This window comes from Parabacteroides sp. AF27-14 (assembly GCF_003635425.1).
Taxonomy (GTDB): domain Bacteria; phylum Bacteroidota; class Bacteroidia; order Bacteroidales; family Tannerellaceae; genus Parabacteroides; species Parabacteroides distasonis.
The window spans coordinates 927-55,984 of the sequence record NZ_QTLZ01000028.1 but is presented as its reverse complement, the minus strand read 5'-3'; the positions used below and the strand labels follow the sequence as shown (position 1 = coordinate 55,984).

Sequence of the window (55,058 nt, the reverse complement as noted above, 5' to 3'; positions counted from 1 at the left end):
TTAAGGGGGTAGAATCACTTGGTTTTAGGGGGCAGCTTACACTGGATTTTCCAATAGCAAAACTTTTGTTTTTCTATGCAAAAAACTATTATTTATTGAAATACAGAATGTTATACATTATTTATCGTTAGTAGTAATTGTTCGTGCTAATCTTTCCGGTAACCTAATGATGGTAGATCGAAGTTTGTAGTGGTAGATGTTCACTATCTACCACCACAAGATAAATTATTCACAATCAAAAGATTACATAAATAATGGTAGATATGGTAGATGATTTGGATTATTTACACATAGAATGGCATCTGGGGCGTGTCCGGAGAGAACAACTTCTTAAACATAAATCTTTTGACTTTCTAACTTTGCCAACGGGCATTGACATATTATATTTATAACAAAAAAGGCATTCCCTGTTGATAGAGAATGCCTTTTGATTATTATTCAAAGAATAAGTATTATTCGATAACAGGAGCTTGAGTAGCTGTACCCCAATTCATGACCATTGTCCTAACAAACAAGTCGGCTGTAGGATCATCCTTCGGCTGCGTAGGATCTGCATAACCATTACCGGCGATAGTAGCAGAAATCTGATAAACCACGTTTCTATGTACCTGACCGTAATACATGTTTTCGCTATCCAATCCATCGAGACCAATCTTTATCGGCCAATAGCGCAAGACAGGAGCATCCTCTTTACCAAATGTCCAAGATGTGTTATCATTCATTATAGCTTTTATATAAACTTCACCACTGACAACCAATTCGGATGCCAAAGTTGTTTTATCCAGGACGAAAGCTTGATCTTCCTCTTCCGGATCTTCTTGTTCTCTGGCCGCTCCTGTCTGATTATTAGGCAACACATAAAAATATAAAGAGTTCGCAAGAGTAATTGCTTTATCTCCGGAAATAGTAGCATCTTCCCAATTCTGAGTATATGTTGTTTCTGCTGTACTCAATGCCTTTATATAATTAGCAGCATCGACAGTTCCAGCAAAACGGCCGAATGAGTTACTAGAGTTAGTCCCGGAATAATAATCATCTCCATCAGCAGTTTCATAAGTAGCGGCAATATTACCCCAAACCTTATCTGGCAGATTGAACCACTCTGTATTACTTTGGCTTTGGTCTGCCACCTTAGCTTTTGTACGACCATGTAATACAAAAACATCCTTAGGCACAAACTTAATCGTTCCTGATTTGTATTTTTGACTACCATCAACCTTGACTTTAGTCATATCCAAATCAAGGGCATTCAATTCCACACGAGCCACATTTCTAATTAATCCTAAAGGTTTTCCAGATTCAATACTGTGTCCTCCTGTAGTGTTTGAGTAACCATAATAATTTTCACCTTCGGCAAGAGTGAATTTAGGGCTAATACCACTACTCATAGGTAACCCATTCGCTCCTTCTCCGGAAAAGACATAGTAAGCAGATGTCAACTCAAAAGAGTTAGCGGTTGCGGTAAGAGCATCCTTTGGAACATTCGCGAAAGCCAAAGCACGATAAGAAGCACCAGCCTTTAATCCCTTAAACTGAATCTCATTGTTTGAATCAGTAACCTCTTCATCCTCATTAGCTGTAAGATCACTAACTTGTAAGAATGTTCCGTCCTCATTATAAAGGGCTACAAATAAATTGTAAATCTTAGCTTCGCCTTCCTTGGCGTTCTCATCCTCGCCGGCTTTTGTCTGTGTGCTCTTTGTTAAGTTTTTCACCACAATCGTAAGATCAGCGGTGCCTGCTTCCGGTGTAGGTGTCGGATCCACGCTAGGGATAGGATCATCCTCGTTTGAACACGCCGCAAATGCGCAAGCGATCATTGTCCCGAATAATAAATTTCTAAGTTCTATTGGGGAATGGTTATAGGGGGGTGTTCTTTAGTTGATTAGGCTTTTGTTGTGTGAAGGGAAGTAACAACTCAGTAGTATTAATTACCCTCAACGTTACTTCTTTAATCGAGGTTTTTATTACATTTGCCGTATGATCTCCCGTCAGGGCGAGACTCCGTTGGAAAAAACAATTTATGTATTGAAGAATATGAATCTATTTGATATGTCCCCATTTAAAGAAAAAGAGGCATACTTCCGACGCTTGCTCGACGTAGCGAATGTGAATGCCTTGTCCCCCAAGGAGCGTGCGACGTACGATGAGAATCTGAAGATCTACCGTGACTGGAAGGCCACGATGGAGTACGCCGTGGAGGAGGCGGAAACAAAAGGTAAAGCAGAAGGTGAGCGTTTGGCTACCCTACGCAACGCTCGTAACATGAAGAAAGCCGGTGTCGATCTTTCATTAATCGCCGAATGCACGGGGCTTTCGTTGGAAATAATACAAAGTCTCTGATCTGATAAGCCAGTTGCGGACTGAAACTATAGCGGATGACACGGATCTTGGGGAGAAGTATCTTTCTTGATCCGTGCCATCCGAATCTGAAGTGATCTCCGTCTCATGCGTCTAACACCCCATTAAACCGGTCTATTGCCTGTCTTTTACTAGCATCGATGATTTTCGCGTATACTTGTGTGGAGATGATGTTCTTGTGTCCTAGTAATTTACATACCGTATACAAGTCAATGCCAAGAGCTAGTGAAAGAGTGGCGAAAGTATGGCGGCTTACGTGAAAGGTCACTTTCTTGTTCTTGATGCCGGCGGCTAAGGCCCAGCCTTTTAATACCTGACATATAATCGTGAGGCTAGGTAGATGGAATATCAAGCCGACCCTGTCATTGTCATTCTCCCTTGCGGGAAGATATTTTATCGCCTCTTCGGACAATGGGAGATAAATAGCCTCTTTCGTCTTTCTCTGTATGATCTGTAAACGGAATTTATCATTTCCTTCTTTTTGCATATCTTCCCATCTAAGAGCGGTCAAGTCGCTGATCCGGAGTCCGCAGAAACAGCAGAACAGAAAAGCCTTTTTTACCTCTGGGCATGCGCAATCTGTCCGGATTAACCTCTTTAGTTCCTCTAGGGTCAAATAAGTACGCAGGCTGGTAGGTTTGTGAGGTTTTTCGTCTGTATCCAGCGAACCACAAGGATTCGAGAGGATCAGCCCTTTTTTGACCGCCTTATTGAGTGTGACATTCAGGAGCCGGTAATAACCGTGAATCGTGAAGTCGCTTTTGAGGTAGGGTTGTTTACGCAAGTGAGCGATGAAACCTTTCACGAAACCGGTATCTATGTCTTTAAGCAAGCATTGCGGCATATAGTCTCTAAGATGATTGGCCAGACTTCTTAATCGTAGGGAATAGGCTTTGTCGCCATGCGCGGATTTATCGGTGGACAATTCCGAGAGGAATTCTAAAAGTGTTTTTTTCCCGAGCCCGTTTATCATACGGACACCATAAATCTCGTTCTGAAGATCAATGATCCGTTGTGCCTTGATACTATTGGCCAAGCGCAAAGTGATTCGGTTCTTATCACGGTCTTCAGGGAAACGTTCCGGGGTGAGGTAGAGCTTGAGGAACTCATAATACCTCTTTCCTTTGTAATAGATGTCCAGATATATGGACTGGTTCGCGTTCGACAGTTTCTTGAACCGGAGCTTTACGGGCTCTTTCGCTTTCACCTCATTCTTTTTTCTTGCCATGATTTTGCTGAATTTAAGTGATTATGTAAGTTTTTCAGTATAGTATTTCCTAATTTCAAGGAAATATCAATATGTTTGTTTCCTGTAATTTAGGAAATAAATCCTATCTTTGTCCTATAAAAAAAGAAAATCATGAGGAAAGATGTCATCAAATCTCTTATTGCCATCAAGCAAAGCGAAATTCCGTTTGATGTGATTGAGCGAGACATAAAGTTACCGATCAACCGAAACAAGATCATTACGGTTCCGGGTGTGCGTCGTTGCGGTAAGTCCACATTAATGGAGATCGCTATCAATGGGCTTGTCCGTGAAGGGGTTTCCCCTAGAAATATATTATGGCTAGGGTTTGATGATGAGCGTTTGAAAAATATGTCATCCGATGATTTGGATGATGTGATAGTTTCATACATGGAGATGTTTCCGGATATACCCATAAAAGATGTGTATATGTTTTTCGACGAGATTCAATTGATTAAGGATTGGGAATACTTCGTCTTGCGTGTCTATAAATCTTATTGTAAGAACATTTATGTGTGCGGAAGCAATGCTACTATGCTGTCCACAGAGTTAAGTTCGGCTCTGCGCGGATATCCCTTGGAATACGAGACCTATCCGCTTTCGTTCAATGAATATTGCCGTTTCAAGGGAATCGCCACTAATAGCTATTTGGAACAGGACAGGGCAAGATTGAAGATGGCTTTCGAGGCATACAATCAGGCAAGCGCTTTTCCCGAAATCGTATTGACGTCATCCCGGTCGGAGCAGTTGAAACTGCTTCACGGCTATTTCGACACGATGATATTGAAGGACTTGGCCGAACATTACAAGATATCCAATACGGGTGTGGTACGGTATTTCGTCAAGCGTGTCATGGCCAATCTCACCAAGCCTACCTCCATCAATGCCATCTACAAGGACATCAAGTCCCAAGGGCTTAAAGTCAGTAAGGATGACCTGTATCTTTGGGCTGATTATATCTGTAACATCTTCATGTTCGCACGAATCTCCAAATACGACCGTTCGCTGGTAAAGGAACAGAAATCGCTTGATAAATACTACTGTATAGATAACGGTATGCGTGGTGCCGTGCTTATGCCGCAGAGCAACGACAATGGGAAAAATCTGGAAAACACCGTGTTTATGCAACTGAACCGGATGCGGCTCCCTTCGGACAAGATTACCTACTATCAAGGAAATTGTGAGTGCGATTTTGTGCTTCAACGGGAGGATAACGTGATACAACTCATACAGGTTACTTGGGATATGGTGGATGCGAGTACGAGAGAAAGGGAAATCAAAGGCTTGCTGGAAGCCGCCTCGGTGACCGGATGCGAGAATCTTATCATTGTCACGAAAGACGAGGAAAATACATTCAATAGAGAAGGCAAGGAGATCAAGGTGATCCCTGCATGGAAATGGGTCTTGCTTTTTTCTTGCCATGATTTTGCTGAATTTAAGTGATTATGTATATTTGTTACTAGGATGATCCGAGTACCACCCCGGTAGCATAAAATACACGGATTGAGCCTTTTTCTATAGGTGAAAGTTGCAAAAGGTAGGGAAACCTATCACTTTTATGAAATTGATACATTTGTCTCTTATTATAGAGAGTTCTGCCTATCAGCGCCACGATATATCCTTCCTATTTTTGCCACATATTAAATGTGGAAATAAAAAAATATTATACAATGAGATTCAAGAGATATATTCTTTTATCGTTGGTGTTATGTGGTCTGGTCGCTTGTTCGGACGATAACACGATAGAGATTCCGGAAGCGCCGGTACTGGAGAAAGCGCAACTGGCCTTGGCGATCAAGAGCGAGAAGGGTGCGATGACGAAGGCGGGAGAGGAGGCTACTCCTACGGACGCAGACGTGAATACGCTTACGGTCGGGGTGTTCGGTACGGGTTGGAGTATGGTATATACGGTGAGCGGTGAGGACATAACGACCTCTACAAGTACAGATGTGACCACGCAAGAAATCGGTCCGAAAGAGGTATATGCGGGTGCGGCGGAAGTTGTTGTCGTGGCCAATGCTTCGGCAAATGTTCAGGCAGCGTTGGCCAATGCCGGTACGAAAGACGCGTTTCTTGCTACGGTGATTAAGCTGGAGGAGGAAACTCTGAAAAAAGGTTTGACTATGAGCAGCGAGGTGCTTACAGTAACTTTGGTCGCGAATACGACTAATTATATTGGTTATAGTACGAAGCAAGGCGATGATATAACCGTAGGGGGTCAAGCCGGTAAAGAAATTTATGGAGCAGGCCCGGTTCGATTAGTCCGCGATGTCGCTTCGATCGCTTTGGCTTCTGCAGAGATCGACAATCTTAATAATGCGAATTATATAAGTAAAGACTTTGTTTTAAAAGAAGTCTTTATCGCCAGTGCGAAGGGTGTTTCCTGCGTAGCTTCCGCATCCAATTGGGGGGGAATAGAGAAAACATTTGACTTTACAAACACAGGTTTTGGATATTCAAATTATATGGTAGGTAAAGAATTCTCAGGATCTCCGAATATCGACGAGGGTTCTTATAAAAAAGGAACTCAGACAAAAAGAGATGAATTAGCAAAGGCTCATACAAAAGACAATACAGCCTTGAATCATGAATTCTATGTCTATGAAAATAAATTGGGAGAGATCGCTGAAGCGGACAAAGCTTCCGCGAACCGGGATTACGCCAACCACACCTTATTGATCGTAAAAGGAGATTATACCTATCTGCCGAATGGTTTGGCTGATACTGAAACTAATTATGTGAAAAAAGAAAATTGTTATTATGCGATACCTGTAGGAGCGGAAGTTACGATTGACGGGAAAACTGGAACTCAAAAAGGTTTCTATGTTCAACGTAACTACAAATACGCGATCTCCTTAACCATCATCGGCCCCGGTTCCGAGATCCCATACGATCCGATGATCTCCGCCAATGTGAGCGCATCCGTGAAAGTGGAGCCATGGAACGTGAAGACTATCCATGAGGAAGTAGAATAAAGCAATATAGGGTAAAATAATTGATAAGAAAAAATTAGGATTATGAAACACATACTGTTTACAAAGGAATTGCTTCTCTCGGCTGTGGCTTTATTCGCTATTATTGCGACTAGCTGTATCAGGGAGGATTTGGATCAATGCTATACGCTCAAACTGAAGGTCGAGAATATCAAGGGAGACGATATAACGGAATACGGATGGATGGAATCTACCGACTTATATATTTTCGACGAGAATCTGAATTACTTGGAGAAACGTAGCTTGGATAAGAACTTTATCCGTTCCCGCAATGAGATCGTTTTGGATGGCTATACCGCCGATCGTAGTCTACGTATCGTGGCATGGGGCAACGTGAATGCCTTGGGTGAAAAGCAATCCGTATCGGAGGCACAGACCATAGAGGACTTGAAAGTGATGTTGAAAAGCCAAGATGGTTTGGCGGTTACCCCGGACAGCCTTTATTATGGTAGCGAACAAGTGTTTACAAAAGCCGGAGGCGTAGCGAAGGAGACTGAGATCGTGATTCGTCCGAAAGTGGGTACGGTCACGATCGAGACCCGAGGGTTGCAAGAGCAACTCGGCAGGATGGGGTTGAGAAGTTCCGTGGATTGCGACTTCTACTTGAATAATACATTAAGTGGTTTTGATTACCGTGGTACGCAGATTGGCGATAGCGTATATTATAATCCGGAAGGTGCGTGGAACGAGTCCGGGGTTGAATGGATAACCCCTACTATGCAAACCGCTTGTCCGGGACAGGATATGGCTGTGTCGATAAGCGCCAATGGAGTCTCGTTAGGCTCGGCCAAGGTAGACGAGAACGGTGATCCTATTTATACGAGCGCGGGAGAGAATACCCATCTGATCCTTGAATGGGGTGAGGGCGGAACCTTATCCGTCCGGGCAACCGTTCGTCCTTGGGGAGTAGTGGAAGAAGATATTCCAATGCATTAAAGGGTACCTCATCATATATAATTAAGAAATACGATACGAACATGAAATTATTAGCGAACATATTTTTATCCGGTTTGGCGATTCTCGCTTGTGTGAGTTGTTCTAAAGATGAGGATCCGGTTCTTCCCTTAGAAGGCGCTAAGCTGTCCGTCGCTGTCAAGGCGTCCGGTACGGCTACGAAAGCCTATAATCCCAATGACGTGAATGAGTTGGAGGGTGAGGCTTATATCAATAATTTGGCAGTGGTAGTTTTTAATGAGACCGGCACGGAACTGCTCGGTTATAAATGGGAGGCTCTTTCCGGGGCGGAACATTCCGCCATAATAGCCGATGTGCCGACAACGAAGGCTGTCCGGGCACGGATCATTGTCTTGGCGAACGTGCCGAGAGATTTATTATCTACCGTTTCTACCTACGATGAGTTCCAGACTCGCTTGATAGACCTCTCCTCGCAATCGCAAACGAACCTAACGATGAGTAGTCAAGTGATCGTTACAAAATCCGCTTTGTCTGAGGAAAATAACTATTTAGGATATGAGGATCTTGGCGATCAGAATGTGGATGGCATCTCCGACCCGATCCTTTTGACCCGTGTAGCCGCACGTATTGATTTGGTGAATATATCCACTCGTTTTGCCGGAACGCCGTTCGCCGGACGTGAGGTGCGAATCGATGCGGTAGGTATCTACAATATGAAGACAAAGTCTTACTATTTCAGTGAGGCGGATTGGGGAGAGACAGAGGCTCCCGATGCCGTGCGAAATTCGGAGAATACCTCGTTCGAGGATCTGTTGGTAAATGATGGCGCTTCGATATCCAATACGCCATTCGTTCATTATGTAATGGAAAATATGAAAAGCGACGATCACACGATGATCGCCGTAAAAGCTACCTTACGGGGAAATTCCAGTTATCAGGACCATACGAAAATCTTCACGGCGGTGATCAATGCGGGTGGCTTGCAGAACGGCTATGATCATAATTTCATCCGTCGCAACTACGTTTACCGTCTCCGTATTTATTTTGACGGCGAAAGTTTCGACAATATTCCCGTAACGCCAGACCCGGGCCCAGGTCCGGATCCGGAACCCGAGGTAGATACCAACTTGAATATAGCCGTGCAGGTAGTAGGCTGGGGCCCGGTAATGCAACATCCGGTAATAGACTAAATTATGGAATCATAGGGAATGAAATTTAGTATAAACAAGAAAAAACAAAAGGATATGAAACTAAGACATTTATTATTAGCCTCCTTCGCCGCATGCACTTTCGCCTCCTGCTCGGACGATAGCTCGAATGGCATCGAGATACCGGAAGAGAACTATCAGATGATAGACGCGAACGTCTCTCTTACCGCTACGGCTTTGGATGGGATACAGACAAAAGGTGCAACGGAAGAGGGCGGTGATGCTGTGCTAGAATCTGGCAGTAATAACGAGCAATTTATTAATGAACTAACCGCCTATTTGTTTTATGTAGACAATGGGGTGAACGAGGATGCATATAAATTCGCCGCAATGAAGACGGTATCCTCTGCTGCTGATGGTCATTCCGTAAAGACTATTGAGGATATCGTTGTCAAGGTAAAAGCTACGGCGGCCGGCGAACTTTCTGATACGCAATTGGCGGTGGTCTTTTTAGCGAATACGAAACTTGCTACGCCTCCTTCTAATTTGGGGGATGTGAAAGCAGCCAAACTTGAAAGTCTTGTTGATTTTATGCAAGTGCATCCAGTGCCCAGTGGTACGCAAACGTATGTACCGATGTTTAGCCAGATAGTTACGATCGGTGGAGGTAGTTCTAAGCTTCTGGCAGGAACAACATATGATAATTGGGTGAAAGGATCTACAACCCCTTCTATTACATATACAAACAATGCGGTAGTAGGTGCAGCACATAAGGAGATTGAGAAAAAAAGTGAAGCGGAAGGATGGACTGAAAAAAATTCCTCTTATGATCCGGCAAATATTCCAGATGATGATAAAATCCCATTAACCCGCCATGTAGCCCGTGTCCAACTTCAAGCTATTGATTGCGACTTCAAGAACAATTATGCAGACGCGTCATTTGAGTTGACACATGTATATATCGCTAACGCTAGCAATACTTCCCTTATCTATGCTGACGCAACAAAACCGTATAGTTTGGATAATGCTACTGCTTATTCTCATGGTTGTAGCTATGAGCGAGATGACTATTTCTTAGTGAATGGTACTAAAAATATAGCTTCTTTAGCTTGGACAATGGATGCAGGGGTAGACATCAAAATGACGGGTCATAGTCATTCTTCTAATTTGAACGGCGATGGTTCCATAAATTATAATGGTAGCAGTTGGTTCTCTTTTGATGACCAAACGATTAGTGGTGATGGATATGGACGTAAAGAGATGCCTCAATTTTATGTGTTTGAAATGAAGGGGGATAAACCGATGCTTGCAGATGATCTGAATAAAGGTGCTTCTCCATCTGGAAATATACAGACCATGTTAATTCTTCGGGGCAATTGGTATCCAAATGGAAAAACGAATGGAAAAACGAATGGACAAAGTAATGATGTGGTTAAAAAAGATCGCTACTACCGTATACCAATTAAGCAAGATGCGACTAGTGGCATTATTGGTGTACAACGTAATACCATCTATAAGATATACGCTACGATAACCGGTGAAGGCTCTAAGGATCCCGACACAAGCGAGTTGAACGCTTGTATCAGTTTCAGTATTAAGGTCGAGCCTTGGACGGTCATCACGCAAACTGAGACAGACGTGAATTGATTAAACTCTTTCATAACGATTAATAGCGAGAACGGGGTTCGGAATTTCCGGACTCCGTTTTTTTTGTCCTATGATGAATGGATTTGCGCTCTGCATAGGTATCCCTATCTCCAAAGATAGCTTTAACCACACCCTCAAATGCCTATATTCAATATGCTAGTTTTACCCCTTAAAGTTGAAAGTTACGCCTATCGTGCCGAATAATGGATTCCTCTAATTTTGCTAGCGTAAAAACAAGAGAAAAATTCAATCCATTATGAAAATAAAGAATATACTAGCATTGTTATGCTTCCTTTGCATCGGAGTGTCCTGCTCCATGGAAGACGATATTTTGAATAACGTGGATATGGGAGGCGTTGGGACGAATATCGCAAACACCGAGGCCGTTTTTGCCTTCTCTCTTTCCGGCAATAGCTCTATGACCAAGGCTGGTGAAATAACGGAAAATCCCAATGATGTTACTTCTACGGAATCTTCTATCAGTAATTGTTTTGTAGCTATTATTAAAGATGACAATGTATTGTCTTCTTATTGGTACGCAACAAGCGATTTGCAGACGAGTAGCGAGTCCTTTACTACGGATATCAAGCGCCACATGATCGTGAAAGTGCCAAGTGATAAGCCGGCACTTACGGCTTATGCGGTGGCGAACCTGACACAGACGACTGCCGATAAGTTATTGGCTTGTACAACCATAGCGGATATTCAAGATGTAGAGTTGGCAGAACATCCTAATTTTCTAGTAAAAGTAGGAGAACAACCCATTGGATCTTATAAAACAACTACTCAATTGGCTACTCACGATGACGGGAATTGTAACAAAATAACAATTCCCGTATCGCAGAGAGTCGCGGCGTTTGAACTGGCTTCCTTCAAGGTGGTAGACACAAGTAAAGAAAAGGTGGGTGGTGAATATCCGGTAGTACCGAATGTAGAGGTCGTTTCCGTACAGATGCTGAACATTAAGCTAAGCGCTAAAGTGGTAGGTGAGTATGGTAGCTCTTTTTCCGGAGTAGATGATAATATTCTGAAGCCAACCGATGTGAACCAGAGTGATCCGAAGAAAGACATTTACGGTACTTACGATAAGATCCGTTTTTATGGCTATGATAATACGGATGTGGATCGTCAGACTTCCATGAAAATAACCTATAAGGTCGATGGTGCGGTAATGGATCGTACCTATCCGATCAAGACAAAGCCGGGAGATGCGGTGAAGGTTGTTGGGGGGAATCTCTATAAGTTATCTGTGACAATAGGTAATGCCAGCGAGGATATTGATTTTGTAATTGAAGATTGGATACCGAATACCTTGAGTGTCGGTGATATTTTTGGAGAACCAGTTAAGTAAACAGGGTAAAATAAACATAACATGAAGCAGTTAAAAGATATAGTATTGACAGGATTTTTGGCGCTCTTGGCCTTTACCGCATGTACGGAAGAGAAGCTGATAGATGAGCGACCGATGGAAACAGGTACGGTTTCGATCTCTTTCTCTACTGAGGGCGTGGAGACGAAAGCGATAAATGCCGGTGGTACTTATCAGTACGCTACGGCGGATGAGCTTAACATAAACAATATTTTCGTCTCCATCTTCAAGAAGGTGGATAACGAGTGGAAATACTTGATTTCTAAGACTGGAACCTTAGGTGATGGCAGTTTTGTCGGGACACAAAGTTCCGGCTCTTTTAAATTGACCGGTTTAACCTTACCGCTTAACACGGAACTGAAGGTGGTAGCTATCGTGAATCCATTGGAGGACAAGGTTGCGTCTTATGCGGAAATGGATTATAATGGGTTAAGTGCCGAGACGGTAACTTATACTGGTACGTTGGGTGGAGAGGGTTATTATACATTCGATCCGAAAACCTTGATAAAGGCAGGCGAGCAGGATATGAAATTTACCGCTACTAGCGGTGTGATTTCTGGCGGCAAGGATGTCCATTTGAAGCAATTGGCGGCGAAAGTAGAGTTGGACTTGGATGTGGAGTTGCCGAAGATGGAAGGCTCTACGACTACGAGTAAGTGGACGTTGGATGGTTATTCTATGGATGACATTATCAATAAGTTATCTAAAAGAATGAGTAGCGCATCTAACAAAAATAAACCTGTTATTGTATATGTGGATCAGTCTGGTGCATTGAAGGCAACAGGATCGGGAGAAAAAGTTCCAGCTGGTGCTAAGGCGTTAGCGCGGGCATGGAATAACTCTGCGGATAAAGACTGTGCTAATCAACCTAATACTAGTAATAAATATGCGCATATAGAAAGTTTTTCTTCGGGAAACCCTATTACAATGGCGATAACTACTACAACTCCAACATGGTTGTTTAATTTGATAAGTGTTCAAGTATTGAATGTGAATACACAATCGAAACTGATTATCCCCACAAATCAATTGAATGATGCGATTGGTTTGAGAGATGGATCTATCCTAGGAGGAATGGCAGATACTAAGGTCAATTTATCTTTTTACACGTATGAAAGAGACAAGGTCAGTGATCTAACAAAAGCCTTGTCTGTGAAGATAGTTGGGGAATACGTTAAGGGTGATAAAAAGGAAATAGCAACTTATAAGTTGAAGTCTACAGGTTTTCATCCCACATGGGATGAAGATGGGGGCTGGGGAGAAGGTTCAAACACTAAGTTTATTATCAATACGGAAGAATTGGAAATGGGTGGAACCGTATCTAAAATAGATATAACTTCTACCGGAGAGAGTACGGACTATCAATACTCCATCCCAATCAACCCTGAATATAAAGCGGATGAATGCACGGACGGTTTGATCCACGGTAACTATTATCATGTGACAGGAATGTTGAAACAATCAACAGGTGAGTTTAATATATGGGTAGCTCCTTGGGTTGGGAAAGATGTTAGCGCAAACTTTAATTAAACAGTAAATAGAATATTATGAAAGCGATAAAAAATATATATGCCTTGTTCTTGGGCCTGTTAATGCTAGGACTAGGTTCCTGCATGGAAGAGACGGAAGTGAATGGAGGAGAGCAGAATGTTGATGGATTACGACTGTCCTTGAGCGTTTCCGCTAGCGACGTGATCTCTCCGCTCACGAAAGCCTCAGCTACTGATGCTAATGCTATTAGCGATTTGAATATCCTTGTGTATAATAAGGATAATAATCGCTTAGTTAAAGGATTGTATTTGACCGGTGCAGCCTTGAATGGCCTTACCGTAAATAATAACGAAGAGAATAAGGCGGTTAATTACGATATAGCTTTACAGAATGGTTCTTATCGTGTACGAGTAATTGCGAACGCAGAATCTGATTTGAGTGCGGAGCCGTTCGATAAGATAGATAATCTATCGTATGGAACGTTAGATAATTTGCCAAAGATGGTAATGAGCGCATCCGCTGATGATGTATCAGTTAGCGGAGGAAAAGGTTTTGCCATCCTTTCGTTAAAGCGTATTTACGCTATGATATCCGTATCTGTGAATACTTCTGGATTGAAAGATCGTACGATCAAGCCCCTAAAAGTATCTTTGCATCAAGTACCGGCTACTGGTAAATTGTTTATGAACAACTTAATCCCGGCAAATCCGTCACCTTCAGATTATATAACGGAGGCTGATATGATCGAATTTTCCAATCCGGTAGAGAATGTTAGTTCAATGAAAGATAACAGTGTTTTCTTTATGTATGAGAATAAGCAACCGGATGGTGTCTGCTTACTGAAAGACGGAAAGTATGTAGAGGCATATAAAACCCCGGCCAGTTTAGGTAACACCCCAATAAAGGATGTTGCCACTGTGGAAGCGGATAAGACTTGTTCTTATATTCGTGTGGAAGCGGAGTATTCAGAAATGGGTGCTAGTGGGAAGATTGTTTATCGCTTTTTCTTAGGAGATGACGCTTTTACCAATTTTGCGGTAGAGCGAAACGCCCACTATAACGTGACGCTTAATCTTACCGGTAAGGGCGGGGTTGACGAGGCTTCTTGGCGTGTGACGAAAGATTTTAACTGGGATTTTACGGTGGATGATATTTATATCGGGTATCGGATAGGCTCTATAAGTGATATCCAAGTGAAGTTGCCGACAGACCATGGTTGGTTTGATAATTGTACATGGAGTGTGGAAGGTTCAAATCGTGAGGATTTCCAGATTGGTGCGTATGATAAAAATACGAATACGATTCGAGTTATCACGAAGAAAACGAATATTAGTAGTAAGGATCACATAACTAATACCGTGACGATTACGGCTACAGGGAAGGACGGAAAATCAATCTCTAAAACTGTAACTGTCAATCAAGTTATCCGTTTGGTCGATCCGATAGCTTTCTATAAGAAATGGGACAACAGGGAGCTTGTCAAAGTTAAGGTGCGAGAATTTAATAAGGAGAAGAGAAAGTATGAGATATTGAATTCTATTGGCCCTTGGACAGCTACTATTACCGCTGGGGATTGGTTTACGCTATCTACAGATGACGGACAGTCTGTCGTCGGAACATCGAAGTCTGTTACAGGTACTGGAGGTGATATTGTTTTTAATTATAAACCGAATTCGAGCACAGGAAGTTCTTCCACCAATCGTTATGGCGCTATCAAGGTAACCTATCATAATAACCGTTGCGAGCATATGATTTATTTGCGTCAAGGTTATGCGGATACGCAATTGTTGGATGGTGGGGCAACTTGGTCTTTATTCAATTGTACGACAAAAGGCTCTATCACCAACGCTCCGACCCAATCTGGATATTTTTATCAAGGAGGGGCTTCAGATTCCTATTATACACCATGGGATGTGACTTATGGTAATAAGCATTTGAATTGGAAAGAAAAAACATCGGAGGACATGCGCAATGGAAAATACAAATGGGAGTATGGACAAGGTCCATGTCCGAGTGGTTATAAAGTTCCTGCGGCTAGCCATTACAGTGCTATTAAGAGTGCTACGGAGAAAAATACATTATTTACATATGGAGGATATGTGTATGATGATAGTTGTCCGGTTGAGAATACTCCTTTTGGTTGGCAGTGGGATTCAGAAGGCAATGCGGTTATAGATGAAACTATAGATTGCAATCCGGCTAAAGGGACATTAATGGTTCGTTCTACTGGAGAACCTGTCAATTTGTTCTTCTCTTATGGAAAGGCTGTTATGACTGAGCATGGGAGTGCTGCAGAGGATACAGGGATTGATGAGATTGGTATTGGGTATTTGGGTGGAGGTCGACTTCTCTATAATACAGCCCATCGATATGGGGCTTTTTATTGGTCTGGATCTGGTGACTCTAATGCTGATACGAATATGCTTTTTATAGATTTTTGGTATTCTCTGAATACCAATGTTCCTATTAATGTCGGAACATTAAATACGAATAACGGCATGTTTGTTCGTTGTGTGAGGAGTGAAAAATAAATTGATATATCTAGTTGTAGAGACGCAGCATGCTGCGTCTCTCTCTATTTAACAGAAATCAATCTGACACTTTGTATTCTTAACTCCCGGAGAATCCCTTTTTCCGTCCCGACCTACGGCTTGCCTCCAAATACGCAAGAAAAAAACAGTAATTGCTTAGCATATACGTAGATGCTGAAAAACGCCCATTCATTCTAGCTAAATTAGTTCATCGTAATTCATATCAAGTAGGGTGAAAAGGGGAAAAACAGGCTTACGACTGGGATGTAACGGTACAAGAATGCCCATTCGCAACCGCTTATAACCCTATTAGCGACCGCTTACGATGCCCAACGGCACGGTAGGTGTTGCCCAACGCCACCGTATGTGTAGGCTTTTGCCTCCTAATGTGCGTTGAAAACCGTCCTTTTTTATCCTAAAACATGAATAAAGCGGCGCTCCACGCCTTTATTACGTGGCTTTCATTAAAAGGGAATGCCACGATATGCGTCTTATATTGATCAAAAGGATCAGATAATGTTCGTTTGGCTAACAGGTTGATCTTTGATACTAAAGTGATATGAATGGCTTATTTTATCTAGACGAGATTTTTTATTCGGAAAATAGTCCTTACCTTTACGGCATAGATACGTTTTCTGAACTTCAGCCTTCCCGAGTTCCCTTCATGGCGAACGGACGTGGTTCTGGCAAACGAGCAAACAGGTAAGACTTTTGGGCGGATCCGGCTGTGATCGCCCAATCTACGGGGTTTTCCTTGGAGGAGGTGAATGACCTTGAGAACCTTATCCGCAAGGAGGAGATTAAGAATTAGAAGTGGATGATGCGGATTGATGGTGTTAATAGAATCCGAGTCTGATAAATACAGTATGACTGATAAGGGGCAGGCTTACACAAGTCTGCCCCTTGCTGTCTTTATAAAGTGTCGGTGTTCCTATCACCTTCTTTGAAATGAATAGGTGTTCTTATCAATCAAGGATAGTTGGTAGGTTTACCCTTTAAAGTTGAAACTCACACCTATCGTGCTAAGAAATGTTATAATCTATTTTTGTGATGCAAATTAAAAGTGAAAGGGATGAATAGGAGAGAACTCGTGAAAACATTGGCTGATAAAATGTCGGTTACGCAAGCGGAGGCAATGCGCTTTGTTCAAGCTTGGGAAGAGACTACGACAGAGGCTTTGGAAAGTGATGGTTCTTTGATGCTATTGGGCTTTGGGACGTTCTCCGCTTGGGAACAAACCGAACGGATCGGCAGAAATCCTAGGAATGGAGTGGCTTATATGATAAGAGCTCGTAGAAGCGTGAAGTTTAAGCCTGGTAAGTTATTACTTAAACGGTTGAATGCGAGCTCGTCGAAGTGAAGGCATTCACGTATGTATAATAAAAACGAAAAAATATTCGATATGAAGAGAATTCTTTTCCTAGTCCTGCTCTTGGTAGCTACGACAGGCGTTTACGGCCAGAAGTTCGCGGTGAAGTCGAACTTGCTCTATGATGCGACTGCTACGATCAACTTGGGCGTAGAGGTTGGCTTGGCGAAAAAGTGGTCGCTAGATTTATCCGGTAACTATAATGGATGGAAGTTTGGCGATGAGGCTCGTATGAAACATTGGCTGGTACAACCAGAAGCTCGTTATTGGTTGTGCGAGAAGTTCAATGGACATTTCTTCGGATTGCATGCGCACTATGCGGATTACAATGTTGGAGGTCTGAAGTTCTTGAGCAAGAATATGGAGAATCATCGGTATCAAGGTAATTTGTATGGAGCCGGACTTTCTTATGGTTATCAGTGGTTGTTGAGTGACCGGTGGAGCATGGAAGCCGTGCTGGGTATTGGTTGGGCACATCTGGATTATGATAAATATCCTTGCGCCACTTGCGGAACCGTATTGAAAAGCGATACGAAAGATTATTTCGGGGTTACGAAAGCGGCTATTTCTATTATTTACTTTATTAAATGACCCAAGCGATGAACAAGAAGATAAATGCATATATGATGGCGGCTATGATGGCCGTCGTGTCTCCGGCAATCATGGGACAGACTGCCTCGGATGGGGTTAAAGTGATTTGTAACGACGTGGTACAGAAGGGTGACTCGGTATATATCGATGCCGTGGTGACGGTAAGTAGCGATGCGGTGAAATCCCGTAGCTATTTGGAACTGACCCCCGTCTTGGAATCGGCTTCGCAAAAAGAGGGGCTTCCTTCTATTTTGGTGAACGGACGTATCCGCCAGAAAGTATATAACCGTGAGGTCGCCTTGGATAATTTGAACGACGTACCTCATTATACTATCTTGAAAGCCGGGAAGGAAGATCAAGTGGTAAGTTATAAAACCGCCGTGCCTTTTGAGGATTGGATGAAAGACGCACGTGTCGTGTTAGACCCGAATCTATGCGGTTGCGGTAAGGAAGAGGCCGGTAGTCCGTTATTGATCGCGGACAAGATTCGTCGTCGTCCGGATAAGCGCTATGAGGTTCAGCCTACATTCTCTTATATCACGCCGATGGCAGAGACGGAGAAGCATCGTGCGGAAGTCGGTACGGCTTTCTTGGACTTCCAAGTGGGTAAATATCAGATTCTTCCTGATTTCCGTAATAATGCGGTGGAGTTGGCGAAGATCAATAATACGATCCGTACCGTTACAGAGGATAAGAACGTGAAACCGACAGGTATCGTACTGAAAGGATATGCCTCACCGGAAGGCTCTTACGCTAGTAATAAGAAATTGGCGGATAATCGTGTCAAAGCGTTACGTGACTATATCCGCCAGAAGAATGACTTCAAGGCTGATTTCTTCACGATGAGCTCGGAACCGGAAGACTGGGTCGGTTTTAAGGAAAAGGTAGAGGCCGATCCGAATGTGCCGAATCGTAGCGAGGTATTGGCGATTATCGATAGCTCGGATGATCCGGATCGCAAGGAGGCTAAGTTACGTGCCTTGGGTGGTGGCGCCGCTTTCCGTTATGTGCTGAAAGATATTTTCCCTTCGTTACGTCGCTCGGAATATAAGATTGATTATACGGTACGTGAGTTTACGGTGGATGAGGGGCGTGAGATTATCAAGACTCGTCCGCAACAGCTAAGTTTAGGGGAGATGTTCGCGGTGGCTAACAGCTATGAGATCGGTAGTGACGAATATAATAATGTATTTGATATCGCTGTCCGTATGTTTCCGAATGATCCGGTAGCGAATCTTAACGCCGCGAATATCGCTATGGGCAAGGGTGATTATGCTTCCGCTAAGAACTATTTGGCGAAAGCGGGGAACGCCCCGGAGGCGGTTCACGCGAAAGGAGTGTTAAGTATGTTGACCGGTGATTTGACGGAAGCGGAATCTCTATTGAAGCAGGCTCAGGATATGGGAGTAAAGGCCGCGGCGATAAATTTAGAGGAATTGCGCAAGAAAATAGAGGATAATGCGGTATTTGATAGTTTCAACGCTGTAAAATGATAGCTATTCCTCCCTATGTATAGGGTAGAAGGCACTTAATTTGTAAATGTCATGAAGACAAATATTAATAATAATTTCTTTTATATGGAACAAGCATCAGATGTAGTAGAGTTGGTTCTGCCTCATGAGGTAGATAATCCAAACAATGTCTATCTGTATCTGGAAGGAGATGCTTGGTGCGCATACGAACGTTCAGCCTACTATCTGACTCAGATGGAGGTTTCGGTTGTATTAAAGAAAGAAGTAATCCACGATGACTATGACGTGGTTTTACTGAAAGCTTTTTTCGCCGTGAATGATATGTATTTGCCCCTTTCTCCTACGGCTGTGCTGAAGTTGGTTGCCGACGATAAGCTACAGTTCCAGATAAGGGATAGGGTAGAAGGTTTTTCCGAATGGAAAGAGAATGAGTTAAAAAAATTATCTGCTTGATAAGGAAGCGAACGCTTCTTATTTAAGCATGTAAAGTTGAGGGGTGTAACGGTCCTGAAAAGTAGTGATACTTTTCAGGACTATTTTTTTGTATGGGGAGCTTCCCTGTAAATGATCACCCGGCAATCTGGGGAGAGGGTGACGGTAAATTGATTTCCTAAAGCCTCGTTGAGAGTTCCTTGCCACCATGAGGTGAGCTTTCGTTGGCAAATGGGCCAGCGGAGTCCTTCTGTACTAATCTCCCCTTCGGGATAAAGAACGAAAATGGAGATTTGTTGCCCCGGATAAGAAGCGAAAGTCGTTGTTTCTAAGATAGGTGTGAAAAGACCATAGTCGGATAACATCTCCACCCGCTTGAATAAGGGGGCATACTCCATAAGAAGGGATATATTTCCCAATGTATGATCCTCACGCAATCCGGTAGCTCCTAATATGAGAACTTCTCGATAGCCTTGGGCATGGGCGAAGCGGATGGATTTGGAGAGGTCGTTGATCTCTTGGTCCTCTACATGGTGGATTCGGTCTGCGTAGCGTTTGCGCAGGTCGGCGGGTATACTGTCCAAGTCTCCTACGATAGCGTCCGGATGAATACCCTTTTCATAAAGTGTCTTTACGGCTCCATCACAAGCGATAATCGTTTTCGCTTCCTTTAATAATCTCAAGGGTAACTCAGCGGAAGGAAATCTCCCATTCGCTACGATCACACATCCTCTTTCCTTCACTTCCGTATTATCTCCCATAATTCATAAATTATAAATTAAAACTCTTCCCCTTTCTTCCGCCAATTGTAATAGCCCACAATGGCTAGTGTCGCATAGCAAAAATAGAGTAGCATCGTCGGATACAAGCCCCGAAGGTAATAAAGATATACGGAAACGAGGTTTACGATTACCCAAAAAATCCAATGCTCGATAATTCGCCTTGCCAGCATCCAAGTAGCGACAATGCCTACCGACGTGGTGAACGCATCGCCTACGGGGATGGGAGAGTCCGTGAATTGATGAAGGAGATACCATAAGATGGCGAATACAACGGCCAATGTTCCGATAATCCCCACGAAAAGCGGAAGGCTCAGATGGGTGTATAGGATACGGTCGGAGGGAAGACTGTCGTTTTCCGTGTGTATCTCATGTTTCTTCCGGGTCCATTGATAGAAACCGTATATGCTGATTCCTACGTAATAGGTTTGCAATCCCATGTCCGCATAAATCTTAGCGGACAGGAAGACAAAGACATACACGAGGGAGGTGAGGAATCCCACCACCCACATGCCCTTATGTTGTTTAATCTCTAGAAAGAGATAGAGCAGACCGGTTATTACTCCGAAGTATTCTAGCCAAACCATTTTAGTAATTGATAATTGATAATTGAAAATTAAGTTAGAATTTGAAGGTGATCCTGGCCATGGCGTTCGTGCCGGCTTGGGTGAAATAACCGTCATCCTTTTTACGTGTGCCGTTTTCGATATACGAGTATACCCATGCGTTGGTCTCGTACTTCTCGTTGAAGAGGTTGTTGATAGTCACGTCTAGGGTTATTTCTTTCATGAACTTAGGCTGGAAGGCGTAACCGATACGTAGGCTATTGATAAAGTAGGGATCGATGGAACGATCCTTGCTGCTTGAATTGTCTATGTATTGGCGGCCTACTATTTGTGAGTTGAAACTCGCGATAAACCCTTTGTAAACGAAATCGAACATGCTGTTCGCTATTAGATTGGGTGAGAAAGCTATATTCGTTGTGCCTAGATCATTGATCTCTTGTCCTCCGGTATCCCAATTATCCACGTATTCCACGAAATGCTTGATTTTATTTTGGCTGAGGGTTACGTTCGCGCTCCAATTCAGCCAAGAGGTGATTTGTACACCTCCGGTAAGCTCGATACCCATTCGGTAACTATCCTTTATATTGGAAGTGAGGGCCTCGCCGATCTCGCTGATCTTGCCGGTCAGGATCAATTGGTTGTTGTAATCCATGAAATAGAGATTGGCTCCAAACCGGAAACGGTCGTTACCAAAACTATAACCGGCCTCGTAATCATATAAGGTCTCGTGGGTAGGACGTTCCTCGGGGCCTGCCTCCGTGAAATTGTCACGGTTCGGTTCCCGGTTAGCGACGGAGAAAGAGACGAAGGCGTTATGGCCATTGTTATGGAAGTTTATTCCGGCTTTCGGGTTGAAGAAGTTCCAGTTCTTACGAATGTCCAGTCCTTCCCCGGCTTTGTCATCGTTTCCCTTAATGGTGTAATGGATCCCACGGTATTGTAAGTCCAGATAGCCGGTGAAAAGAGGGGAAAGACGTTGAGTCAATTTAGCGTATGCGTTGTAGTCTAATTTCTTACCGGTATTGCGATAATATTCGTAATCCGGTTGTGGCAAGACGTTTGCGCTTTTGGTCCACATTACCCGGCCAAAATGATCGCCTACATAGTTGTTGACGGCGGTTCCCAGCGTAAGGCGGGTATTGTCACGTTGATAGTTTGCGCTATAAACGGCTCCATAGAAATAATTGTCGAGCCATTTACGGCGCACAAGGTCCGTCTTTTTTACGGTATTACCCTCCGGATCGATATATTCCGGTAGTTTATAACTGCTGAATTTGGCTTTCGATTTATAATCCTCGTAATATCCGTTACCATCGGTGTAATGAAGGGTCAGGTTCATATTCCAGAAATCTCCGATACGCTGGCTGGCCATTAAATGGTAGTTGTGTTGCCAATAATTATCCGTCTGATTGTTATAAAACTTCTTCACTCCATCTTCCTCATATTCTCCGCATGGATTATAGCTACGATCTGTGTCAAGTAAATAAGACGGAACACCGTTCCATGCTTGATAGGTCTTCTCGCTGTTCCCGAAGGCTTGGAATTTAATCAATGTATTATCGGCATAGAAAGCGGCGGAGGCATAGTAAGAACTCATACGGGCGGAGGCACGATCGATAAAGCCGTCGCTACGGATATTGGAGTAGCGGGCGTCGAAAGCGAAATGATCGTAAAGTAATCCGGTGCCGCCTTTTACCGTATGTTTCAGCGTACCGAAAGAACCTGCTGATACGGAATATTCGCCGTAAGGCTTTAAGGACGGTTTCTCGGTCTGCATGGCGACCGTAGCGCCAAAAGCCGCAGCTCCGTTCGTAGAGGTTCCGGTGCCTCGTTGGATCTGGATCGATTCTACCGAGGAAGCTATATCGGCCATATTAGCCCAGAATACGGTATGAGACTCGGAGTCATTAACCGGTACGCCATTGATCGTGATATTGATACGGTTCGCATCTGTACCCCGGATACGAAAACCGGAGTAACCGATACCCGTTCCGGCATCCGAGGTCATGATAACAGACGGGGATTGGGAGATAAGGAATGGGATACCTTGCCCGTTGTTCCGGCTGCTTAGTTCTTGTTTGGAGATGTCGCTATAAGCTACCGGGGTCTCTTTCCCGACTTTGGTAGCGGTAATAACCACTTCATCTAAAGATACGTCTTTTGAGATTTTCAAGGAGTCGACCGGACTGGGCATTTGTGCCTTGGCGGTTGTAGCCAGTAAGGAGCCGGCCAAGATAACCAATACATTTTTCATCTTTTCATCTTTTTGCTTTAAAACTAAATAGATGAATAGAAAGGATGGGAGAAGCATGAATCCCTACGACAGCATTACCTGTACAGGTTCTATGGGTATGATCTCAGCCCGCTCCTTTCGTGAAGGATTCCGCGAGCACCCCTTCGTATTCGGCAGCAAAGATAGGCATAAAAGTGTTAATAAATATTACTATCAATAGTAAATCGGATTTCTATAGATATTAATTCTGATTACTATCGATCGTAATCCGGTTTGTGTCGTATTAATTTTTTCTGCAAAAAGATGAGGATATTTTGAGAACTCATTGATTTTTTGTATATTTGCGGGCGATTAAGTGAAGTTGAGGAGGGGGCGGGTAGTCCCCTTCTTTTGTTCTTAACAGATATGTGTATGATAGAAAAGAAAGTGGTAAGCCAATTAGTAGAGGAAAAACTAGCCTCTTCAAGCAATTATTTAGTAGACGTAGTGATTAAACCGGGGAACCTGATAGTCGTTGAAATTGATAACGATGAAGCGGTAAGCATTGATGATTGCGCTGAGTTGAGCCGGTATTTGGAGGAGCATCTGGATCGTGACGTCGAGGACTATGAGCTGGAGGTTGGCTCCGCCGGCATTACTTCTCCTTTTAAGGTACTTCGCCAATACGTCAAGAACATCGGAAACGAGGTGGAGATGCTGTTGAAAAACGGCTCGAAGCTGACAGGTGTGTTGAAATCTGCCGACGAGAACGGTGTGGTTGTCTCTGTCGAGAAGAAGGTGAAACCGGAGGGCGCTAAGCGGAAGGTAACCGTGATAGAGGATGAGTCGTATACATTTGATGAAATAAAATATACAAAATACTTAATAAGATTCAAGTAAGATTATGGCCAAGAAAGAGGAAACAATCAGTATGATTGACACCCTTGCGGAGTTCAAGGAGTTGAAGAATATCGATAAAGATACGATGATTAGCGTTTTGGAAGATTCGTTCCGTAACGTGATCGCCAAGATGTTTGGCACGGATGAGAACTATGACGTGATTATCAATCCTGAGAAAGGTGATTTCGAGATCTGGAGAAACCGTACGGTTGTGGCTGATGATGAATTGGAGGATGAGAACTTGCAGCTTACGTTGACGGAGGCCCGTAAAATCGACGCCGACTGTGAGGTGGGCGAGGAAGTGACCGACGAGGTGCATTTCGCAGACTTCGGACGTCGTGCGATCTTAAACTTGCGCCAGACTTTGGCTTCAAAGATACTTGAATTGCAGAAAGACAGCTTGTACGCTAAGTATAAGGATAAAATCGGCCACATCATCGCCGCTGAGGTTTATCAGGTGTGGAAGAAAGAAATCCTGTTGCTGGATGACGATGGTAATGAGTTGCTACTGCCGAAATCCGAGCAAATCCCGACCGATTTCTATCGTAAGGGAGAGACCGTACGTGCGATCGTTCAACGTGTGGATAACTATAATAACAACCCGAAGATCCTTCTTTCCCGTACGGATAAGGTCTTCTTGCAGCGGTTGTTCGAGTTGGAGGTTCCGGAGATTAATGATGGCTTGATTACGATCAAGGCGATCGCCCGTATCCCGGGAGAGCGTGCCAAAGTGGCTGTCGAGTCATACGATGACCGTATTGACCCGGTGGGTGCTTGCGTAGGTATGAAAGGCTCTCGTATACACGGAATCGTTCGCGAGTTGAGAAACGAGAACATTGATGTGATTAATTACACCTCAAATCTCTCTTTGTTTATCCAGCGTGCTTTAAGCCCGGCTAAGATCTCTTCTATCCGTGTGAATGAGGAAGAAAAGAAAGCTGAGGTTTATCTACGTCCTGAGGAGGTTTCTTTAGCGATCGGTAAGGGCGGTCTGAATATTAAGTTGGCTTGTATGTTGACTGAGTATACGATTGACGTATTCCGTGATATCGAAGGAGCGGACGAGGAGGATATCTACTTGGATGAGTTCTCCGACGAGATCGACAGCTGGGTGATCGACGCACTGAAGAATATAGGATGCTATACGGCGAAGAGTGTCCTTGCTATGAACCGCAATGAGATTATTGAACGTGCCGATCTGGAAGAGCAGACCGTGGACGATCTTTTAGCTATCTTATCCGCGGAATTTGAAGATGAAGGTAACGAATAAGTATTACGACAAAGTTAGATATGCCTATAAAATTAATTCAAGTACAGAGAAAATTGAACGTGGGAATCAACACGGTGGTTGAGTTCCTGCACCGGAATGGGTTCTCGGTTGAGGATAATCCCAACACGAGGATCAGTGATGAACAGTATGCTTTGCTCGTAAAAGAGTTTGGAAAGGATCTGCCTGAGAAAGATCGTAATTTTGCGGCGGATCGTGCGCAGAAAGAGGCTCCTTCTGTGAAAGAAGAGAAGACTGCGGAAATAAAGACAGTGATACCGGAAGAATTCAGGCCTAAGATCGTAATGAAGGGTCATATCGATTTGGATGGTGGACAACATAAAAAACAGCAGGAAGAGCCGAAGGCTAAAGAGGAGCCGAAGGTGAAAGAAGAGCCTAAGGTAAAGGAAGAGCCGAAAGTGAAGGAAGCGCCTGCCGCTCCCGCTGCTCAAGCTCCTGTTAAACCCGCGCAGCCTGCGCAGGCTCCCACGGAGAAAAAAGAAGAAAAAGTTATAGTAGTGGAAGTGGAAAAAGAAAAAACCGTAGAGAAGCAACCGGTTGTTGCGGAACCTAAGGTGGAAAGTGTGAAACCGGAACAGGAAGTAGAGAAGACCGAGGAAAAAGACGATAATCTTTTCCGTTTGAACTCGGTTAAATTGGAATCAAAGATCAAGGTAACCGGTAAGATTGACTTGGATGCGCTTAACCAATCGACTCGTCCGAAGAAGAAAACGAAGGAGGAGAAGCGGAAAGAGCGTGATGAGAAGCAAAAGTTTAATAACAATCGGCCGGGTAATAATAGCAACGGTCCGGGCGCTCCTCATAAGAGTCCGAATTCGCCTACTTTGATTAAACCGAACGCTCCTGCTAAACCGGGTGAGGAAGGTGACGCTAAGAAGAAACGTAAACGTATCAAGAAAGATCGGGTAGACGTGAATAATACGCCGGGTACGAATTATCCGCGCCCGAATCGTGACGATCGTCCGAATAACGACCGTAAGCCTCGCTTGAAGAAGCCAGTGAAAGCGGAAGTTAGTGAAGAGGATGTTCAAAAGCAGATCAAGGAGACTTTGGCTCGCTTGACCAACAAGAATAATAAGAATAATAAGGGGGCTAAATACCGTCGTGATAAACGTGACGCCGCTGTGAAACGTGAGCACGAGTTGATGGAACAGGAAGAACTGGAAAGCAAGGTATTGAAGCTGACCGAGTTCGTTACGGCCAACGACTTGGCGAACATGATGGACGTATCTGTAACGGAGGTTATCGGTACTTGCATGAGCATCGGCCTTATGGTTTCGATCAATCAGCGCCTGGATGCGGAGACGATCAATATCGTGGCTGAGGAGTTCGGTTATAAGACTGAATATGTAAGCGCGGATGTTGTCGAGGCGATCAACGCTGATGAGGAAGATGATAACGAGGAGGATTGGGTAGCCCGTCCGCCTATCGTAACGGTGATGGGACACGTTGACCATGGTAAGACTTCTTTATTGGATAATATCCGTAGCGCGAACGTAATCGCCGGTGAGGCCGGTGGTATCACGCAGCATATCGGAGCCTACAACGTGAAGTTGCAGAATGGCCGCCGTATCACGTTCTTGGATACTCCGGGTCACGAGGCGTTTACCGCTATGCGTGCCCGTGGCGCGAAGGTGACGGATATCGCGATTATTATCGTGGCCGCTGATGATAACGTGATGCCTCAGACGATTGAGGCGATTAATCACGCTTCGGCTGCCGGTGTTCCTATTGTTTTCGCTATTAATAAAATCGATAAGCCACATGCTAATCCTGAGAAGATCAAGGAGGAGTTGGCGAATATGAATTACTTGGTGGAAGACTGGGGGGGTAAGTACCAGAGTCAAGAGATCTCCGCTAAGAAAGGTATCGGTGTCGAGGAGTTGTTGGAGAAGGTACTGTTGGAGGCCGACCTGTTGGATTTGAAAGCGAATCCGAAAAAACGTGCGGTTGGTTCTATCATCGAGTCTTCTTTGGACAAGGGACGTGGCTATGTATCTACCATATTGGTGGAGAACGGTACGTTGAAGATGGGAGATATCGTTTTGGCGGGAACTCATCAAGGACGTATCAAGGCGATGTTCAACGAGCGTAATCAACGGGTGGAGAAGGCTGGTCCTTCCGAGCCGGTATTGATCCTCGGTTTGAATGGTGCTCCTCAGGCCGGTGATACATTTAATGTATTGGAGACTGAGCAAGAGGCGCGTGAGATCGCTAACCGTCGTGAGCAATTGCAGCGTGAGTTAGGTCTTCGTACGCAGAAGATGCTTACCTTGGATGATATCGGACGTCGTATCGCCGTGGGTAACTTCCAAGAGTTGAACGTGATCGTGAAGGGTGATGTGGATGGCTCCGTAGAGGCTTTGTCCGACTCCTTGATCCGTTTGTCTACCGAGGAGATTCAGGTGAATGTAATTCATAAGGCGGTTGGCCAGATTTCCGAGTCGGATGTGGTTTTGGCAGCGGCTTCGAACGCTATCATTATCGGATTCCAAGTTCGTCCGTCTTTGCAAGCACGTAGAAACGCCGAGAAGGAAGGTGTAGAGATCCGTTTGTACTCTATCATCTATGATGCGATCGAGGAGGTGAAGAGCGCTATGGAAGGCATGCTTTCTCCGGAGATCAAGGAGGAGATTACCGCTTATGTGGAAGTTCAGCAGGTATTCAAGATCACCAAGGTCGGTACGGTTGCCGGATGTATGGTTAAGGAAGGCAAGATCAAACGTACGAACAAGATCCGCTTGATACGTGACGGTATCGTTATCTATGCCGGCGAGCTAGGCTCTTTGAAACGTTTCAAGGACGATGCGAAAGAGGTCGTGGCTGGCTTGGATTGCGGTTTGAATATTACGAACTTCAACGATATCCAAGTGGGCGATATGATCGAGGCTTACGAAGAGACTGAAATTAAGAAGACGTTATAACGATGAACTGGTTGGACATTACATTGCTATGTCTGGCAGGGATAGGATTTGTGAAAGGCCTGTTTGATGGAATCATCAAACAGGTTGTTTCGCTTATAGCCCTAGTGATCGCGATCTTTTTCTGCGGAAAAGCGGCGGCTTGGCTGAAAGGATATATTTTGGCGTTGGGTTGGTTTCCGGAAGAAGGGGTTACGATCTTGAGTTATATAGCGGGTTTTATCTTGATTATGGGGGTGTTTATTTTAGCGGGAGAACTGGTTACCAAGGTGGTAGGGGCGACACCGTTGAGCGTTATCAACCATTTGTTTGGTGGTTTTTTCGGGTTGCTGGTCGTTTTGGTCTTTACCAGTTTGCTGTTGAACGCGCTGGAGTTCGTGGATCGTGGATCGGTCTTGATTCATCGCCAATCAAAGATAGAATCTCGTTTTTATTATAGCGTGAAGCAAATAGTACCAACAATTTTCCCACATAATTTGTTTTCATTAGGAGAATGAAGGGCTTTTATCAATGGTTAATTTTTAATTATGCAGGATTCAAATCATATAATTAATGAAGTAACGAGCGGAGATTATAAATACGGCTTCGTTACCGATATTGATACGGAGGTGATCCATCGTGGATTAGACGAGGAGACAGTCCGTATTATCTCTGCCAAGAAGAACGAGCCGGAATGGTTACTCGAGTTCCGTTTGAAGGCTTTTCGCCATTGGCAGACGTTGGAGATGCCTACATGGCCTCACTTGAATATCCCGCCGATCGATTATCAGGACATTATCTATTATGCCGCCCCTAAGAAAAAAGAGGGACCAAAGAGCTTGGATGAGGTAGATCCTGAGTTGTTGAAAACATTCGATAAACTGGGTATTCCTTTGGAAGAACAGAAGCATTTAAGCGGAATGGCGGTAGACGCCGTGATGGATAGTGTTTCCGTGAAGACTACTTTCAAGGAGAATCTCGCGGAGAAGGGGATTATTTTCTGTTCGTTCAGCGAGGCTGTACAACATCATCCGGACTTGGTGCAGAAATATTTGGGCAGCGTGGTTAGTTATCGTGATAATTTCTTCGCCGCCTTGAATTCGGCCGTGTTCTCGGACGGTTCGTTTGTTTATATACCGAAGGGCGTACGTTGCCCGATGGAGTTGAGTACGTATTTCCGTATCAATGCCGCTAATACCGGACAGTTCGAGCGTACCTTGATTGTCGCTGACGATGAGGCGTATGTAAGTTATCTGGAAGGATGTACGGCGCCGATGCGTGACGAGAACCAATTGCATGCCGCTATCGTGGAGATCGTGGCGAACGAGCGTGCTGAGGTGAAGTATTCTACCGTACAGAACTGGTATCCGGGTGATAAGGAAGGTAAAGGCGGTATCTATAACTTCGTGACGAAACGAGGTTTGTGCAAAGGTGAGGGTAGCAAGATCTCTTGGACGCAAGTAGAGACCGGTTCGGCGATCACTTGGAAATATCCGAGCTGTATCTTGGCGGGTGATAACTCGGTAGGTGAGTTTTACTCGGTTGCCGTGACCAATAATTACCAACAGGCCGATACGGGTACGAAGATGATCCATCTGGGTAAGAATACGAAAAGTACGATCGTATCCAAGGGTATCTCTGCCGGTCATAGCCAGAATAGCTATCGGGGATTGGTAAAGGTGTCCGCCCGTGCGGAAGGCGCCCGTAACCATAGCCAATGCGATAGTTTGTTACTAAGCTCTACTTGTGGAGCTCATACGTTCCCTTACGCTGATATTCAGAATGAGACGGCGATCGTGGAGCATGAGGCTACGACGAGTAAGATCAGCGAGGAGCAATTGTTCTACTGCCAGCAACGGGGTATCTCGGTAGAAGAGGCTGTCGGTTTGATCGTGAATGGATATGCCCGTGAGGTAATGAATAAGTTACCGATGGAGTTCGCCGTCGAGGCTCAGAAATTACTAACGATCTCGCTGGAAGGCAGCGTAGGATAGAATAATTTTCAATTTTCAACTTTCAATTTTCAATTAGAAAAGATGTTAGAGGTTAAGAATTTACATGCCAACGTAAATGGCAAAGAGATATTGAAAGGTATCAACCTGTCGGTGAAAGCGGGTGAGGTACATGCTATCATGGGACCGAACGGTTCCGGAAAAAGTACGTTAAGTAGTGTATTGGTAGGTAATCCCGCTTTTGAGGTAACGGAAGGAGAGGTTATCTTCAACGGTAAGAATCTGCTGGATCTTTCTCCTGAGGACCGTAGCCGTGAGGGTATTTTCTTGAGCTTCCAATATCCGGTCGAGATCCCGGGAGTTAGTATGGTGAACTTTATGCGTGCGGCGTTGAACGAGCACCGTAAATATAACGGTCTGGAACCGGTTTCGGCTACGGACTTCTTGAAATTGATGCGTGAGAAACGTGCGATCGTCGAGCTGGATAATAAACTGGCCAGCCGTAGCGTGAACGAAGGTTTCTCCGGTGGAGAGAAAAAGCGGAACGAGATCTTCCAGATGGCGATGTTAGAGCCGAAATTGGCGATCTTGGATGAGACGGATAGTGGTTTGGATATCGATGCCTTGCGTATCGTAGCGCATGGCGTGAACCAGTTGAGGACTCCGGAGAATGCCGCTATCGTAATCACGCACTATCAGCGTCTGCTGGATTACATCAAACCGGATGTGGTGCATGTGCTTTACAAAGGCCGTATCGTGAAGACCGCCGGTCCGGAATTGGCCTTGGAACTGGAAGAGAAAGGTTACGACTGGATCAAGAAAGAGATGGGAGATGAGTAATATGAAGGCCGAGCAACAATATATCGATCTTTTCGCCCAATGTGAGGATCTGGTATGTCGTCATAGTACGCCGGTGATGAATGCCCTTAGGGCTGATGCCTTGGCGAACTTTGAGCGACTCGGATTCCCCTCCACGAGAAGCGAGGATTATAAATATACGGATGTAGCCCAAGCGTTCGCTCCGGATTACGGTTTGAATATCAACCGGGTCGCTATCCCGGTGAATCCTTATGACGTGTTCCGTTGTGACGTGCCGAACCTGAGCACATCGTTATACTTTGTCGTGAACGATACGTTTTACGATAAGGACTTACCGAAAGCACATTTGCCGGAAGGCGTGTATGCCGGAGGCTTGAAGGCTTTTACGGAGCAATATCCGGAGATCGCTTCCAAGTATTACGGAAAGGCGGCACCGAGTAGCAAGGATGGTATTATCGCGTTGAATACGATGTTAGCCCAAGATGGTTTCGTGGTGTATGTACCGAAAAATGTCGTGGTTGAGCGTCCTATCCAATTAGTGAATATATTCCGTAATGATGTGGATACGATGGCGAACCGTCGTGTCCTGGTGATTATGGAACCTCATTCGGAGGCGAAGTTGTTGGTTTGCGACCATAGTATCGATGACGTGAAATTCTTGGCGACTCAAGTGGTTGAGATTTTCGCGGAGGAAGGTGCTCGCTTTGATTATTATGATTTGGAAGAAAGCAGTGTGTCCACGACCCGTTTCTCCTCCGTACACGTAAGGCAGGCGGCCTCGACCAATGTCTTGGTAAACGGTATTACGTTGACGAATGGCTTGACTCGCAACAATTATTATGTGGAACTGAATGGCGAGTATGCCGAGTCTACCTTATGCGGTATGTCCGTTCTGGACAAGGAGCAACAGATGGATACCTATAGCCATATCACCCATGCGGTCCCGAATTGTACCAGCAACGAGTTGTTCAAGAACGTACTGAATGATCATGCCGTAGGTGTCTTTAGTGGACGTATCTTGGTGAAAGAGGATGCCCAGAAGACCGCCGCTTACCAGACGAACCGTAATCTGTGCGCTACCCGTGAGGCCCGTATGTACAGCAAGCCGCAACTGGAGATTTATGCGGATGATGTAAAATGCTCGCACGGTATGACGACCGGTCAGTTAGATGAGAACGCTTTGTTCTATATGCAAAGTCGCGGTATCCCGCGTGACGAGGCCCGTATGTTATTGAGCGTGGCTTTCACTTCCGACGTGATCGACCATGTACGCTTGGAGGCGTTGAAAGACCGTTTGCATAAACTGGTAGAGAAACGTTTCCGCGGTGAACTGGCTAAATGCGCCGGTTGCCGGATTTGTAAATAATCGCGAATAAGAAGAAAACAGTAATCAGACATGGATTATCCCGACGATAATGTAGGGAACCATGTCTGATTTTTTTATATCTTTGGCAGTGACAAATTAAAACCTCCAACTTATGCAGTTAACACACATCGCCCTATGGACGAATCATCTGGAACGTTTACGGGATTTCTATGTAAAGTATTTCAACGGTAAGAGTAATGAGAAATATGTGAATCCAAAGAAAGGGTTCGCTTCTTATTTTGTCTCTTTCGAGAGTGGTCCTGCTTTAGAGATTATGCAACGGCAAGATATCTCCGATACCTACGACAAGGATCATATCGGCTTGGCTCATCTGGCCTTTCATGCGGATAAGAAGGAGCAAGTGGATCAAATGATCGAACGTTTCCGGATGGATGGATACACGATCGCCGGTGAGACCCGCACTTCCGGGGATGGTTACTATGAGGGTGTAATCCGAGATCCTGACGGAAATATAGTAGAGATCGTCGTGGGCGGGGAGCCGGAGATACAAGTAGCTTTATTTCCTCCTTATGAGTTACTGCTGGAAGCCGATCCGGATCGGGAGAAAGTAGAGGCTTACCTAAAGGATTCGGATTGCTTTATCGCTACGGTACGAAATTCCGTTGCCGGCGTGATCGTGGTTCGCAAGGAGGAGGGTGGCAAGGCGGAGATTATGAACCTTGCCGTGGCGGATATCTTCCGTCGGCGAGGAATCGCCCGGAAACTATTACGGCATGTATCTAATAAATGGGCTCCGGCTCAAGATGTCGAGCTTTTGCGTATTTGCACCGGAACCTCAGCCGCCGGCCCGATGATGCTTTATCAACAGGAAGGCTTCGACTTGGTTGCCGTAGATCGCGATTATTTCGTGCGGAACTATGCCGAGCCTATCTGGGAGAACGGCATTCAATGCAGGCATCAATTGATTCTTGAAAAGCGATTAAAATAGTATATATGAAAAGAAAATCGGGAGGTTTAAGGCCTCCCGATTTAATTATTAGTAATCTATGAATAGGTCCTCGAATGAAAAATCATCGGGGCTAATGGCATCACATTTCCAGTACGAAGATCCCTTTCGGTGCCAAGGATAATTCGTCTCCCAATGGAATCTCCTTTCCGGTTAATATCTCTTTTCCGGAGGTTTTACCTCGCAATACTTCCGCATAGCGGGCCAACGGGAGGTTCACCTCCTTGTCGCTGCCATTCATCAAGATCAATACGCTCCGGCCATCCAGACTGCGCTCGTAAACATAGACACCTTGGTTCACCATGAAATGTTTCATCTTGCCCTTAGCGATGATATCGTTGCCCTTGCGCCATTTCAATAAAGTCCGGAGGAAATTCCATGCGTCATTTTGCACCTCGCTGCGACCGGATGCCTCGAATTGATTCACCTTGTCGCCGGGCCAGCCACCGGGAACATCCAAGCGGATATATCCGTCTCCCTTCTCCTTGGTGCCATTCATCAGCAACTCCTGCCCGTAATAGAGCTGGGGAATACCGGGGATCGTCAACAAGAATGTCACCCCTTGCTTGAACGCGTACAAATCATCGACAGACTTAGGCATGGAGGGAAGAAAACGATCCGTATCATGGTTCTCCAAGAAACGCAATACGTTATAGATATCGGGATATACATAATCATAACACATATGCTCGAAGATCGTGTGCAAGCCTCCGGAATACCCAGTCTCCTCATGGAACGCCTTACTCGCGATACCCATCAAGCGGAAATCCATTACCGATTTCAACTCAGTATCCTGTCCGAAGTTCAACCGGCTGCCTTTCTGCCAATAAGCGGAACCGATCGTGTAGTTCATCCACGCCTCGCCTACGATGTTATACTCCGGATACTCGTTCATGACCTCCGTACACCAATTCCGCATCATGTCCACGTCGGCATACGGATACGTATCTTGACGGATACCATCCACGCCGCAATACTCGATCCACCAGATAGAGTTCTGGATAAGGTATTTGGCTACATGTGGGTTCTTTTGGTTCAAGTCCGGCATGCTCGGGACAAACCAGCCGTTCAGCATCGTCTCCTTATCATAATCCGACACGTAAGGATCGAAATAAGCCTCTTTATCGTGGTTGGTCTGCACGTAGTTATCGAGATTATTAAACCAGTCGTGGCTAGGGATATCTTTCATCCAAGGATGATCGCTTCCACAATGGTTGAAGATCATATCCATTACGACACGCATACCCCGCTCGTGTGTCTTCTCGATCAAGCGGACGTAATCCTCGTTCGTGCCGAAGCGTGGGTCTACCCGATAATAATCCGTCGTGGCATATCCGTGATAAGAGCCTCCCTCCATATCATTCTCCAATACCGGGTTCAGCCAGATAGCGGTAACGCCCAGATCCTCGATATAATCCAAATGCTGTTCGATACCGGCCAAGTCGCCTCCGTGACGGGCGTTCGGGCTGTTACGGTCTACCTTATAAGAGGTACGCATCGGGATCTGGTCGTTCGAGGGATCTCCGTTCGCGAAACGATCCGGCATGATGAGATAAAGCACGTCGGAAGAGTCAAACCCCTTGATCCGATCGGCGTTCGGTTTACGGGCCTTCAACTCATACGAGTAATTGAAACTCTTTTTGTCCTTCGTGAACGTGATATCAAACCTGCCGGGCTTGGCCTTTTCCACGTCCAGATAGATCAATAGGTAATTCGGGCTTTCCAACGCTACCGAGCTTTTCAACTGTACGCCGGGATATTTCACGCTAGGGAGATATCCGGCGATATCCTTACCATACACCATCAGCTGGAGTTCCGGATTCTTCATACCGCTCCACCAGAAGGCCGGCTCGATTTTAAGGTTATCGGCAGAAAGCGTACTGGAAGCGAAAAGGGCCAGTAAAAGGCTCAAGAATAAATGTCTGTTCATGATATATGTTTATTGATTTATATGACAAGGTTGTACATACGCGAAGATAGAAGGATTCCATTGATAATAACACGTTTCCGCCCAGCGAAAAGAGAATAAAAATCACGCGAACGTTTGCGAACCCTCGTAAATTAAGACTATCTTTACTGCCTAAATCTAATCAACTAATTCAAATGATAAAAAGTCTAATTGTATCCATGCTTCTGACAGGTTGCGTTTCCTCCCTGTCCGCACAACAAAGTTTTTGGAAAGAAGATTTCTCTGCCGGGAAATTACCCGACGGCTGGATGATTGTCGATTCAACGAAATCGGCAAAGTGTGAATGGATTGTAACCGATCAGCCTTATCCCGGCTCTTTCCAGTTCGAGCAACAAGCGCCTCCCATCGCATCTACAAGCCGTGGCTATCATATGCAATTCCGGCCGGGCGTAGTCACCGGGGAGGAGATCACGAAGTGGAATCAACGGGAGGAATACCCGAACGGCTATTTCCAGACCAGCGCTATCGATTGCGCAGGAAAGAACGATGTGGTATTGAAATTCCAGCACTTGTTTCGTTGGAATAATTGGTTCACCGGAAAACGTGCCGGCCTTTGGGTTGGCGTCAGCAACGACGGGGTGAATTGGAAAGAGTATAACGTGATGGATAAGATCCCCGCCGCTACCCAGCTTCACGCCCCGGTGAATGAGGAGATTAACATCAGCGAGGTAACCGCGAACCAGAAAACCGTCTACTTGCGTTTCTTCTGGCGGGATATCTTCTCTTGGTATTGGATGGTCGATGATATTGAGCTGACAGAGCCTTTCGCGCATGATTTGGCTTTGGAGAAAGTGACCTCACACCAAGAAATCGGGAATACGTTCACGAAGGAAGACGTGTTGAAAGTGAAGCTGAAGAACGTTGGTTCCCAGCCCGTAGACGAGGATTTCACGGTAACCGCCTCCTTGAACAACGGTCAGAAACTAACCGCCACGGTAACCGCCTCCGGGCATCCGATCGCTAAACAAGAGGAATATGAGGTAGCTTTCCCCGCTACCGACCTAACCCAGATGGGCTCCTATAAAATAGAGTTCGCTATCCAATATCCGAAGGATGAGCGTTCGTCAAACAACGTATTAAAAGCGAACCTGTTCGCCGCCCGTATGAACTTGGGTAAGTTGACGAAGTTCAATAAGATCAGCAACACGGAATATGAGTTCGTCTCCGGGTACGCTAAGGTTAAGTTGATGTTTTACCGGGATGATATCTTCCGTATCTGGTTGGCGCCGGATGGGGAGTATACCAATCCGGCGGCAAACTCGATCGTTGTGGATTATGGGGTAAAGAACCCGAGAGTCTCCATGGCCGACAACGGCAGCTATTATAAGTTCACGACTCCCCAATGTGTCGTACGTGTCTATAAGAACCCTATTCGTTTCGCCATGTATGACAAGAATAACCGTGCCGTGATCTACGAGGAGGCCGAACCACTTGCCTTCGGACTAAAAACGACCCAAACGATGCGCCGTAGCGGTGATGAGGATTTCTACGGTTGCGGTATGCAACAAGGTAATTTCTCATACGCTGGGAAGGAAGCGGATATCGAGGTGACCGGTTGGGATGAGGATCAATCCTCTAACCCGGCTCCCTTCTATATGTCCACGAAAGGATATGGCGTATTCCGCAATACGTTTGCCCCGGGCCATTATGCCTTCAACGGCACGGAGATGCTGGACAAGAGCTATGATGATGGCTTTAAGCTGATGGGCTTCACCAGTCAGTTGACGCATAACGAGAATCGCTTTGACGCGTTCTACTTCTACGGCCCTTCCTTGAAAGACCTATTGAACGACTATACGGATATCACCGGAAAACCTTTTATGCCGGCGATGTGGATGCTTACGATGGGAGACGCCGACTGCTATAACAAAGGGGAACAGCGCACCGGATGGCCTCAATCCACCCCGGACGTAATCAGCCAAGTTGCCGATAAATATGTGGAATATGATATGCCCCGTGGCTGGATCTTGCCGAACGATGGCTATGGTTGCGGCTATGTGAAATTGGATTCTGTTGTGACGGAATTAGGTAAACGAGGCTTCCATACGGGCTTGTGGACAGAGAATGGTGTGGATAAGATTGCCTACGAGGTAGGTAAATGTGGTACCCGCCTGTGTAAATTGGATGTGGCTTGGGTTGGAGAAGGCTATGAGTTTGCCTTGAACGGCTGTAAATCCGCATTCGAGGGGATCGAGAGCAATACGAACGAACGGGGCTTCGTATGGGCTGTTTGCGGTTGGGCCGGAACCCAGCGGTATTCTACGGTATGGAGCGGTGACCAAGTGAGCAACTGGGATTATATCCGTTACCATATCCCGACGATCACGGGTGCCGGCCTTTCCGCCATGAACGCCGCTACTAGCGATGTGGACGGTATCTTCGGCGGTTCTCCGAAAACCTATACCCGCGACTTGCAATGGAAGGTTTTCACCCCGATCTTTATGACCATGAGCGGCTGGGCGGATGCCGACCGTCAGCCTTGGGTATATGGGCATCCGTACACGGATATCAACCGTAAATTCCTAAAGCTGAAGATGCGTCTGAACCCGTACGCCTATACCTATTGCCATGAGGCGCATACGACCGGTGTACCGATGGCTCGTGCGATGGTACTGGAATTCCCAGATGACGTGGTTACCCGTGATACGACCACCCAATATCAATTTATGAGTGGCGAGTGGATGATGGTTGCCCCTGTATATACCCGTAAGAATGTACGCGATAGTATTTACTTCCCTGCCGGAGAATGGTACGACTATTGGACCGGAAAGACATACGAGGGTGGCAAGTGGTTGGATAAATATGAGGCTAAACTGGATATTTGCCCGGTATTTATCCGTCAAGGCGCCATTATCCCGATGTACCCGGATATGAATTATGTCGGCGAGAAACCTGCGGATGTCTTGACCTTGGACTTATATCCGTACGGGAATACCTCTTTCAACTTATATGAAGACGACGGTCTCACCCGTGATTATAAGAAAGGCGAGTTTGCCCGTACCTTAATCTCTGTTTCCTCCCCGAAAGGTGAGAAAGGCACGATCACCGTGGATATTGCGAAAGCGAAAGGAGATTATAAAGGACGTTACCAAGAGCGTACTTACCTATTGGATGTCCGCTCAGAATCCAGCCCGTCAAACGTAACCGTAGCCGGGAAGCCGCTATCTGCTATCTCCCCCGAAGTGTTCAATGCCGGACAAGAAGGCTGGTACTTCGATGCCTCGGACCGTATGGGAAGGGTTAAGGTACGGACGAACCGTTTGTCTACGAATCAGGATCAGAAGATTGTAATTGGTTTCTAACACTTCAATTTATTTTAAAGGTATATGAAAACACAATTGACTTTATGTATATCCGGGACATTGCTGCTTATCGGAATGTCCGGTTGCGAAAAAACTCCGGAGCGTCCTATGAATGTTGTGTATATCTTGGCCGATGATTTAGGCTATGGAGATGTTGGCTGTTATGGCCAACAGATTATCAAGACTCCCAATATAGACCGGATGGCGAAGGAGGGAATGTTGTTTACGCAGCATTATGCCGGATGTACGGTGAGTGCCCCTTCCCGTTGCTCCTTGATGACCGGATTGCATACGGGACATACGCAAGTCCGGGGAAACCGGGAGATCACGCCCGAAGGCCAACAGCCGATGCGGGAAGATACCTATACGTTGGGTAAATTAATGAAATCGGCCGGTTATACGACCGGTATCTTTGGTAAATGGGGGTTGGGAAATCCGGGCTCTGTCTCCATTCCCAATAAGATGGGCTTCGATGAGTTTTATGGGTATAATTGCCAACGCCAGTCGCATTCCTTCTATCCGGATCATTTATGGCATAATGAGGAGAAGGTTCTTTTTCCTGAAAACGAGAACAATGCTTGCAAGACATATTCACAAGATTTGATTCATGAGCAAGCTTTGAAATTCATCCGGGATCATAAGGAGCAACCGTTCTTCGCGATGCTTACCTATACGCTGCCTCATGCGGAATTGAATCTTCCGCATGATTCTATTTATAAGATGTACGAGAACTCATTCGAGGAGACTCCTTATATTGGTAAGTTTGATAAAGTGTATGGCGGTTATAACACCTCGGAGAAGCCCTTGGCCTCCTTTGCCGCCATGGTCTCCCGGTTGGATAAATACGTGGGGGATGTAATGGCTGAATTGAAAGAGTTGGGTTTGGATAAGAATACGATCGTGATTTTTACCAGCGATAACGGCCCGCATCATGAGGGTGGAGCTGATCCGGACTTTTTCAAGAGCTACGGACCTTTCAGGGGGATCAAACGGGATGTATATGAAGGAGGTATCCGTATACCTATGGTGGCATGGTGCCCGGGTACGATCAAGGCCGGAGCTCAATCGGATCATATAAGCGCATTCTGGGATGTCATGCCTACGTTGGCAGAGCTTACAGGTACGGTTTTGCCCGAGCAGACGGATGGAATCTCTTTCTTACCAACCTTGTTATCAAAGAAAAATCAACAGGCCCATAATTATTTATATTGGGAATTTCACGAGTTGAATGGCCGGGAAGCATTGCGCTCCGGTAAATGGAAACTAATCCGGCAACCGATCGTGGGTGAAACTATATTGGAACTGTATGATTTAAGTAATGATATACATGAGGATACGAATCTAGCGGAGAAGTATCCCGATAAGGTAAAAGAACTAGTATCCTTAATGGACAACGCCCGTACAGAGTCTCCGTACTTTGACTTTGGAAGAGAAAAGTAGGCGTGCGAGTAGAGGATAAAGTGTAGGCGTAATATCTGTTAGGTAATGATAAAAAAGGCTTTCTTTCAGCGAGAAAGCCTTTTTTTTGTATCTTTGGCTCTCGTAATTTTAAGACAAAAAGAAGTAAGACTATGTTAGACGTTCAAGCGATCCGAAAAGACTTTCCGATCTTGGATCATAAGATATACGATAAACCGCTGATATATTTTGATAATGGCGCTACTACCCAGAAACCTCGTCAAGTGGTAGAAAAGATAGAGAATGGATATTATAACGTAAACGCCAATATCCACCGAGGCGTACATTTCTTGAGCCAAGCGGCGACAGAGGCGCATGAGGAGGCTCGCAAAACGGTACAGCATTTCTTGAATGCCCGTTCCTCGAATGAGATTATTTTTACCCGGGGAACTACGGAATCCATCAATCTGATCGCTTCCAGCTTTACGGATGAATGTATGTCGGCAGGGGATGAGGTGATCGTGTCCGTGATGGAGCATCATTCCAATATCGTTCCTTGGCAGATACAAGCGGCCCGGAAAGGTATTACGTTGAAGGTGATCCCGATGAATGAGAAAGGGGAGTTGAATCTGGATGAGTATCGTAAATTATTCTCGGATAAGACTCGTCTGGTTTCCGTGACTCATGTGTCTAACGTCTTGGGTACGGTAAATCCGGTAAAGGCGATGATCGAGATCGCTCATGAACAAGGCGTGCCGGTGTTGGTAGACGGGGCTCAAGCCGTTCCGCATATGAAGGTGGATGTGCAGGACTTGGATGCGGAGTTCTATGTTTTCTCTGGTCATAAGATTTACGGACCGACGGGTATCGGGGTCTTGTATGGCAAAGAGGAGTGGTTGGATAAACTTCCTCCGTATCAGGGAGGAGGCGAGATGATCGCTACGGTCTCGTTCGAGAAGACAACTTTTAATGAGCTTCCCTTTAAGTTTGAGGCGGGAACTCCGGATTATATTGGTAGCACGGCGTTGGCGGAAGCCTTGCGGTATGTAGACCGGATCGGTATAGAGAATATAGCTGCTTATGAGGATGAGCTTTTGCGGTATGCGACCGCTGGATTAAATACGATCGAAGGGATGCGTATTTTCGGACAAGCGGATCATAAAGGAGCGGTGCTTTCTTTTTTGGTGGGTAATATCCATCATTACGATATGGGGATGTTGCTGGACCGTCTGGGAATAGCGGTTCGTACAGGGCATCATTGTGCCCAGCCTTTGATGCATGCCTTAGGGATCGAAGGTACGGTGCGGGCGTCTTTTTCTTTTTATAATACGAAAGAGGAGATCGATACGTTCATCGCAGGTGTGGAACGAGTTCGGAAGATGTTTTGAGTATGATGTATTATATTAAGAAATATCCGTTTTCACTGGCGATTATATTGATCGTTATTTACTTGTCGTTCTTTAAGCCGCCGAAGATGGATGATATCCCTTTATTCCCGGGTGTGGACAAGGTGGTTCATTTCTGTATGTATGGGGGGATGTCGGGTATGCTATGGCTGGAGTTCTTGCGGAATCACCGGAAGTATGAGACGGTATTATGGCATGCTTGGATCGGGGCGGTTTTATGCCCGATCGTTATGAGTGGGATTATTGAGATATTGCAAGAATATTGTACGACGTACCGGGGTGGGGATTGGTTTGATTTCTTGGCGAATACTTGCGGGGTGATCGCCGCTACGGCATTCGCTTGGTTTGTGCTTCGCCCTTGGATTGTAAAGGAGCAAAAATAATGTAAGCTATATATACGATAAATAATAAACTGGGATATGTTATTACCCTATATGGAAACCGGGCGTGTAGAGGCTGGGTGTGATGAGGCGGGAAGAGGCTGCTTGGCGGGTGCGGTATTCGCCGCCGCCGTGATTCTTCCGGAAGATTTTAAGAATGAGGATTTAAACGATAGCAAGCAATTAAGCGAGAAGAAACGGTATAAGCTTCGTCCCGTTATCGAGCGTGAGGCGATCGATTGGGCGGTAGGCATCGTTAGCCCGGAAGAGATCGATAAGATTAATATTTTGAAAGCCTCTTTCTTGGCCATGCATCGTGCGATCGAGCAATTGAAAGTACTTCCAGAACATTTATTGATCGATGGAAACCGTTTTACCCCTTATCCCGATATTCCGCATACGACCGTAGTAAAAGGCGACGGAAAATACCTGAGTATCGCCGCCGCTTCTGTATTAGCTAAAACGTATCGGGATGATTATATGAATGAATTGGCCTTGGAATACCCCGCTTATCATTGGCTGGACAATAAAGGCTATCCTACCAAGGCCCACAGGGAAGCGATCCGGGAATGCGGCATCACACCTTATCATCGTAAGACATTCACACTGTTACCGGAGCAGCTTACACTAGGTTTTTAATACGTATATAGGCATAACCTTATGCGTATATACGTATGAGGCTATGCCTATATCGGTGTAGGCTTACACGTATATACGTATCGGCTCGTGCCTATATACGTGTGAAAATACCTGTTTTTATTGTTGTTCCTTTGCTCGGTAAGCCATTGCGTACAGACGCATTTGCTTCACCATCGCTACCAACCCGTTGGAACGAGTAGGGGATAAATGCTCTTTTAATCCTACCTTGTCTATAAAGTATAGATCCGCATCCAAGATTTCTTGAGGGGTATGGCCCGATAAGATCTGTATCAGCAAGGATACGATACCTTTTACGATCACGGCGTCGCTTTCTCCTTGGAAAATAATCTTACCATCCGCATAATCCGCTTGGAACCAAACCCGGCTTTGGCAACCCTCGATCAAGTTACTTTCCGTTTTATATTTCTCATCTAGCGGGGGAAGGGAGTTTCCCAGATCTATTAATAACGCATATTTATCCATCCAATCATCGAAGACTGAGAATTCTTCGATTACATTGTCTTGAAGTTCATTGATTGTCATTTTATCAGTATTTTATCGATTGTATATTACTTCCAGTACGGTTTGACCGGCAGCTTTTAGAGTCTCACGGTCTATATTCTCCATATTATCTTTTTGAGTATGCCAATAACTGGCGAAACCTGTTTTAGACTCAGGGTCGTAGTTAATGATGTCGATACTCGGGATATTACGTCCGCTAATCACATATTGGTGATCGTCTATGAGCGCTCCGCCGGTGGCGTTAATGAAATATTTGCCATATCCCAGATCGCGGGCCGCGCTCCATACCATCTCGACGATCGGGGCTGCCGCACGTAAGGATTGTTGCTCCTTGAAAAACGTAGCGTTCTTGCCGCCCACCATATCCAATAAGATTCCGTATTCCGCCGTATAATTAGGGACATGCGGATTTTTTGCCCAGAACTGGGTACCTAGGCACCAGCTATCCGGTGTATAATCGGTTACGAACTCCGGCGTACCATAATCCTCCGCATCGAAGAAAATAATATCGATGCCGATACCCGGGGCTTTTTGTCCGATTTGACGGGCGATCTCCAATAAGGCACCTACGCCGCTACCGCCATCGTCCGCCCCGTCCAATGGAGTCCGGTGCTTGGAAGGATCGGGATCGTGGTCCGAATAGGGACGGCTGTCCCAATGCGCGAATAGTAAAATACGTTTACTATTCTCCGGATCAAACGAGCCTATGATGTTTCTCGCTTCCAGCTTCGTTCCGTCGTAGGCGGTCAGTATCGCTTCCTGTTGGTAGACTTTGGCGCCAAAGCGCTTCAATTCAGATGCTAAGTAATCCCCGCATGCTTTATGAGCCGCCGTGTTAGGTACACGGGGACCAAAAGCGACTTGGTTCGCTACATAGGCGTAAGCGCTGTCTGCGTTGAAATCGGGAACAGCTGAGGCGATCGGTTGTTTTTTGATCTCCGGCATATTACCTGTCTCTTTGGTTCCTTTGGCTCCACATGATAAAAGAGCAAAACTCAATAACGCAAAAAATAATCTGATCATAAATCTGTTTTGTTTATAATGTTTTTACGGAGGCAGTCGCTTGAACCTCGTCTAATACACGCATCAAGTTTCCACCCCATATCTTGGCGATATCTTCCTCTGTATATCCTTTCTCTATTAATTTAACAGTGATCTGTATGAAATCGTTGTCACTTTCGCAACCGATAATTCCGCCACCGCCATCAAAATCAGAGCCGATACCTACATGATCGATACCGGCGACTTTCACCATATGATCGATATGTTCGATCGCGTCGGTAAGGCTCGCGTTTTTATAATCCTCATTGATATAGCGGTCGAGCAAGCAAACTTGCGCTACGCCTCCATTTTGGGCAAGGGCCTTTAGTTGTTCGTCGGTCAGGTTACGGTCGTGCTTGCACATCGCCATGGATGAGGAATGCGAGCAGATGATCGGGGCCTTGGACAATTTGATAACATCCCAAAATGCCTTCTCAGAGGCATGAGACATATCCACCATGATACCTTGGCGATTCATCTCTTTCACGACCTCTTCGCCAAACGGACTTAAACCGTCCCATTCTTTCTTGGTATGGGTGGATGAGTCGCAAATATCGTTATCGTAGGAGTGGCAGAGCGTGATATAATTGACACCCATCGCCTTGAACTTAGCGATATTCGCCAGATCCTTACCAATGCCGTATCCATTCTCTATACCGATAAAGAACGCTTTTTTCCCTTCATTCTTCAAGCGGATGAAGTCTTGGTTCGTAACGGCGATGCCACATAAATCCTTATTCAATTCAGCTTGCTTGCGAATACCTTCGATCAAGCCTGTTACTTTTTGTACGGCTTCTTGTAAAGAGGCCTCATCACGTTTACCTTGTCCGATGAAGGCCGCAAGGAACACCCCGTCTAGTTTCCCTTCTTGCATCTTAGGGATGTTTACCCGGTTACGTTCCCGGTCGGCGATGCTGAATCCGGCACGTTTAAACCAGAAAGGAGTATCGGTATGTGTATCTACGGAAAGGAAATGCTTGTGCATCTCTTTGGCTTGGTGGAAAGTCTCGGCCTTTCCTATCAGATGGTGGAATATCTTTAACATCGTAGTGTCGCCTCCGTAAGTCAATGCTTCTGGATGCCATTGAACTCCCATGATGGATCGGTTCGGATAAGCGTCGATAGCCTCGATAATACTGTCGGGCGCATAAGCGGTAGCCTTGAAGATAGGCGCCAACTCCTTGATCGCTTGATGATGAAGAGAGTTTACGGCTAAGGTATCTTTCCCTAGAATAGTGGCTAGCTGTGAGTTCGCGTCAACAAAGACACGGTGTGAGCCATACGAACTGGGTAAATCTTGCCTATGCTTGACAGAATGATCGCCACGTTGTGAGGGGATGTCTTGGTAAAGCGTACCGCCAAACGCTACATTCAACAGTTGCAATCCCCGGCATATGCCTAAGACGGGAATATTTTGGTCGGTAGCCATCTTGATTAGTTTCAACTCATACAAATCGCGTACCGGATCGACTTCCTCCAGCTTTTCCCGAGGCTCCTCCTCATACCATAGAGGGTTTACATCCGCTCCTCCTATAAGAACTAGCCCGTCTAAATTCGATACGATATTTCTGAGTACCTTACCGTCAGTAACAGCCGGGATGATAACCGGAGTTCCCCCTGCCTTTACGATGGATTGGATATAGGTGGCCCCCACCCGGGAAGCACCATTGGAGATACTAGCGGAAATCCCGATCAATGGGGAGAATCGTGCCCGCACGTTTACATCGCAAGAGTCTGTCAACTCATATAGCTTTTTTAAGTTGGGTACTTCCGATCCGGGTGTCTGTGCCTGTGCTCCACATAAGATACTACAGGCGCATATTGCTGTGTATAAGATCTTTTTCATAATATGTAGTTGTTTTCGTTTGCTATTTGTTTGGGAAATCTTGTATAGCGGTCATAACCCTTAGCAAGTTTCCACCCCATATTTTCCGTATATCTTCTTCCGTATATCCTTCTTCTAAAAGTCGGACGGTAATGTTAATCAACTCGTTGGTAGCCGAGCAACCGATCAGTTCCCCGTCTCCGTCAAAATCCGAGCCGATTCCTACATGATCGATACCGATTAAATCCACGATATGATTGATATGGCGGATAGCGTCGCTTAAAGAAGCTTTGTCCTCTTCCTTATTGATGAATCCTTTGTATAGGCAGATTTGGGCGACACCCCCTTGAGCGGCCAGCGCTTTCAGTTGATCATCCGTTAAATTGCGAGGATGATCGCAAAGCGCACGTGCGGAAGAGTGGGAGGCTATGATTGGTGTCTCGCTCACTTCCAGTACCTGATAAAAGGTACTTTCCGCCGCATGCGAGATATCAACCATGATTCCTAATCGGTTCATCTCTTTTACCACTTCCTTACCGAAAGGACTTAGTCCTTTCCATTCCTGTTTTCCTCTAGCGGAATCACAAATATCGTTATCCCCATTATGGCATAAGGTGATATAAGAAACTCCCATATCCTTGAACATCCGTAGGTTTTCGATCTGCTTCCCTAAAGCGTACCCGTTCTCGATGCCGAGGCAGATCGCTTTTTTCCCTTGCGCCTTAATCGTCCGGATCTCTTGGGGGGTAGTCGCTATAACCATCCGGTCCGGATGTAAGGTTTGCTGGCGTTTTACTTGATTCAGCCGTTCTATCGCATACGCTGTCGCTGCCTGTAAGGATGCCTCATCTCGTTTACCTTGCGGGATATAGGCGACCATAAAGGTCGCGTCGATACGCCCTTCTTCCATAAAAGGAAGATTCACTTTCCCTCCTTCTTTCTCCCCGATATTAAATTCACCGGGAAAGATCATCGGGGTATCTGTATGGGAATCGATCGTCACGATCCGTTGATGGATCGCTTTGGCTTTCGCGAAACGGCGGGCATTCTCGATATGGTAAGCGAATAGGGCTTTCATGGCCTCATCCCCTTGCGGAGCCATGGCCTCCGGATGCCATTGTACACCGAATATCGTTTTCTCCGTATGTTCCATAGCCTCATTGATTCCATCCGGGGCGGTCGCTGTCGCCGTAAATCCGGGGGCGACCTCTTTTACCGCTTGATGGTGGAAAGAGTTGACAAGGATTTGTTTTTCTCCATTGAAAATAGTGCGTAGCTGGTTCGTTCCCGGTTCGAGAGTTACCGTATGCGACGGATATTCCCGCGCCAATGTCTGGCTGTGTTTCAATAGCGGGTGATCGGCTTGTGAATGGATGTCTTGATAGACACTTCCTCCGAACGCTACATTCATGATCTGATGCCCCCGGCAAATACCCATGATCGGAATTTGTCGGTTAGCGGCCAAGCGAAGCAAGATCAAATCGTATTCGTCACGTAGCGTATCTACGTCTTGCAATTGCGGGATAGGCTCCTCATGCAAATAGAGCGGATTGATGTCTCCACCCCCGCTCATAACCAATCCGTCTAGTTCGGAAACCAGTACGGTCAATGCTTTCAGATCCGTGATCACTGGGATAAGTACCGGGGCTCCCCCCGCGTCCAGCACGGCTTGCACGTAGGTCTCGGCTATACAGGAAAGTCCGTCTCTCCGGTTAGCGGATATTCCTATTCGGGGAGGTTGAAGGCTTTCTTTAGCCGGTATATAATTATCAACTTCTTTGTATAGGGCCTCTAGATTCGGACGACGGACTTTCATGATTTTAAGCATCTATGTTAGCATATGTAGCGTTTTCCTCGATAAACTCGCGGCGAGGGCCTACGTCTTCACCCATCAACATGGCGAAGATTTGGTCAGCCTCGGCTGCGTTGTCGATCGTGATCTGCTTTAACGTACGGTTTTCCGGGTTCATGGTCGTATCCCACAATTGATGGTCGTTCATTTCTCCCAAACCTTTGTATCGTTGTGTATGGATCGAGTTCTCGTTGCCTCCTCCATATTTTAAGATGAACTGCTGACGTTGTTGCTCGGTCCAGCAATATTCCTCAACCTTACCTTTCTTACACAAATAGAGGGGAGGAGTCGCCAGATACACATATCCGTTCTCGATCAAGGAACGCATACGGCGGAAGAAGAAGGTCAAGATCAATGTGGCGATGTGGCTACCGTCCACATCGGCATCGGTCATGATAATCACCTTGTGGTAACGCAGCTTCTCCATGTTCAACGCTTTCGGGTCATCCTCCGTACCGACGGTTACGCCCATCGCGCGATAGATGTTCTGGATTTCCTCGCTTTCGAAGATCTTATGATCCATCGCTTTCTCCACGTTCAATATCTTACCGCGCAATGGTAGGATCGCTTGGAAGTTACGGTCGCGTCCTTGCTTAGCCGTACCACCTGCGGAGTCTCCCTCGACAAGGAACAATTCGCAGATCGACGCGTCTTTAGAGGAACAGTCCGCCAATTTACCGGGAAGTCCACCTCCTGTCAGCGGAGATTTGCGTTGTACCAATTCGCGAGCCTTACGAGCGGCATGACGGGCTTGAGCGGCCAAGATCACCTTGTCGACGATTATTTTCGCCTCTTTCGGATGTTCTTCCAAATAATAGCCTAACGCCTCGCCGATCGCCATATCCACTGCACCGGTAACCTCGCTATTACCCAGCTTCGTCTTTGTCTGTCCCTCAAACTGAGGCTCGGCTACCTTGATAGAGATAACGGCGGTCAAACCTTCACGGAAGTCATCCCCTTGAATCTCCACCTTGGCTTTCTCCAATAATTTAGAATCCTCGGCGTACTTTTTCAATGTACGGGTCAGACCACGGCGGAAACCGGCTAAGTGTGTACCACCTTCTATCGTGTTAATATCATTTACGTAAGAGAATACGCTCTCGTTGTAAGAAGTATTATAAGTTAACGCCACCTCGACAGGGATACCCTGCTTCTCGGTAACGATATGGATTACGTCTGGAATCAGTTTCTCTTTAGAACGGTCGATATAGCGGACAAACTCTTTCAATCCCTCATCCGAATGGAATACCTCGGACTTGAATGAACCGTCTTCTTTCAGAACTCGCTTATCTGTCAGACGTAGCGTAATACCAGCGTTCAAGAACGCTAATTCACGCAAACGGGTAGCCAAGATATCATACTTGTATTCCGTGACCGTAAAGATAGAACCGTCCGGCTTGAAAGAGATCGTAGTACCTGTTTTATCCGTATTATCGATAACCTGTACGTCGTGCAACGGCTTTCCGCAAGAGAACTCCTGCATATGTACTTTGCCGTTCCTGCGAACTTCCGCTTTCAGATAAGTAGAGAGGGCGTTTACGCAAGATACACCCACACCGTGCAAACCACCGGATACTTTATAGGTTCCCTTGTCGAACTTACCGCCGGCGTGCAGCACCGTCAATACTACCTCCAAGGCTGATTTACCTTCTTTCTCATGAATATCCACGGGGATACCACGGCCGTCGTCGGTAACCGTGATCGAGTTGTCCTCATTGATTACCACGTCGATGTATGTACAATATCCGGCTAGCGCTTCGTCTATGGAGTTATCTACGACCTCATACACTAAGTGATGGAGACCTTTCTCGCTGGTATCGCCAATATACATGGATGGCCTTTTTCGTACTGCCTCTAACCCTTCAAGTACTTGAATACTATCTGCGGAGTACTCTGTAGAAGTATTCTTAATTTCTTCACTCATGAGTTTATCTTTCTTTAAAATCTGTAATTATCTATGTCCTCAAAAAAAATCTAACAAATGTAGTGATTTTTATCGAGATAGCGAAGTGGGGGATGTGAAAATAGCGAAAAAAGGACGGGTATAATAAAAAAGGAGAGAGATAAGCCATGAACTTATCTCTCTCCTTTTGGTTGGTAGCCCATAGGGGAATCGAACCCCTCTTTCAAGAATGAAAATCTTGCGTCCTAGCCGATAGACGAATGGGCCATTAGGTTTAAAAAAGCCGGGCTTATTGAGAGTCCGGCTTTATACTTGTAAAAGTAATTACCTTCTGCTTATGCTAGCGCGTTAACGTGCTTAGCCAACTTAGATTTCAGATTACCGGCCTTGTTCTTGTGGATAACGTTCTTTTTTGCAAGCTTATCCAACATAGAGCATACCTTAGGGAACAAAGCCTGTGCCTCATTCTTGTCTTCAGTAGCGCGCAAAACTTTCATAGCGTTTCTAGCTGTCTTTGCGTAATATCTGTTACGCAAACGTCTTGCGTTTGTCTGTCTGATTCTCTTGATTGATGACTTATGATTTGCCATTTCTCGATCTTCTCTTTATTGTTTTTTAATCCTGTTTATTGTAGCCCATAGGGGAATCGAACCCCTCTTTCAAGAATGAAAATCTTGCGTCCTAGCCGATAGACGAATGGGCCAAAATGTCAAAGCTCTCACTTATAGCGTTCTAAGAAAGTGATTTCCCGATTGCGAGTGCAAAGATAGACGATCTCTCCGAACTGGCAAAACATTTCGAAGGAAAATTTAATACTACTCACTGTTTTAACTTCTCTTTAGAACTTATATCTTCCAGATGAATTTCCAAGGCTTTAACGGAAATATTTATTTCCCAGATACATACACATAACGACGCCGCTAATAGCAATAAGGCTATGCCAAATATCCATGCGGCGAAAATCTGCCACGATACATAAATGAAGAACATAGCGATCACGCAGAGCAGCAAACTGAGTATTCCTAATATTTGCATGGAACGGGTCAGATAGAGCCTTTTCCGCAGGTTCGCTATCTGGGCGATATCCTTGGGGTCATGGGTTTGCTGATGCTTTTCTTTCAAGGCGCGCACTACGCTGGCGTATGAAAGGAAGCGATTCGTATAGGCCAGCAATATCAATGATATGGCGGAAAATAATAAAGAAGGGGTCGTTAAGTCCAACATAATTCTATACTTTAATTATATGTATAACGTTAATTTGAGTATCTTTGTTCTTAATCATCGTCGCAAAGATACGAATTATGTTGTGTAAAACGAGGGGGATTGTCTTGCATACGATCCCTTACAATGATAAATATTCTATTATATATATGTATACGGAGGCGTTTGGCCAGGCCTCGTATCTGGTTAGTCGTAGCCGTGGGAAGAAAAGCACGGTGTCGAAGGCTTTGTTTATACCTTTGTCCGTTCTGGAAATGGAGGTGGAGCACTTGAATAAGCGGGACTTGCACCGGATTAAGGAGACCCGCATTTGTTTTCCGCTGAATGATGTTTGTTGTGATCCGGTTAAGAATGTATTGGCGCTTTTCCTCTCGGAGGTTCTTTTTAGGGTCGTGAAAGATACGGAGTCGGATCCCCGTTTATTTGATTATTTATACGAGTCCATACATCTATTGGAGTATGCGGATAAGGGTATCGCTAATTTTCATATGGTTTTCTTGTTAGGTCTTCTCCACCATCTCGGTATTTTCCCGAATATGGAATCGCATAGGGTGGGATATTATTTCGATATGTTGAATGGGGTGTTTACGGATCATATCCCGATGCATCGGCATTATTTAAATAAGGTGGAGAGCGCTTTCTTTTCCCGTTTGCTGCGTATCAGTTTTGAGAATATGTCGCTTTATGGTTTTTCCCGGCAAGAGCGGGTCCGTATTATTCATCGTATTCTTGAGTATTACCGTCTACATCTCCCGGATTTTCCGGAAATCAAATCGTTATCGGTGATGCAAAGCTTATTTGATTGATCTATTTGATGTTATATTAGCTCTTGAAAACACGTACGTGTTTTTTGAAAAAGACGTACATGTTTTTCCGGAAACACGTACATGTTTTTTCGGAAATAATGAGAAGCTTCCGGATAGGCGGGAAAAACATCCGATAACGGTTGCCTATTTGAGGAAAAGATTATACTTTTGCAATCTCAAAAGAGTTGGTCTTGTAGTTCAACGGATAGAATAGAAGTTTCCTAAACTTTAGATCCGGGTTCGATTCCCGGCGAGACTACTTTTATCCTTCTTTCTTTTTATCTTATTTTATTAATAGATAGCGAGTTATATTTGACTTTTGAGTGTTTTGTATATCGTTTTTGTAAAGAGAAAATAAATAAAAGAAGATTTTTTCTTACCGCAATTCTTACCGCATCCTTGTTTTGTCGATAAAATATTGTCTATATTTGCGTAAGTTAAATAAACAGATATATTATGGCAACAGTAAAATTCTATTTGACACGTCCGAAGTCAGATAAGCCTACCGCTATTTTTTTTCTGATGAATTACGGTGCATATACTATTTTACCCGATGGGAAGAAAAAGTACTTACCGTTGAAGTATTATACTAATGAGACAATTTTGCCGGAAAGATGGGATACGAAAGTTGGTGCTCCGATCGCTCCTACAGCGAGGAATCACCGGATGAACGCTGGTGAGTATAGAGAACTGAAAGCGGCTTTGGATAATATCGAAGTTACGGCTAAAGATGTGCTACGTCGGTTGGAGAATGACGGTATCCAGCCAACGAATGAGCTACTAACAAAGGAGTTGGATAAGATATTTAAAGGTTACAAGGAGATAGAACCGGATAGAGATGTCAAGGATTTACTTTGTTTTGTCAAATCCTTTATAGAGAAAACTGATAAGAAACCTAATACTGTGAAGGGGTATAAGCAAACAGCTCGTGAGATTGAGGGGTATATTGCATTAACAGGGAAAAGGCTACAATTTGAGAATGTAGACTTGGATTTTTATTTGTCATTTGTTGAATATTTAACGAATAAAGGTTATTCTCCAAATACGGTTGGTGCTCGTATAAAGGATTTGAAAATGTTTATGAATGAGGCTTATGAACGTAATCTACATACAAATATGGATTTCAAAAAGAAGCGTTTTAGTAAGCCTAAAGAGGAAACCTATTCTGTCTACCTCAATAGTGATGAGCTAAAGAAAATCTATAAGTGTGACTTAAGTGATGAACCTCGATTGGATCGGGTTCGGGATTTGTTTTTGATAGGCTGCTGTACAGGATTACGTTTTAGTGATTTGTCTTTGTTGAGTTCTGATAATATTGATAATGTAGAGAGTGTAATTACTATAAAGACTGTGAAAACCGGTAGGACTGTAGTTATCCCTTTGCATGCGATAGTTCGGCAGATATTGCAGAAATATGATAATGAGTTGCCTCGTGTTCCTTCAAATCAAAAATTTAATGATTATATCAAAGAGATTGCGAAGAAGGCTGAGATTAATGAGCCAATCTTATTGCAAAGAACAAAAGGTACTTTAACTTATGCTGAAACGAAGCCTAAATATGATCTTGTAACGAGTCACACGGCTCGGCGTTCTTTTGCCACGAATGCTTATTTAGCAGGATTGCCACCCATTAGTATAATGAAGATAACGGGACACAAGACGGAATCTTCATTCATGAAGTATATTAAGATCTCGGAGAAGGAGAATGCTATACAGTTGAAAGGACATGAATTTTTTAATCAGATAGTAACTTGCTAATTGATTATTTTTATGGAAAATGTAAGATCGTATTGTGATGATATTCTAGATGTTATACATAAATTTGGGGAAGAGTATATCTATGACCCCAGAACTAAAATCATTGATGGGAAAGATTTGTTTGTTTCTGTTGATAATAATATCAATAACGATATTGCATACTCTGATGATTCGGACAATAGATCGAATGAGGCTTGTGTGAATTTGGGTTTAACTTTTGCGGTTGGTCAACATTGTGAGAAATTACGTGTAAAATATGTAGATGCGATAAAATCTCGATTGTTAGGGATGGATCCTAAAGCTAGAATGGTCTATGCGGAGGAAATATTACAGCGTTTATATGAAATACAGCTAAATCATCCCATTTTTCATTCCAAAGTATTTCAAAAGTTTGTTATACCAATTTTCTTCTCAGATGTCACAGAAGCTTTTGAACGATATGATATTAATTTGCGAAATGTTCTAATTGATTGCCAAAAAAGGCATGGTACGTTCTTTTGCTATTGGTTAAAGTTCTTCAAACCCCATTCTGATACGATAGGGGTACAAAGATGTATTTATAGTGAAAGTGATATTATTGATGATTCGTCAGATGATTCTCAAGATGAACTATTGAATTACTCTCAAAGTGAACTGTCAAATGTTTCTGATAACGGTAGCGATAGATCATCAAGCTATGGTGAAAGTGATATTCATGATAATTCGTTGGATATTTCTCAAAAAGAACCGTTGAATTACTCTCAAAGTGAACTGTCAAATGTTTCTGATAAGGGTAGCGATAGGTCATCAAGCTATGGTGAAAATGATATTCTTGATGATTCGTCGGGTGTTTCTCAAAAAGAACCGTTGAATTACTCTCAAAGTGAACTGTCAAATGTTTCTGATAAGGGTGGCGATAAATCATCATATAAGGAAGATAGGTTCTACAACCTATTTAACGGCTATAACGAGGATGTTGTACATAAACTGATAGAGAAACTGGAGGAGTTTAATATCGTAAGAGAACAGCGGTATGTCCATAAGACGAAGAATCATTTGGCCAAATTAATAATATTCATGAAAGACCAGGAGATTCTTAGATATAGTAAAATGATAATTGTAGCACGCATCTTTTATGACTATTTTAATGTCGTAGTTAGTAAAGCGTCAATAGGAGAAAATAGTGTTACTGAGAGAAATTTACGTGAGATAGAGAAAAAGGGGATTGAAGGACTTTCGAAAGAAGAAATCTCGAATTTTAAGCTTATTTGTGCTCATTTCTCTAAATAGTTATTTCCATTTGGAAATAATGGAAAAAGTGGAAATGTGTGATTGATAAACTTTGTGCCATTAATTTAAATTATTTGTTAATGAAACAAAGTATATTAATCCAACAGGCTTCACTTTCAGATATTGAAGCTGTAGTACGTAAAGTATTAGATGATATATTAGATGATCTAAAGCTTCAGAAGAGCGAAGATTCTATCCGGCTTCTTACTCGTACGGAGGCTGCGAAGATGTTGCGGATTTCTTTGCCAACTTTGGCCGATTGGACAAGACAAGGAATGATTCCCGCTCAACGAATAGGAAGACGTGTCCTTTATGCTATTTCCGATATCGAGAATACTTTAGAAGGAAAGAAGGGAGGACGTAAGAATGGATGAGATAGCTTCTAAATACTATGTGTATCTATCAAGCTGTAAGGAAGGACATGATTCATGTACTGAATATAGTAGTATGGTT

Annotated in this window: 43 protein-coding genes, 3 tRNA genes and 1 riboswitch; of the genes, 31 read left to right on the top strand and 15 right to left on the bottom strand. The window is 44.7% G+C overall.

What is annotated here, in order from left to right; all coding sequences use genetic code 11:
• Positions 1–452: 452 nt before the first annotated feature.
• Positions 453–1,820, bottom strand: a complete 1,368-nt coding sequence (locus DWY79_RS19920) for a fimbrial protein (protein WP_005867551.1) — start codon at positions 1,818–1,820, stop codon at positions 453–455.
• Positions 1,821–1,980: 160 nt separating this feature from the next.
• Here DWY79_RS19920 and DWY79_RS19915 point away from each other — a divergent pair, with 160 nt between their 5' ends.
• On the top strand, positions 1,981–2,343 hold the full coding sequence (locus DWY79_RS19915) for a PD-(D/E)XK nuclease family transposase (protein ID WP_122143914.1): 363 nt from the start codon (positions 1,981–1,983) through the stop codon (positions 2,341–2,343).
• 103 nt (positions 2,344–2,446) lie between these two features.
• On the opposite strand, the gene DWY79_RS19910 is transcribed toward DWY79_RS19915, so the two are convergent.
• Positions 2,447–3,589: a site-specific integrase gene (locus DWY79_RS19910; RefSeq protein ID WP_122370178.1), complete on the bottom strand. Its 1,143-nt coding sequence runs from the start codon at positions 3,587–3,589 to the stop codon at positions 2,447–2,449.
• Between the two features lie 132 nt (positions 3,590–3,721).
• Between DWY79_RS19910 and DWY79_RS19905 the strand changes: the two genes are divergently transcribed.
• From DWY79_RS19905 to DWY79_RS19850, 12 genes are all read left to right on the top strand, one after another.
• Positions 3,722–5,050: an ATP-binding protein gene (locus tag DWY79_RS19905; protein ID WP_005867557.1), complete on the top strand. Its 1,329-nt coding sequence runs from the start codon at positions 3,722–3,724 to the stop codon at positions 5,048–5,050.
• 227 nt (positions 5,051–5,277) lie between these two features.
• Positions 5,278–6,582: a fimbrial protein gene (locus tag DWY79_RS19900; RefSeq protein WP_122370176.1), complete on the top strand. Its 1,305-nt coding sequence runs from the start codon at positions 5,278–5,280 to the stop codon at positions 6,580–6,582.
• A gap of 42 nt (positions 6,583–6,624) precedes the next feature.
• A complete protein-coding gene (locus DWY79_RS19895) occupies positions 6,625–7,536 on the top strand; it encodes a FimB/Mfa2 family fimbrial subunit (protein WP_005867560.1) in 912 nt (303 codons plus the stop codon).
• 41 nt (positions 7,537–7,577) lie between these two features.
• A complete protein-coding gene (locus DWY79_RS19890; protein ID WP_121960657.1) occupies positions 7,578–8,705 on the top strand; it encodes a fimbrial protein in 1,128 nt (375 codons plus the stop codon).
• 54 nt (positions 8,706–8,759) lie between these two features.
• Positions 8,760–10,310, top strand: coding sequence for a fimbrial protein (locus tag DWY79_RS19885; RefSeq protein ID WP_121960690.1), 1,551 nt, complete (start codon positions 8,760–8,762; stop codon positions 10,308–10,310).
• Between the two features lie 256 nt (positions 10,311–10,566).
• Complete coding sequence (locus tag DWY79_RS19880; protein ID WP_121960656.1) at positions 10,567–11,661, top strand: hypothetical protein; 1,095 nt, start codon at positions 10,567–10,569, stop codon at positions 11,659–11,661.
• 21 nt (positions 11,662–11,682) lie between these two features.
• Positions 11,683–13,209, top strand: coding sequence for a hypothetical protein (locus DWY79_RS19875; RefSeq protein ID WP_005867566.1), 1,527 nt, complete (start codon positions 11,683–11,685; stop codon positions 13,207–13,209).
• 17 nt (positions 13,210–13,226) lie between these two features.
• Positions 13,227–15,701, top strand: coding sequence for a DUF4906 domain-containing protein (locus DWY79_RS19870; protein WP_122370174.1), 2,475 nt, complete (start codon positions 13,227–13,229; stop codon positions 15,699–15,701).
• A 1,072-nt stretch (positions 15,702–16,773) separates the two neighbouring features.
• Positions 16,774–17,061 (top strand): HU family DNA-binding protein, encoded by a 288-nt coding sequence (locus DWY79_RS19865; protein WP_122370172.1) that lies wholly within the window; start codon positions 16,774–16,776, stop codon positions 17,059–17,061.
• 42 nt (positions 17,062–17,103) lie between these two features.
• Complete coding sequence (locus tag DWY79_RS19860; RefSeq protein ID WP_005859412.1) at positions 17,104–17,661, top strand: DUF3575 domain-containing protein; 558 nt, start codon at positions 17,104–17,106, stop codon at positions 17,659–17,661.
• Between the two features lie 8 nt (positions 17,662–17,669).
• Positions 17,670–19,154, top strand: a complete 1,485-nt coding sequence (locus tag DWY79_RS19855) for a DUF3868 domain-containing protein (RefSeq protein ID WP_005867573.1) — start codon at positions 17,670–17,672, stop codon at positions 19,152–19,154.
• 51 nt (positions 19,155–19,205) lie between these two features.
• On the top strand, positions 19,206–19,586 hold the full coding sequence (locus tag DWY79_RS19850; protein WP_005867576.1) for a hypothetical protein: 381 nt from the start codon (positions 19,206–19,208) through the stop codon (positions 19,584–19,586).
• An 80-nt stretch (positions 19,587–19,666) separates the two neighbouring features.
• Here the strand turns inward: DWY79_RS19850 and DWY79_RS19845 are convergent, their stop codons facing one another.
• The 3 genes from DWY79_RS19845 to DWY79_RS19835 are packed head-to-tail and all read right to left on the bottom strand — an operon-like array spanning position 19,667 to position 23,164.
• Positions 19,667–20,326, bottom strand: coding sequence for a thiamine diphosphokinase (locus DWY79_RS19845; RefSeq protein WP_057328872.1), 660 nt, complete (start codon positions 20,324–20,326; stop codon positions 19,667–19,669).
• Between the two features lie 17 nt (positions 20,327–20,343).
• Positions 20,344–20,931, bottom strand: coding sequence for a nicotinamide riboside transporter PnuC (gene pnuC, locus DWY79_RS19840; RefSeq protein ID WP_008777886.1), 588 nt, complete (start codon positions 20,929–20,931; stop codon positions 20,344–20,346).
• 34 nt (positions 20,932–20,965) lie between these two features.
• Positions 20,966–23,164, bottom strand: a complete 2,199-nt coding sequence (locus DWY79_RS19835) for a TonB-dependent receptor (RefSeq protein ID WP_122370170.1) — start codon at positions 23,162–23,164, stop codon at positions 20,966–20,968.
• A gap of 42 nt (positions 23,165–23,206) precedes the next feature.
• Positions 23,207–23,317: riboswitch (TPP riboswitch) on the bottom strand.
• Positions 23,318–23,554: 237 nt separating this feature from the next.
• On the opposite strand from DWY79_RS19835, the gene rimP reads away from it, so the two are divergent.
• The 8 genes from rimP to DWY79_RS19795 all read left to right on the top strand — a co-directional run bounded on the left by rimP (position 23,555) and on the right by DWY79_RS19795 (position 33,296).
• A complete protein-coding gene (gene rimP / locus DWY79_RS19830) occupies positions 23,555–24,022 on the top strand; it encodes a ribosome assembly cofactor RimP (RefSeq protein WP_005867585.1) in 468 nt (155 codons plus the stop codon).
• Positions 24,023–24,026: 4 nt separating this feature from the next.
• Positions 24,027–25,292: a transcription termination factor NusA gene (nusA, locus tag DWY79_RS19825; protein WP_005867586.1), complete on the top strand. Its 1,266-nt coding sequence runs from the start codon at positions 24,027–24,029 to the stop codon at positions 25,290–25,292.
• Positions 25,293–25,312: 20 nt separating this feature from the next.
• Positions 25,313–28,234 (top strand): translation initiation factor IF-2, encoded by a 2,922-nt coding sequence (infB, locus tag DWY79_RS19820; protein WP_008772780.1) that lies wholly within the window; start codon positions 25,313–25,315, stop codon positions 28,232–28,234.
• A 2-nt stretch (positions 28,235–28,236) separates the two neighbouring features.
• On the top strand, positions 28,237–28,728 hold the full coding sequence (locus DWY79_RS19815) for a CvpA family protein (protein ID WP_005859392.1): 492 nt from the start codon (positions 28,237–28,239) through the stop codon (positions 28,726–28,728).
• Between the two features lie 30 nt (positions 28,729–28,758).
• Complete coding sequence (gene sufB, locus DWY79_RS19810) at positions 28,759–30,204, top strand: Fe-S cluster assembly protein SufB (protein WP_121961527.1); 1,446 nt, start codon at positions 28,759–28,761, stop codon at positions 30,202–30,204.
• Between the two features lie 42 nt (positions 30,205–30,246).
• On the top strand, positions 30,247–31,002 hold the full coding sequence (sufC, locus tag DWY79_RS19805; protein WP_005859388.1) for a Fe-S cluster assembly ATPase SufC: 756 nt from the start codon (positions 30,247–30,249) through the stop codon (positions 31,000–31,002).
• Complete coding sequence (gene sufD, locus DWY79_RS19800; protein ID WP_005859386.1) at positions 30,995–32,347, top strand: Fe-S cluster assembly protein SufD; 1,353 nt, start codon at positions 30,995–30,997, stop codon at positions 32,345–32,347. The genes sufC and sufD overlap by 8 nt, the downstream gene beginning before the upstream one ends.
• A 112-nt stretch (positions 32,348–32,459) precedes the next feature.
• Positions 32,460–33,296 carry a GNAT family N-acetyltransferase gene (locus DWY79_RS19795; protein WP_122370168.1) on the top strand — a complete coding sequence of 279 codons (837 nt, stop codon included), beginning with the start codon at positions 32,460–32,462 and terminating at the stop codon, positions 33,294–33,296.
• A gap of 100 nt (positions 33,297–33,396) precedes the next feature.
• Here the strand turns inward: DWY79_RS19795 and DWY79_RS19790 are convergent, their stop codons facing one another.
• Entirely contained in the window at positions 33,397–35,244 is a 1,848-nt protein-coding gene (locus tag DWY79_RS19790; protein ID WP_122370166.1) for a glycoside hydrolase family 13 protein, read from the bottom strand.
• 173 nt (positions 35,245–35,417) lie between these two features.
• On the opposite strand from DWY79_RS19790, the gene DWY79_RS19785 reads away from it, so the two are divergent.
• The 5 genes from DWY79_RS19785 to DWY79_RS19765 all read left to right on the top strand — a co-directional run bounded on the left by DWY79_RS19785 (position 35,418) and on the right by DWY79_RS19765 (position 42,408).
• Positions 35,418–38,585, top strand: coding sequence for a TIM-barrel domain-containing protein (locus DWY79_RS19785; RefSeq protein WP_122370164.1), 3,168 nt, complete (start codon positions 35,418–35,420; stop codon positions 38,583–38,585).
• Between the two features lie 24 nt (positions 38,586–38,609).
• Positions 38,610–40,025 (top strand): arylsulfatase, encoded by a 1,416-nt coding sequence (locus DWY79_RS19780; protein ID WP_121772668.1) that lies wholly within the window; start codon positions 38,610–38,612, stop codon positions 40,023–40,025.
• 131 nt (positions 40,026–40,156) lie between these two features.
• Positions 40,157–41,371, top strand: a complete 1,215-nt coding sequence (locus DWY79_RS19775) for an aminotransferase class V-fold PLP-dependent enzyme (protein ID WP_005867594.1) — start codon at positions 40,157–40,159, stop codon at positions 41,369–41,371.
• A 2-nt stretch (positions 41,372–41,373) separates the two neighbouring features.
• Positions 41,374–41,772 carry a VanZ family protein gene (locus DWY79_RS19770; protein ID WP_087342206.1) on the top strand — a complete coding sequence of 133 codons (399 nt, stop codon included), beginning with the start codon at positions 41,374–41,376 and terminating at the stop codon, positions 41,770–41,772.
• A gap of 36 nt (positions 41,773–41,808) precedes the next feature.
• Positions 41,809–42,408 carry a ribonuclease HII gene (locus DWY79_RS19765; protein WP_122370162.1) on the top strand — a complete coding sequence of 200 codons (600 nt, stop codon included), beginning with the start codon at positions 41,809–41,811 and terminating at the stop codon, positions 42,406–42,408.
• A gap of 117 nt (positions 42,409–42,525) precedes the next feature.
• On the opposite strand, the gene DWY79_RS19760 is transcribed toward DWY79_RS19765, so the two are convergent.
• The 9 genes from DWY79_RS19760 to DWY79_RS19720 form a co-directional block, all read right to left on the bottom strand.
• Positions 42,526–42,951, bottom strand: a complete 426-nt coding sequence (locus DWY79_RS19760; protein ID WP_122370160.1) for a SufE family protein — start codon at positions 42,949–42,951, stop codon at positions 42,526–42,528.
• A gap of 12 nt (positions 42,952–42,963) precedes the next feature.
• Positions 42,964–43,953 (bottom strand): M28 family peptidase, encoded by a 990-nt coding sequence (locus tag DWY79_RS19755; protein WP_122370158.1) that lies wholly within the window; start codon positions 43,951–43,953, stop codon positions 42,964–42,966.
• Positions 43,954–43,966: 13 nt separating this feature from the next.
• A complete protein-coding gene (locus tag DWY79_RS19750) occupies positions 43,967–45,817 on the bottom strand; it encodes a fused gamma-glutamyl-gamma-aminobutyrate hydrolase/peptidase (protein WP_008772769.1) in 1,851 nt (616 codons plus the stop codon).
• 22 nt (positions 45,818–45,839) lie between these two features.
• A complete protein-coding gene (locus DWY79_RS19745) occupies positions 45,840–47,624 on the bottom strand; it encodes a gamma-glutamyl-gamma-aminobutyrate hydrolase family protein (RefSeq protein ID WP_122370156.1) in 1,785 nt (594 codons plus the stop codon).
• The gene (gene gyrB, locus DWY79_RS19740) at positions 47,617–49,572 is read right to left on the bottom strand and encodes a DNA topoisomerase (ATP-hydrolyzing) subunit B (protein ID WP_012056068.1); all 1,956 of its coding nucleotides are present in this window, start codon (positions 49,570–49,572) and stop codon (positions 47,617–47,619) included. The genes DWY79_RS19745 and gyrB overlap by 8 nt, the downstream gene beginning before the upstream one ends.
• A gap of 171 nt (positions 49,573–49,743) precedes the next feature.
• Positions 49,744–49,818: transfer RNA gene (locus DWY79_RS19735), tRNA-Glu, on the bottom strand.
• Between the two features lie 68 nt (positions 49,819–49,886).
• Complete coding sequence (rpsT, locus tag DWY79_RS19730; RefSeq protein ID WP_005859369.1) at positions 49,887–50,141, bottom strand: 30S ribosomal protein S20; 255 nt, start codon at positions 50,139–50,141, stop codon at positions 49,887–49,889.
• Positions 50,142–50,182: 41 nt separating this feature from the next.
• Positions 50,183–50,254: transfer RNA gene (locus tag DWY79_RS19725), tRNA-Glu, on the bottom strand.
• A gap of 116 nt (positions 50,255–50,370) precedes the next feature.
• Positions 50,371–50,775 (bottom strand): DUF2721 domain-containing protein, encoded by a 405-nt coding sequence (locus tag DWY79_RS19720; protein WP_005867604.1) that lies wholly within the window; start codon positions 50,773–50,775, stop codon positions 50,371–50,373.
• 77 nt (positions 50,776–50,852) lie between these two features.
• On the opposite strand from DWY79_RS19720, the gene recO reads away from it, so the two are divergent.
• The 5 genes from recO to DWY79_RS19695 all read left to right on the top strand — a co-directional run bounded on the left by recO (position 50,853) and on the right by DWY79_RS19695 (position 54,979).
• A complete protein-coding gene (recO, locus tag DWY79_RS19715) occupies positions 50,853–51,578 on the top strand; it encodes a DNA repair protein RecO (RefSeq protein ID WP_122370154.1) in 726 nt (241 codons plus the stop codon).
• Positions 51,579–51,765: 187 nt separating this feature from the next.
• Positions 51,766–51,837, top strand: a tRNA-Arg gene (locus DWY79_RS19710).
• 197 nt (positions 51,838–52,034) lie between these two features.
• The gene (locus DWY79_RS19705; protein WP_122103703.1) at positions 52,035–53,336 is read left to right on the top strand and encodes a site-specific integrase; all 1,302 of its coding nucleotides are present in this window, start codon (positions 52,035–52,037) and stop codon (positions 53,334–53,336) included.
• A gap of 12 nt (positions 53,337–53,348) precedes the next feature.
• The gene (locus DWY79_RS19700) at positions 53,349–54,605 is read left to right on the top strand and encodes a hypothetical protein (RefSeq protein WP_130882571.1); all 1,257 of its coding nucleotides are present in this window, start codon (positions 53,349–53,351) and stop codon (positions 54,603–54,605) included.
• Positions 54,606–54,643: 38 nt separating this feature from the next.
• On the top strand, positions 54,644–54,979 hold the full coding sequence (locus DWY79_RS19695; protein ID WP_226769867.1) for a helix-turn-helix domain-containing protein: 336 nt from the start codon (positions 54,644–54,646) through the stop codon (positions 54,977–54,979).
• The last annotated feature ends 79 nt before the right edge of the window (positions 54,980–55,058 follow it).

What these genes read in the sequence shown, in the direction of transcription:
- gyrB (WP_012056068.1), bottom strand. Translation starts at nt 49,572, where the DNA reads ATGAGTGAAGAAATTAAGAATACTTCTACAGAGTACTCCGCAGATAGT.
- DWY79_RS19870 (WP_122370174.1), top strand. Translation starts at nt 13,227, where the DNA reads ATGAAAGCGATAAAAAATATATATGCCTTGTTCTTGGGCCTGTTAATG.
- DWY79_RS19920 (WP_005867551.1), bottom strand. Translation starts at nt 1,820, where the DNA reads ATGATCGCTTGCGCATTTGCGGCGTGTTCAAACGAGGATGATCCTATC.
- DWY79_RS19775 (WP_005867594.1), top strand. Translation starts at nt 40,157, where the DNA reads ATGTTAGACGTTCAAGCGATCCGAAAAGACTTTCCGATCTTGGATCAT.
- DWY79_RS19890 (WP_121960657.1), top strand. Translation starts at nt 7,578, where the DNA reads ATGAAATTATTAGCGAACATATTTTTATCCGGTTTGGCGATTCTCGCT.
- rimP (WP_005867585.1), top strand. Translation starts at nt 23,555, where the DNA reads ATGATAGAAAAGAAAGTGGTAAGCCAATTAGTAGAGGAAAAACTAGCC.
- DWY79_RS19745 (WP_122370156.1), bottom strand. Translation starts at nt 47,624, where the DNA reads ATGCTTAAAATCATGAAAGTCCGTCGTCCGAATCTAGAGGCCCTATAC.
- DWY79_RS19795 (WP_122370168.1), top strand. Translation starts at nt 32,460, where the DNA reads ATGCAGTTAACACACATCGCCCTATGGACGAATCATCTGGAACGTTTA.
- rpsT (WP_005859369.1), bottom strand. Translation starts at nt 50,141, where the DNA reads ATGGCAAATCATAAGTCATCAATCAAGAGAATCAGACAGACAAACGCA.
- DWY79_RS19875 (WP_005867566.1), top strand. Translation starts at nt 11,683, where the DNA reads ATGAAGCAGTTAAAAGATATAGTATTGACAGGATTTTTGGCGCTCTTG.
- DWY79_RS19910 (WP_122370178.1), bottom strand. Translation starts at nt 3,589, where the DNA reads ATGGCAAGAAAAAAGAATGAGGTGAAAGCGAAAGAGCCCGTAAAGCTC.
- DWY79_RS19850 (WP_005867576.1), top strand. Translation starts at nt 19,206, where the DNA reads ATGAAGACAAATATTAATAATAATTTCTTTTATATGGAACAAGCATCA.
- sufB (WP_121961527.1), top strand. Translation starts at nt 28,759, where the DNA reads ATGCAGGATTCAAATCATATAATTAATGAAGTAACGAGCGGAGATTAT.
- DWY79_RS19770 (WP_087342206.1), top strand. Translation starts at nt 41,374, where the DNA reads ATGATGTATTATATTAAGAAATATCCGTTTTCACTGGCGATTATATTG.
- DWY79_RS19865 (WP_122370172.1), top strand. Translation starts at nt 16,774, where the DNA reads ATGAATAGGAGAGAACTCGTGAAAACATTGGCTGATAAAATGTCGGTT.
- DWY79_RS19755 (WP_122370158.1), bottom strand. Translation starts at nt 43,953, where the DNA reads ATGATCAGATTATTTTTTGCGTTATTGAGTTTTGCTCTTTTATCATGT.
- DWY79_RS19855 (WP_005867573.1), top strand. Translation starts at nt 17,670, where the DNA reads ATGAACAAGAAGATAAATGCATATATGATGGCGGCTATGATGGCCGTC.
- pnuC (WP_008777886.1), bottom strand. Translation starts at nt 20,931, where the DNA reads ATGGTTTGGCTAGAATACTTCGGAGTAATAACCGGTCTGCTCTATCTC.
- DWY79_RS19750 (WP_008772769.1), bottom strand. Translation starts at nt 45,817, where the DNA reads ATGAAAAAGATCTTATACACAGCAATATGCGCCTGTAGTATCTTATGT.
- sufC (WP_005859388.1), top strand. Translation starts at nt 30,247, where the DNA reads ATGTTAGAGGTTAAGAATTTACATGCCAACGTAAATGGCAAAGAGATA.
- DWY79_RS19860 (WP_005859412.1), top strand. Translation starts at nt 17,104, where the DNA reads ATGAAGAGAATTCTTTTCCTAGTCCTGCTCTTGGTAGCTACGACAGGC.
- DWY79_RS19780 (WP_121772668.1), top strand. Translation starts at nt 38,610, where the DNA reads ATGAAAACACAATTGACTTTATGTATATCCGGGACATTGCTGCTTATC.
- DWY79_RS19900 (WP_122370176.1), top strand. Translation starts at nt 5,278, where the DNA reads ATGAGATTCAAGAGATATATTCTTTTATCGTTGGTGTTATGTGGTCTG.
- DWY79_RS19760 (WP_122370160.1), bottom strand. Translation starts at nt 42,951, where the DNA reads ATGACAATCAATGAACTTCAAGACAATGTAATCGAAGAATTCTCAGTC.
- DWY79_RS19815 (WP_005859392.1), top strand. Translation starts at nt 28,237, where the DNA reads ATGAACTGGTTGGACATTACATTGCTATGTCTGGCAGGGATAGGATTT.
- sufD (WP_005859386.1), top strand. Translation starts at nt 30,995, where the DNA reads ATGAGTAATATGAAGGCCGAGCAACAATATATCGATCTTTTCGCCCAA.
- DWY79_RS19845 (WP_057328872.1), bottom strand. Translation starts at nt 20,326, where the DNA reads ATGGGAGATAATACGGAAGTGAAGGAAAGAGGATGTGTGATCGTAGCG.
- DWY79_RS19700 (WP_130882571.1), top strand. Translation starts at nt 53,349, where the DNA reads ATGGAAAATGTAAGATCGTATTGTGATGATATTCTAGATGTTATACAT.
- DWY79_RS19720 (WP_005867604.1), bottom strand. Translation starts at nt 50,775, where the DNA reads ATGTTGGACTTAACGACCCCTTCTTTATTATTTTCCGCCATATCATTG.
- DWY79_RS19915 (WP_122143914.1), top strand. Translation starts at nt 1,981, where the DNA reads ATGATCTCCCGTCAGGGCGAGACTCCGTTGGAAAAAACAATTTATGTA.
- DWY79_RS19895 (WP_005867560.1), top strand. Translation starts at nt 6,625, where the DNA reads ATGAAACACATACTGTTTACAAAGGAATTGCTTCTCTCGGCTGTGGCT.
- infB (WP_008772780.1), top strand. Translation starts at nt 25,313, where the DNA reads ATGCCTATAAAATTAATTCAAGTACAGAGAAAATTGAACGTGGGAATC.
- DWY79_RS19885 (WP_121960690.1), top strand. Translation starts at nt 8,760, where the DNA reads ATGAAACTAAGACATTTATTATTAGCCTCCTTCGCCGCATGCACTTTC.
- DWY79_RS19835 (WP_122370170.1), bottom strand. Translation starts at nt 23,164, where the DNA reads ATGAAAAATGTATTGGTTATCTTGGCCGGCTCCTTACTGGCTACAACC.
- DWY79_RS19790 (WP_122370166.1), bottom strand. Translation starts at nt 35,244, where the DNA reads ATGAACAGACATTTATTCTTGAGCCTTTTACTGGCCCTTTTCGCTTCC.
- DWY79_RS19880 (WP_121960656.1), top strand. Translation starts at nt 10,567, where the DNA reads ATGAAAATAAAGAATATACTAGCATTGTTATGCTTCCTTTGCATCGGA.
- recO (WP_122370154.1), top strand. Translation starts at nt 50,853, where the DNA reads ATGTTGTGTAAAACGAGGGGGATTGTCTTGCATACGATCCCTTACAAT.
- nusA (WP_005867586.1), top strand. Translation starts at nt 24,027, where the DNA reads ATGGCCAAGAAAGAGGAAACAATCAGTATGATTGACACCCTTGCGGAG.
- DWY79_RS19785 (WP_122370164.1), top strand. Translation starts at nt 35,418, where the DNA reads ATGATAAAAAGTCTAATTGTATCCATGCTTCTGACAGGTTGCGTTTCC.
- DWY79_RS19765 (WP_122370162.1), top strand. Translation starts at nt 41,809, where the DNA reads ATGTTATTACCCTATATGGAAACCGGGCGTGTAGAGGCTGGGTGTGAT.
- DWY79_RS19705 (WP_122103703.1), top strand. Translation starts at nt 52,035, where the DNA reads ATGGCAACAGTAAAATTCTATTTGACACGTCCGAAGTCAGATAAGCCT.
- DWY79_RS19905 (WP_005867557.1), top strand. Translation starts at nt 3,722, where the DNA reads ATGAGGAAAGATGTCATCAAATCTCTTATTGCCATCAAGCAAAGCGAA.